This is a genomic window from Candidatus Neomarinimicrobiota bacterium (assembly GCA_021734025.1).
GTDB lineage: Bacteria > Fidelibacterota > JAANXI01 > JAANXI01 > JAANXI01 > JAANXI01.
Genome location: JAIPJS010000014.1, coordinates 1 through 57,671, shown reverse-complemented (window position 1 = coordinate 57,671; position 57,671 = coordinate 1). Strand labels below are relative to the sequence as shown.

53 protein-coding genes and 1 pseudogene (1 of these 54 running past the window's edge) are annotated in these 57,671 nt (G+C 49.9%); 2 read left to right on the top strand and 52 right to left on the bottom strand.

What is annotated here, in order from left to right; genetic code table 11:
* From K9N57_13585 to K9N57_13480, 22 genes and pseudogenes are all read right to left on the bottom strand, one after another.
* Window positions 1-461, bottom strand: partial view of a HAMP domain-containing histidine kinase gene (locus K9N57_13585; protein MCF7805213.1) — the 5' portion only. 937 nt of this gene lie to the left of the window's left edge; only the first 461 of its 1,398 coding nucleotides appear in the window; its start codon is at window positions 459-461; the stop codon falls past the left edge of the window.
* A gap of 214 nt (window positions 462-675) precedes the next feature.
* Window positions 676-1,689 (bottom strand): hypothetical protein, encoded by a 1,014-nt coding sequence (locus K9N57_13580; protein MCF7805212.1) that lies wholly within the window; start codon window positions 1,687-1,689, stop codon window positions 676-678.
* Window positions 1,690-1,929: 240 nt separating this feature from the next.
* Entirely contained in the window at window positions 1,930-2,565 is a 636-nt protein-coding gene (locus tag K9N57_13575; GenBank protein MCF7805211.1) for an OsmC family protein, read from the bottom strand.
* A gap of 49 nt (window positions 2,566-2,614) precedes the next feature.
* On the bottom strand, window positions 2,615-3,355 hold the full coding sequence (locus K9N57_13570; GenBank protein MCF7805210.1) for an isoprenylcysteine carboxylmethyltransferase family protein: 741 nt from the start codon (window positions 3,353-3,355) through the stop codon (window positions 2,615-2,617).
* Between the two features lie 188 nt (window positions 3,356-3,543).
* Window positions 3,544-4,611, bottom strand: a complete 1,068-nt coding sequence (locus K9N57_13565) for an alpha/beta fold hydrolase (GenBank protein ID MCF7805209.1) — start codon at window positions 4,609-4,611, stop codon at window positions 3,544-3,546.
* Between the two features lie 170 nt (window positions 4,612-4,781).
* Window positions 4,782-5,957 carry a cyclopropane fatty acyl phospholipid synthase gene (gene cfa / locus K9N57_13560; GenBank protein MCF7805208.1) on the bottom strand — a complete coding sequence of 392 codons (1,176 nt, stop codon included), beginning with the start codon at window positions 5,955-5,957 and terminating at the stop codon, window positions 4,782-4,784.
* A 193-nt stretch (window positions 5,958-6,150) separates the two neighbouring features.
* A complete protein-coding gene (locus tag K9N57_13555) occupies window positions 6,151-6,513 on the bottom strand; it encodes a redoxin domain-containing protein (protein ID MCF7805207.1) in 363 nt (120 codons plus the stop codon).
* Window positions 6,514-6,612: 99 nt separating this feature from the next.
* Entirely contained in the window at window positions 6,613-6,858 is a 246-nt protein-coding gene (locus K9N57_13550; GenBank protein ID MCF7805206.1) for a redoxin domain-containing protein, read from the bottom strand.
* Between the two features lie 230 nt (window positions 6,859-7,088).
* Complete coding sequence (locus K9N57_13545) at window positions 7,089-7,430, bottom strand: peptide deformylase (protein ID MCF7805205.1); 342 nt, start codon at window positions 7,428-7,430, stop codon at window positions 7,089-7,091.
* Window positions 7,431-7,638: 208 nt separating this feature from the next.
* On the bottom strand, window positions 7,639-8,910 hold the full coding sequence (locus tag K9N57_13540) for a YaiO family outer membrane beta-barrel protein (protein ID MCF7805204.1): 1,272 nt from the start codon (window positions 8,908-8,910) through the stop codon (window positions 7,639-7,641).
* 12 nt (window positions 8,911-8,922) lie between these two features.
* Window positions 8,923-10,367, bottom strand: a pseudogene (locus K9N57_13535) (glycosyltransferase).
* The gene (locus K9N57_13530) at window positions 10,364-11,689 is read right to left on the bottom strand and encodes a HEAT repeat domain-containing protein (protein MCF7805203.1); all 1,326 of its coding nucleotides are present in this window, start codon (window positions 11,687-11,689) and stop codon (window positions 10,364-10,366) included. The pseudogene K9N57_13535 and the gene K9N57_13530 overlap by 4 nt, the downstream one beginning before the upstream one ends.
* A 23-nt stretch (window positions 11,690-11,712) precedes the next feature.
* The gene (locus K9N57_13525) at window positions 11,713-12,081 is read right to left on the bottom strand and encodes a response regulator (GenBank protein MCF7805202.1); all 369 of its coding nucleotides are present in this window, start codon (window positions 12,079-12,081) and stop codon (window positions 11,713-11,715) included.
* A complete protein-coding gene (locus K9N57_13520) occupies window positions 12,078-13,613 on the bottom strand; it encodes a response regulator (protein MCF7805201.1) in 1,536 nt (511 codons plus the stop codon). Before K9N57_13520 ends, K9N57_13525 begins: the two co-directional genes overlap by 4 nt.
* Before the next feature lie 54 nt (window positions 13,614-13,667).
* On the bottom strand, window positions 13,668-16,553 hold the full coding sequence (locus K9N57_13515) for a PAS domain S-box protein (GenBank protein MCF7805200.1): 2,886 nt from the start codon (window positions 16,551-16,553) through the stop codon (window positions 13,668-13,670).
* Window positions 16,554-16,637: 84 nt separating this feature from the next.
* Window positions 16,638-17,003 carry a response regulator gene (locus K9N57_13510; protein ID MCF7805199.1) on the bottom strand — a complete coding sequence of 122 codons (366 nt, stop codon included), beginning with the start codon at window positions 17,001-17,003 and terminating at the stop codon, window positions 16,638-16,640.
* Window positions 17,000-17,347, bottom strand: a complete 348-nt coding sequence (locus K9N57_13505; protein ID MCF7805198.1) for an Hpt domain-containing protein — start codon at window positions 17,345-17,347, stop codon at window positions 17,000-17,002. The genes K9N57_13510 and K9N57_13505 overlap by 4 nt, the downstream gene beginning before the upstream one ends.
* Window positions 17,348-17,512: 165 nt before the next feature.
* Entirely contained in the window at window positions 17,513-18,361 is an 849-nt protein-coding gene (locus tag K9N57_13500) for a DUF4249 domain-containing protein (protein MCF7805197.1), read from the bottom strand.
* 18 nt (window positions 18,362-18,379) lie between these two features.
* The gene (locus K9N57_13495; GenBank protein ID MCF7805196.1) at window positions 18,380-20,707 is read right to left on the bottom strand and encodes a TonB-dependent receptor; all 2,328 of its coding nucleotides are present in this window, start codon (window positions 20,705-20,707) and stop codon (window positions 18,380-18,382) included.
* Window positions 20,707-20,946, bottom strand: a complete 240-nt coding sequence (locus tag K9N57_13490; GenBank protein ID MCF7805195.1) for a hypothetical protein — start codon at window positions 20,944-20,946, stop codon at window positions 20,707-20,709. The genes K9N57_13495 and K9N57_13490 overlap by 1 nt, the downstream gene beginning before the upstream one ends.
* 504 nt (window positions 20,947-21,450) lie before the next feature.
* Window positions 21,451-24,159 (bottom strand): LuxR C-terminal-related transcriptional regulator, encoded by a 2,709-nt coding sequence (locus tag K9N57_13485; GenBank protein ID MCF7805194.1) that lies wholly within the window; start codon window positions 24,157-24,159, stop codon window positions 21,451-21,453.
* 96 nt (window positions 24,160-24,255) lie between these two features.
* The gene (locus K9N57_13480; GenBank protein MCF7805193.1) at window positions 24,256-24,609 is read right to left on the bottom strand and encodes a DsrE family protein; all 354 of its coding nucleotides are present in this window, start codon (window positions 24,607-24,609) and stop codon (window positions 24,256-24,258) included.
* 466 nt (window positions 24,610-25,075) lie between these two features.
* Between K9N57_13480 and K9N57_13475 the strand changes: the two genes are divergently transcribed.
* Entirely contained in the window at window positions 25,076-28,261 is a 3,186-nt protein-coding gene (locus K9N57_13475) for a lamin tail domain-containing protein (protein ID MCF7805192.1), read from the top strand.
* A 96-nt stretch (window positions 28,262-28,357) separates the two neighbouring features.
* Here the strand turns inward: K9N57_13475 and sat are convergent, their stop codons facing one another.
* From sat to K9N57_13325, 30 genes are all read right to left on the bottom strand, one after another.
* Window positions 28,358-29,521 (bottom strand): sulfate adenylyltransferase, encoded by a 1,164-nt coding sequence (sat, locus tag K9N57_13470; GenBank protein MCF7805191.1) that lies wholly within the window; start codon window positions 29,519-29,521, stop codon window positions 28,358-28,360.
* 313 nt (window positions 29,522-29,834) lie between these two features.
* On the bottom strand, window positions 29,835-30,338 hold the full coding sequence (locus K9N57_13465; protein ID MCF7805190.1) for an SPOR domain-containing protein: 504 nt from the start codon (window positions 30,336-30,338) through the stop codon (window positions 29,835-29,837).
* A gap of 24 nt (window positions 30,339-30,362) precedes the next feature.
* Entirely contained in the window at window positions 30,363-31,121 is a 759-nt protein-coding gene (locus K9N57_13460) for a tetratricopeptide repeat protein (protein MCF7805189.1), read from the bottom strand.
* Window position 31,122: 1 nt separating this feature from the next.
* On the bottom strand, window positions 31,123-32,931 hold the full coding sequence (locus K9N57_13455) for a BatD family protein (protein ID MCF7805188.1): 1,809 nt from the start codon (window positions 32,929-32,931) through the stop codon (window positions 31,123-31,125).
* Window positions 32,928-33,728: a tetratricopeptide repeat protein gene (locus K9N57_13450; protein MCF7805187.1), complete on the bottom strand. Its 801-nt coding sequence runs from the start codon at window positions 33,726-33,728 to the stop codon at window positions 32,928-32,930. The genes K9N57_13455 and K9N57_13450 overlap by 4 nt, the downstream gene beginning before the upstream one ends.
* A gap of 4 nt (window positions 33,729-33,732) precedes the next feature.
* Complete coding sequence (locus tag K9N57_13445) at window positions 33,733-34,788, bottom strand: VWA domain-containing protein (protein MCF7805186.1); 1,056 nt, start codon at window positions 34,786-34,788, stop codon at window positions 33,733-33,735.
* Window positions 34,788-35,777, bottom strand: coding sequence for a VWA domain-containing protein (locus tag K9N57_13440; protein ID MCF7805185.1), 990 nt, complete (start codon window positions 35,775-35,777; stop codon window positions 34,788-34,790). Before K9N57_13440 ends, K9N57_13445 begins: the two co-directional genes overlap by 1 nt.
* Before the next feature lie 20 nt (window positions 35,778-35,797).
* Entirely contained in the window at window positions 35,798-37,189 is a 1,392-nt protein-coding gene (gene gatA, locus K9N57_13435; protein ID MCF7805184.1) for an Asp-tRNA(Asn)/Glu-tRNA(Gln) amidotransferase subunit GatA, read from the bottom strand.
* A 110-nt stretch (window positions 37,190-37,299) separates the two neighbouring features.
* Complete coding sequence (locus K9N57_13430) at window positions 37,300-37,557, bottom strand: twin-arginine translocase TatA/TatE family subunit (GenBank protein MCF7805183.1); 258 nt, start codon at window positions 37,555-37,557, stop codon at window positions 37,300-37,302.
* Window positions 37,558-37,657: 100 nt separating this feature from the next.
* Window positions 37,658-37,927 (bottom strand): DUF4321 domain-containing protein, encoded by a 270-nt coding sequence (locus K9N57_13425; GenBank protein ID MCF7805182.1) that lies wholly within the window; start codon window positions 37,925-37,927, stop codon window positions 37,658-37,660.
* Window positions 37,924-38,622 (bottom strand): phosphoribosylformylglycinamidine synthase subunit PurQ, encoded by a 699-nt coding sequence (purQ, locus tag K9N57_13420; GenBank protein ID MCF7805181.1) that lies wholly within the window; start codon window positions 38,620-38,622, stop codon window positions 37,924-37,926. Before purQ ends, K9N57_13425 begins: the two co-directional genes overlap by 4 nt.
* Complete coding sequence (gene purS, locus K9N57_13415; GenBank protein MCF7805180.1) at window positions 38,619-38,873, bottom strand: phosphoribosylformylglycinamidine synthase subunit PurS; 255 nt, start codon at window positions 38,871-38,873, stop codon at window positions 38,619-38,621. Before purS ends, purQ begins: the two co-directional genes overlap by 4 nt.
* Window positions 38,874-38,879: 6 nt before the next feature.
* A complete protein-coding gene (gene pssA / locus K9N57_13410) occupies window positions 38,880-39,605 on the bottom strand; it encodes a CDP-diacylglycerol--serine O-phosphatidyltransferase (GenBank protein ID MCF7805179.1) in 726 nt (241 codons plus the stop codon).
* Window positions 39,595-40,239 carry a phosphatidylserine decarboxylase family protein gene (locus K9N57_13405; GenBank protein MCF7805178.1) on the bottom strand — a complete coding sequence of 215 codons (645 nt, stop codon included), beginning with the start codon at window positions 40,237-40,239 and terminating at the stop codon, window positions 39,595-39,597. Before K9N57_13405 ends, pssA begins: the two co-directional genes overlap by 11 nt.
* Before the next feature lie 5 nt (window positions 40,240-40,244).
* Entirely contained in the window at window positions 40,245-41,555 is a 1,311-nt protein-coding gene (gene purB / locus K9N57_13400) for an adenylosuccinate lyase (GenBank protein MCF7805177.1), read from the bottom strand.
* 1 nt (window position 41,556) lies between these two features.
* On the bottom strand, window positions 41,557-42,705 hold the full coding sequence (locus K9N57_13395; GenBank protein MCF7805176.1) for a trypsin-like peptidase domain-containing protein: 1,149 nt from the start codon (window positions 42,703-42,705) through the stop codon (window positions 41,557-41,559).
* Window positions 42,706-42,707: 2 nt separating this feature from the next.
* The gene (gene truA / locus K9N57_13390; GenBank protein ID MCF7805175.1) at window positions 42,708-43,487 is read right to left on the bottom strand and encodes a tRNA pseudouridine(38-40) synthase TruA; all 780 of its coding nucleotides are present in this window, start codon (window positions 43,485-43,487) and stop codon (window positions 42,708-42,710) included.
* A complete protein-coding gene (locus K9N57_13385) occupies window positions 43,484-44,266 on the bottom strand; it encodes an energy-coupling factor transporter transmembrane protein EcfT (protein ID MCF7805174.1) in 783 nt (260 codons plus the stop codon). Before K9N57_13385 ends, truA begins: the two co-directional genes overlap by 4 nt.
* A 41-nt stretch (window positions 44,267-44,307) precedes the next feature.
* The gene (locus K9N57_13380) at window positions 44,308-45,018 is read right to left on the bottom strand and encodes a hypothetical protein (GenBank protein ID MCF7805173.1); all 711 of its coding nucleotides are present in this window, start codon (window positions 45,016-45,018) and stop codon (window positions 44,308-44,310) included.
* A 1-nt stretch (window position 45,019) separates the two neighbouring features.
* Window positions 45,020-45,622, bottom strand: coding sequence for a hypothetical protein (locus K9N57_13375; protein MCF7805172.1), 603 nt, complete (start codon window positions 45,620-45,622; stop codon window positions 45,020-45,022).
* On the bottom strand, window positions 45,619-47,175 hold the full coding sequence (lnt, locus tag K9N57_13370; GenBank protein ID MCF7805171.1) for an apolipoprotein N-acyltransferase: 1,557 nt from the start codon (window positions 47,173-47,175) through the stop codon (window positions 45,619-45,621). The genes K9N57_13375 and lnt overlap by 4 nt, the downstream gene beginning before the upstream one ends.
* 8 nt (window positions 47,176-47,183) lie before the next feature.
* Entirely contained in the window at window positions 47,184-47,612 is a 429-nt protein-coding gene (gene ruvX, locus K9N57_13365; protein MCF7805170.1) for a Holliday junction resolvase RuvX, read from the bottom strand.
* 73 nt (window positions 47,613-47,685) lie between these two features.
* A complete protein-coding gene (locus K9N57_13360; protein ID MCF7805169.1) occupies window positions 47,686-48,021 on the bottom strand; it encodes an integration host factor subunit beta in 336 nt (111 codons plus the stop codon).
* 94 nt (window positions 48,022-48,115) lie between these two features.
* Window positions 48,116-50,227: a bifunctional (p)ppGpp synthetase/guanosine-3',5'-bis(diphosphate) 3'-pyrophosphohydrolase gene (locus tag K9N57_13355; GenBank protein ID MCF7805168.1), complete on the bottom strand. Its 2,112-nt coding sequence runs from the start codon at window positions 50,225-50,227 to the stop codon at window positions 48,116-48,118.
* Window positions 50,228-50,325: 98 nt separating this feature from the next.
* Entirely contained in the window at window positions 50,326-51,708 is a 1,383-nt protein-coding gene (dnaB, locus tag K9N57_13350) for a replicative DNA helicase (protein MCF7805167.1), read from the bottom strand.
* Window positions 51,709-51,789: 81 nt separating this feature from the next.
* A complete protein-coding gene (locus K9N57_13345) occupies window positions 51,790-52,497 on the bottom strand; it encodes a uracil-DNA glycosylase (GenBank protein MCF7805166.1) in 708 nt (235 codons plus the stop codon).
* On the bottom strand, window positions 52,494-53,603 hold the full coding sequence (locus K9N57_13340) for a phosphopantothenoylcysteine decarboxylase (GenBank protein ID MCF7805165.1): 1,110 nt from the start codon (window positions 53,601-53,603) through the stop codon (window positions 52,494-52,496). The genes K9N57_13345 and K9N57_13340 overlap by 4 nt, the downstream gene beginning before the upstream one ends.
* Window positions 53,566-53,907: a DNA-directed RNA polymerase subunit omega gene (locus K9N57_13335; protein MCF7805164.1), complete on the bottom strand. Its 342-nt coding sequence runs from the start codon at window positions 53,905-53,907 to the stop codon at window positions 53,566-53,568. The genes K9N57_13340 and K9N57_13335 overlap by 38 nt, the downstream gene beginning before the upstream one ends.
* Window positions 53,897-54,496, bottom strand: coding sequence for a guanylate kinase (gmk, locus tag K9N57_13330; protein MCF7805163.1), 600 nt, complete (start codon window positions 54,494-54,496; stop codon window positions 53,897-53,899). The genes K9N57_13335 and gmk overlap by 11 nt, the downstream gene beginning before the upstream one ends.
* On the bottom strand, window positions 54,486-55,364 hold the full coding sequence (locus K9N57_13325; GenBank protein ID MCF7805162.1) for a YicC family protein: 879 nt from the start codon (window positions 55,362-55,364) through the stop codon (window positions 54,486-54,488). Before K9N57_13325 ends, gmk begins: the two co-directional genes overlap by 11 nt.
* 333 nt (window positions 55,365-55,697) lie before the next feature.
* Between K9N57_13325 and K9N57_13320 the strand changes: the two genes are divergently transcribed.
* Window positions 55,698-57,353 (top strand): NFACT family protein, encoded by a 1,656-nt coding sequence (locus K9N57_13320; protein MCF7805161.1) that lies wholly within the window; start codon window positions 55,698-55,700, stop codon window positions 57,351-57,353.
* Window positions 57,354-57,671: the final 318 nt, after the last annotated feature.

The following is a 57,671-nucleotide window of genomic DNA, read 5'->3' as shown; positions in this document are numbered from 1 at the left end:
GCATTTTCCAGATGAACCGGGGAGATGGCAAATTTGACATACCGTCCCTCCCGAATGGGAAAAATTTCCGAGACCTGTGTCTCAGTCGACTCAGCGGTCCCCTTCATCCCGGACACTGATTTTTTCAATAGCGACATTTCCGGGAATTCCCTGCCAGCGGCAACCAGCTGGTTGCCGTCTCTGGAAAAAAACCCGATCCCCCGAACGCCGCCAATGACAAACGGACGGACTTGATCGGCGAGTCGCATGCGAATGGTTGGCAAATCCGGTTCCTCGTCCAACGTTGCAAGGAGTGTAGGATCAGTCTGTTCATTAGCCAGGCGGAGCAGCGTCAGCATCTGCTGATCGAATTCCGTCTCCAGAGCCGATCGCGTGTACCAGTAGAGCGGGACAGTTAACGCCGCCAGACTGAGTGCTAGAATGCCGACGACAATGAGTAATATTTTGATACGGAGTTTCATGAAATTAATGTGAGAGTTTCCAAAATATTAAATCCCAGCCCTCTCATCATACTCCTTGAGAATATTAAATTGTATTCCGTCTATCCAGAGGAAAAATATATTCAGATTACGATCCCCCGCAAAATGCCAACCCTGGTGCTCACATGACAGCGCTTTTGCTTTGCACCGATTCCGGAACTTATTATTCGTATAACCAGGTAGAATAATTCTCCTGTTATTCTCTGAGACCGGTTTTTAGATCCTCCCAGACAGCAGTCTTAATCCAATAAATATCCGGGTTCCCGTTTTGTGGCGACCTGTGCATTTGTTCAAAAAATCGGCGGGACAATTGGGTTGGCTGCTGACCTGCCGCAGGCAGCCTGTCTGACATAAAAAACAGATATACTCCGTCCGGAGAGACGTATGGTGAATATTCTCCCGGAGCACCGGAATTGACCTGTGGCCCCAAATTCACCGGTTCCGTCCAGTTATCCGCAGTATCCCGAAAGCAGATATAGTAATCGGTCGCCCCATAACTGTCATCTCTTCCATAGATTGGGAGAATCAGATAGCTCTCGTCCGGTGCGATGAAGGCATTGTACCGGGATTGGCCCGAATTGACATGCGACGGTAACCGGACTGGTTCTTGATATTCTCCATCCTTTAATCGGGAGCGCATGATAAAACCAACAGGACTTTCCGGCTCCTGACGCGTGAAATACAGCGTGCCGTCCGTGGTGATTGACGGGAAATACTCTTCTGCCTCTGAATTGACCGGTTCTCCAAGATTTTGCGGCATTCCCCAGCCACCATCTTTTCGCTCCATAACCCAAATATCTTCGTCACCGGCTGTAGTGTCCCCGCTGGCGGTATCCGGCCGGTTGGACATAAAGAAAAAACGCTGCCCATCCGGTGAAATGCACGGCTCCAGATCCCACCATTCGGGATTAGACGAAAACGATGTGACCTCCGGCTCGGCCCAGCCGTCTTTCATCCGCTTTGTGACCATAATAGCGGTATAATTGTTCCGGGCAAGTACTACGCTGAAATATATCTCCTCGCCGTCCGGAGTCATGGCGAGATCCCGCTCGTACATTCCCGTTGAAATAATTCCCGGCGCAAACAGTTCGGCGTGTTCTCCCTCTGGTTCAGGTGTTGGATACCTGCCAGGATGAATTTGATCCTTGCTGGCACAGTGAGAAATCAGGGAGATAAGGACGATAATTGCGGGGACGCCTGTTCGATTCATTTTTACTCCTTCTGTGCATTGCAAAAAAAGATGAGAATAGATTTTTTAATCTATGGAATCAATGTTTACCAGGGAAGAAAATTCCGGAGACATCTCTCGATTCCCGGGAGGGGTGCAATTTATATTTTGACACCTGAGGCCCCCAGTGATGAACAATTAGTATTTTCTGAGGCAAAAAGCAAAGCTGCCATCCCGCCGAAGCGGGATGGCAGCTTTTAGGCGTCCCTTTATCCGGAGAAATTATTCGCCGAATTCATATTCCGTCTCTACGGCAACCCCATTGCGCAATGTTTGTAAATTCACGCAGCTGTATTCGGACGCTTTCAACAATTTTTTGACTGCTTTTTGCGGGACACCATCCGCAGCCTGAATGGTGATATACGCCCTCATCTGCTGGAACTGGACGGGCACATCCGGGTCGACACGCAGGGTGCCACGGACATCTGCCATTGAGGAGACCTTCACTTCCAGCTCCTGCAAAGGTATTTGCATATAGTTTGCGATCATTCTGATAGTCGAGTGCAGGCAGGTCGCCAGCGCCGCACAGAGCAGATTCCCCGGATTCGGCAGGTCATGATCTCCGCCAACCGCGCGGTGAATCCCGGTTTCCAATTGCACGTCGTACTCCTCGTCCCCCGGATTTCCCCAGGGATAGAGCGCGTCGTCTTCGGCGCCGCCTGTGGAGTGGCCGAAGTCGATCTCCCCGTGCACAGCATCGGGATCGGTTCCGCCAACCGTTCCCGCCCAGTCCACAATCTTTGCCTCGCCTGGCGCTTCCCGGTAGCGCTGTTTGAGGGGCTCCTGCCTGTTTCGCATACTGATTTCACCATTGGTTTCTAACCCCGGAACTTTTGTTTCAACTTGTGTATTCTCCATAATTTACCTCCGTTTATTCCTGTTCACTGGTATCAACTAATAATTCAGATTAATTTTCTTGTGTCTGCTTAGTAAGGGGAATAAGCATCGGCACCTGTTTTCTATATTTTCGATACCGCTCGCCAAACTGGCTGATCAAATCCCGCTCCTCGAATTGAATACCAGCGAGGATGTAACTCGTCATCAACGTGGCAAATAAAAGGTGCCCTGCTGTCATGGTGGGCGTCGCCCAGAATACCATGAGAAATCCGACCATCAGCGGATGGCGCACATATCGGTAAAAGCCCGGGGTCTGAAATTCCGGCGACTGCAGTTCTTTTCCCCTGACGTATGCTCGAACCTGTTTAAGTCCAAAGAGGTGCCCGCTGCTGATGAGTTTTGCTGAGACCAGTACGACAACCCATCCGGCCCCGTAGATTCCGGTAATCACCCAACGGATCCATGGGAGATTAATGTTCCACACCACCACCGGGATCGGTTTCCACTGCCAGAACAGCAGTCCAAGGACAGCACAGGTAAACAATACGTACGTGCTGCGCTCCATGGACCTCGGAAGTACTCTGGTCAACAGCCGTTTAAATCCCCGGCGGGCCATGCCGCTGTGCTGGATTCCAAAGAGACAGACCAAAAGCGCATCCAGAACTATTGCGTACGCCAACGGCACCGCCGGGCCGGCATTAATCGTTTTTGGCACGATGAAATCGCCGAGAAATCCGACGGTATACAGAAAGGTCACTAAAAATGCTGCATAGCAAATGATACCGTATGCCAAAACAAAATATCTCTTCATACCTCACTCCATTTGTTCCCAGTGCTAACTGTTTACAGGGTGAATCCCATGCACAAAAAAGATACTATCCGCATGAGACGATGTCGTGAGGGCTGGCCTTCAAATTTTTCGGTTTATTCGCGAAATGGAATAGGGGCAAACACCTAGACAAAAAAAATGGATAAAAATGGTTATACGGAAGACTCCGACTACCCGAGACCGGATTCCCGGGCAAGGACAATGGCCTTCGCACGGTCACTGACCTGGAGTTTACTGAAAATCCGGTTGATGTGATTTCCGACGGTTTTCGGACTGATAAACAACTGCTCAGCAATCTGGGAGTTGCTGTCTCCCCTGGCAATAAGATCGAGTACTTCTCTTTCGCGTGGCGTGAGCTCTGGAAAGATATTATCAGTATTTTCCGGGTTTTTCTGTTCTGATTTTCCACCGATGAATGCGTAAAACTCCGTGAGAAAGCGATCCCATGCCGGTTCATCTTCCAGCAATATATGGTTCTGACTTTCCAGCGCCACAAACCGGGCATCCGGGATTGCCGCCGCGATCTCACATCCCTGCTCGAACGAAACCACCGCGTCTCCCCTGGAATGCAAAACAAGCGCAGGGACTTCTACCTTCCCAAGCAATTCACTGACATCCAAGCTTACGACCATCTTCAGGATTTTGACGGCAATATCCGGAGAGGTGGATCGGCGCTGGAGTTCGTTGTACCAATCCATCTGCTCGGAGGTGGCCTCCGGCATGAACAGGGTGGAAAAGAACTGGCGAAACGCCGGATTGTCCTGCCCCCAGCCGCTTTTCATCAGTCCCAGCATGGACTGGATTTGTTCGCGTCGCTCCGGGGAGACATTTTGCTGCTTTTGCAAACCGAATGCGCCGTGGAGAATCAGGTGGCTGACCTTGTCCGGATGCCGGACGGTGTATGCCAGTGCCGCCGGCGCCCCGGAGCAAATGCCCAGGAGCGGAAATTTCTCGAGACCCAAAGCGTCCACCACTGCTTCCAAATCTTTGACTAACGCATCCAGAGACAGGTCATTCGTCTCCCATGCCGATAAACCACAGCCGCGCTGGTCGTATCTGACCAGTGTATGTTGCTCCGACAGTTCGGTAAGCCAGTGATTCCAGACCGGGCTGTCCCAGTCGAATTCCAGATGACTGAGCCAATTCGTGGTCATCATAATTGGCAGCCCGCTCCCGGAGGTCGCATATCCGATTCGGGTCCCGTCAAAGGAGTTACAGAATTTGATTTCCTGGTTCATTACCGAAAAATTGTTTTGATTGAAAAGCACTGTAACGTATGAAACAGGAGATTGTTTTTCCAGAGAACTATCTCACCGAAAGATGCCATCCCAACTCGGCGGGATGGCATCTTTTATTACAGTACTATTTCACCGCGAATGACGCGCAAAGCGATCATCCGCGGATTCTTTCAGCGTTGATTCTTTGCCGGTACTTCTTCCCAGTTGGTGGTCAATTCAGATTCCGGGATGTCGACTCTGCTCTCTGGCTGCGGTCGCCCGACCTTCGTCATCACCACCTGCCAGAGCTGGGTGTGCCGGGCGCGAAATCCGCCGGCGCTGCTGAGCAGATAGTACCGCCACATCCGGTGGAAGCGTTCGGAGTAGTTCTGCTGCAACTCCGGCCACGCTTCCTCGAAATTCCGGTGCCAGGCCAACAGGGTGGTATCGTAATCCGGACCAAAGTTATGCCAGTCTTCCATGACAAACAGCCGTTCCATGGATTTGCCGATCTGCATGATCGACGGGAGCATTCCATTGGGGAAAATATATTTTGCCGTCCATTGATTGGTTGTGACGGAACTGACATTCCCGCCGATGGTATGCAGCAGCGAAATTCCGTCATCTTTGAGGCACCGATCCACCGTTTTCATGTAAGTCCGGTAATTTTTATAGCCCACGTGCTCGAAAAATCCGATGGAGAGCACCCGGTCGTACGCACCCTCGACCTCCCGGTAATCCAGAAGTTTAATCTCAACCGGCAACGAGGGATCTCTGTGTCCTTCAAACCACTGCTTTTGCTGTTTGGAGACGGTGACACCAGTCACCTCTACGCCGTATTCCTCCGCGGCATATTCCGCAAATGAACCGAAGCCACATCCGAGGTCCAGCACCTCCATTCCCGGTTCCAGTTCCAATTTTCGACAGATGAGTTCAAGTTTGGCTTCCTGTGCCTCGTCCAGATTTTCGGCGTTCTGCCAGTACGCACAACTATAATTCATCCGTTTATCCAGCATAGCCTCGAACAGGTCATTCCCGCGATCGTAATGATGCTCGCCGATCTGATAGGCACGATTTGAGCGCTGAAGATTCAGTAATTTCGCTTTCATAAAATGCCAGTAGAACTTCCAGTTGCCGCGGACTTTACTGTGAAGTCCGGTCTTTAATATCCGGTAGAAAAACTCATCCAGCGCCTCGCATTCCCACCACCCGTCCATGTAGGATTCGCCCAGTCCCAGGGCTCCCTCGGCCAGCACCCGTCGAAATACGCGGTCATCCCGGACTGTAATATCCCAGGGATTTTCGCCGTTGAGATGAATCCCAGCCTGTTCCAATAGTCCTTCGAACTGCTTCTGTGATTTCGCCATTTTGACCTCCTGTCGGGTTAAAACAGCGTTTATACTTCTTTCAAAAAATGTCAAACAATACTTATATCAATGTGAGGAATGCGACAGATTTTTACAAGAGTGAATACAAAAAAAGAATTGAATGTAATAACCCGCTTTAAGCCAGGCATACGGTTTAAAGCGGGTTATTTTACTTAACTAAGTAGGAAGTTCTCTACTCTCCATTCGGCTTCCAAACTTCCCAGATTTTACCGACCATCTCCGGGCCGGGCTTCAGGGTCATCTTGCCGGGCTTCCATTCGGCGGGGGTGGCTTCAGTACCTCCGCTTTCACGTACATGCTGGAAGGCCTGCACCTGACGGATCGTTTCTTCCATGTTACGTCCGACAGGTGGGGTGAGCGTCTCCATTCCCTGGATTACACCATCCGGATCGATGATAAACCGTCCCCGGAGTTCTACACCGGCGTCTTCATCGTATACGCCGTAGACTTTGCCGACGTTACCGGAACCGTCCGACGCCATTTTCCATGGAATCCCACCTTCGACCATCTTGGATAATTCGTGTTCTTCCCACATCTTGTGGACAAACTGACTGTCGACACTGACTGAAATAACTTCTACACCGAGTTCTTGCAACTCATTATACTTGGCTGCGACCGCAGCTAATTCGGTTGCTCAGACATAGGTAAAATCGCCGGGATAGAAGCAGAGCAGCGTCCAGCTCCCGAGATAATCACTGAGTTTTGTTTGGGTGAATTCGCCGTTATGATACGCCGGGGCTTCGAAATCGGGGGCCGGTTTTCCCACTTGTGCCTGTTTCATGGTCTTTTCCTTTGGTTGAGTTGCCTGTTCAACTTCTGGTTCACGGGGTGCCTCACCAACGCGCGCACCGGTTGGCCTGGCACAACCACCTTCAGCCATAGATTCCTCCTTTGGTTACGATTTGCGGTTTATCTGTATAATGGTAGCACTGTATTGACAACGGCAGAGGAAAACCTCCCCAGGGGGATTGGGAAAGCGCTTCACTTTTTCTCGAAGCATTAACCATGAGACTGTCCTGAATTATTCGCTTAAATTTGCGAAACCCCAACTCGAAATACAAAGATAATCATTCCCAAATACTCGTTTTCTCACAAATTATTAAGTTCTAATCATCCAATGGGCGCTCTCCCCTGCGACAACTCCCGCAGCTGCCGTTCCAGTAATTGCCGCTCAATCGTGGAAGCATGATCGATAATCAGTACTCCGTCCAGATGGTCCACCTCGTGCTGGATAATCCTCGCCGGGAAGCCTTTCGCTTCGAATTCCAGGGAATTCCCCGAAATACCTATAACCGTCACCTTGAGGAGATACTCTCTGGTTACGTTGACCTGGATCCCCGGCAGGCTCAGGCAGCCCTCCTCCAGCTGGTACTGATCCTCCCGGTAATGGATTTCCGGATTGATCAGGGTGAGGAATTCATCCTCACCTTTGATCACAATTAACCGCTGCAACAAACCGACCTGGGGAGGCCAAGCCGAGCAACAGATATCCCCAGGAGAGAGAAACACGTTATCCCAGGCGATCCTACCAGTGAGGCGGGGACTCCGACCGGTGGGTTACGGAGCCAGCCAGTTCGCAGGCGATGGCATTTCTTTCTGAAATCATGAAGGTCTCAGGCAACCTGTCGGCGGCGGGTAGAGACCTCGGGGAATTCTTTGATTAAAATTGTCTCGATAAGCCAAGTTCGATTCCGCAGTTCTTCAGATATTGTTCTGTCTGCCATTCTTCATTTGCGAAACTCACATTCCACTTGAGAGCATACATGGCTCCCATTTTCCAGTGACCATTTATCTGGATAGCCCGTGCACTCAAATTATTCGCTTCCCCGGCACTCAGCAACAAATCAGGTGATTCGCCCAGCGAGAAGGTGAGTCCGATATAATTTTCTGCATCTCTGAAATACCGACGGGCAGTGAAAATGGCTGACCGGGAAAACGAGACCGCTTTGGGCGTAAGGTACGTGCGGAAGTTTAACCAGTAATTTCCCCAGTATTTCCCTGCAGACATTGTATACACGGCAACATCCGAGGCGGTAAATTTCATATACCGCAGCCCCAATGAAACTTCGAACGCTTTAGGGAGACTCTGATACAGTTCACCGCCAAATCGATATTCCGGGAACAGATCCGCGCCCGCAAATCCCACATTCAAATAGGCATACGTACCCTGTCTGATACTCGGGTAAAGATCAAATTCCGCCTGCCAGTCATTTTGCCCAAAGCGACTCGCCTGATGTACCCGAAAAATCGCAGGGCCGAACCCAAATCGCCGGTTGATCTCTGCGTTCACCGTGTGCCACGGGTCCCTGTTCTGATCGGTACAAATTAAATTCCACGGACCATCAGCGCTTTGAAACCGATCATACCGATAACTCAGGGAAACCTCATACAGTGCTTGCTGTTCCTGCAGTAATTTAAACAGTGTTAATCCCCGCTCATGTGATGGCTCCACCTGTAAAAGAGTATTCAGCGTAATAATTGCCTGACGGGGTTCTCCGGTCTTACTCAATGCCAACGATTTGCTGTACAGAAATTTTTCATTCACCGGATTACGGCGTAATCCGCTTCTGGCCGTTTCTAATACCTCCGTATACTGCTCCGACCAGATGTAGACATCCAATAGAGCGCCTCTGGCATCTGTGTTACCAGGATCTGCGGCAAGTACACGCTGGAGTTGTTTCTCCGCCTGTTCGTATTGGCTGTCCCACGCATAAAGTCTCCCAAGGAAAATCCGGATCTCGTGATATGCAGGACTTATCTCCAGTGCCCGCATACTGAGCTGTCTCGCCAATTCCCGGTTCTCTTGCTCGAACGCGGCATCTCTGGCCTCCGCGAAAAGCGAATCTACATTGACATCCTGCCCATATACCGGATTTGAGGTTGTTAAAATTATAATACCCACCCAGAACAGTAACCCGCGTGTTAGCTTCATATTACGCCACCTTTAATTCTGGTTTTGCGATGATTTTTGCGCAAATCCTTTTCGCTCCATCTGGCCCCAGCCGGTCTTCCCCCGGAGCGCGGAGATAAACCCGCGGATCCGCCAATAGGTGGTCAGCTGCCGGTATCCAAAATTCTCAATGACGGCCAACCCGAAGAGCTGGAGCAGATCCGTAAATTTCGGATACCGTCGAAAAGTCAGCTCCTCTAATCCCACGGCAGCTATAGAGAGGACCATACCAAAGACAACGGCCACCAAAAAAACGTTATAGCAAAGACTGGCGACACCATCCCGGTGATAATAACATACAGGAGTACAAAATAGCCCGGAAGTTCGATGGCAGGCCCTAACATCTCCAGGAAGAAAAAGTACGGGTAGGCAAGCATTCCGATTTTTCCGTATTTGGGCTCAAACAGCATCGACCGGTGCGCCATCAGGCACTCGTACAGTCCCCGCTGCCACCGATCCCGTTGACGACCCAACACTTTTAGAGATTCCGGACATTCCGTCCATGCAACTGGATCGGGGACAAAGCGCACCTGGTATTCTAAGTCGTTATCGTGACAATATTTATGCAGCCGCACGACCAACTCCATATCCTCTCCGACTGTATGAAAAGATGTTCTGGGCGTGGCATATCCCCCGGCATTCACCACGGTAGATCGCCGGAACATCCCGAAGGCCCCGGAAATGATGAGCATAGCATCCAGTGCATCCCACCCCATGCGGCCGGAAAGAAAGGCGCGCAGATACTCCATCACCTGAAATTTTGCAAGCATATTCTTTGGCAGACGAACATCCGTAACAATACCGTTTTCCACTGTGCAATCGTTGACAATCCTGATAATTCCTCCGGCGGCGACCGTGGATGAATCTTCCAGAAAAGGCCGGACGATCCGGATTAATGCATCCCGTTCCAGCAGCGTATCCGCATCCATGGCACAAAATAATGGCGTCCTGCAATAATTCAGGCCGACGTTCAGCGCATCTGCCTTACCGCCGTTGTTTTTATCTATCAGCCAGAGATTGGGATTTTTTCGGCTCTTATACACCTCCTTCACCCCAGCCGTATCGATTCCCGCTGTCGGAACCCGGGCTGCCGGCACCATATCATATGCCTGAATCATAGTCTCCAGAGTGGCATCTTTGGAGCCGTCGTTAATCATCAGTACTTCGTATTCAGGATAATTCAAGGTCAGGAGGGCCCGGGTTGACGCTACGCAGGTCGCCTCCTCGTTATAGGCCGGCGCCAGCAAGGTTATCGGCGGCGCTCCGGAGGAACTGAGCAATTCGTTAATCTGAAATGACTTCAGCCGACCGGCATATTTCCGCAAGGACGTAAAGGCAAAGATATTGGTGAGCATATAGAAGGTGTTCAACGCGAAAAAATACGTCAGAACAAGAAAACTAAAGCCAAAGACGAAAATTCTGAGGGTAATTTCTATCATGCGTCCGACTCCAACAAAACCTGCTTTGCCAGTGTTGCCTGTTCCCCGCCGGATTGCGCAATTTCAATAAGCCGGCGTTCACCTCCGGCAGCAAGAATTCCGTATGCCGCCTTGATGGCAACCCATGGCTCCTGATCACCCATAGCGGACTCCAAAACTGGAATTTCTGCTTTTCCGCCAATGTTACCCAACGCCCGGTATGCCTGTGCCCTGATTACAAAATCCGGGGAGTCGGTTGATTTGCGAATGGCAGGAAGATGTTCCGGCAGACCTACCGCATCCAGTAATCGTAACGCTGCCGCACATACGTCGCGATCGGTTTCTTTGGACAGGACATCTCTGGCTATGGCCGCTGCCTCAAAATCGTGGATTTGTCTCAGGGCATCGGCACACACAGCGCGCGTCTTCACCGAGTATTCCTTGTCGGAAAAGATGCTCCGAAGAGTCGGAGCAATAGCGGCGCCCACGTCTGCCAGCATCGATGACAAATAATTGATGCTCCAGTGTATAAACCGATGCAACCTGTGTAACACATGCTCTGCCAGTTCCGGTTCGTCTTTCCGCATCAGCGCCCGGGCGGCAATCATTGCTACCAGCGGAGACGGGTCGTCGAGCGCGTTTACTATTTTTGTTTTATACTCCTGAAAACCGAGCGTGCTGAGTGAATTCACCGCCCTGGCACGGACTTCCGAGGATCTATCCCGGCACTGGCGTTCAACCAGTGGCAGATAGGGACGAGCCAGGTCTGTGAGGATATCCAGTTCCTCCCCACGAAAGTGCTGGGTATAACGCATCAGGAAGTCGACAAATCTGAGCCGATCGGGCTTGCGTACTTTTGCGTGGAGTTCCTGCAGCGCCTCATCGCCCGCCAGCACCCTGATTAACAGTGGTTCCCAGGTTGCTTCTAATTGCTTCCAACGTTTTTCCTTTCGGATATTTTTAATACGGAACCCAATGGTCACAAAAGCAAAAATCACCACAAAGAGTAGTAATACGAGTATCGAAACTCCCAAGGTGAATAAAATTCGATCGGTATAGTTCAAATCCCAAAATCGATCGGAATCAAGGAGGTCCTTTTGTCCAAAGAAAGTTTTGCCTTTGTGAGCATCTCCGGCTTTACTGCTGTCTTCCGATTCTCCGGATGCGGAGTCGTTCAGCGCATGTACATGCTGGGCATACAGGTCGGAAGACTGGATACTAGTTAATTTTTCGGGAGCTTTTCCGGAATAGGCGTCCCCCGGTATTGTGAGGATGAGCAAAATCACGGCCATTCGGCTGAGTAATTGAATCGCGACTTTAGAATGAAATAAGGTGTATGGCAAAACAGGCTCTGAGAGGTTTGATTTCAATCTGGCCGCAGGATTGAACGAACCTGTTCTGCCAGATTTGCCGGATTAAACGGCTTTTGGATGAAACCGGCCGCGCCAAGTGACCTGATCTTCTGAAAGATCTCACCAGCATCTTTCCCCGTCAGGAAAACCACCGGTGGTACATCGATCTCCGGATTATCTTGTATTTCTTCATACATATCGATGCCACTGCCGTCCGGGAGCATCACATCCAGAAGGATCCCCTCAAAAACCATTTCCGTGAGCATGACCTTCGCCTTGTCGATGGACTCAACTCCGGTAACATCGAATTCGCCGGTCTGTTCCAATACGAATTTTGTCAAAAACTGAATTTCCGGGTCGTCGTCCACCAGTAATATATTCATGTTTTTTTCATCAATCGGTTTACGCGTGAAATTAGTTCGCCCGGGGAAAACGGCTTTAAGATATAGTCATCGGCCCCCAGTGAAAAACCCCGGATTACGTCTTTTTCACTCCCCATGGAAGTCAACATTACAACGGGGACCGCGTCTGCGCTCGGGAGTCTCCTGATGTTTTTTAATAGTTCGAAACCATCCATTCCCGGCATTTTTACATCCAGGATGTACAACGCGTACATACCGTCCTCTTTCGCTGCCTCCAATGCTTGTAACCCATCGGTAAAGTGGTCGACCTGATATTCGGCCTTTTCCAGCCGGTGTTTAACAACCGAGGCGATAAGATCGTCGTCCTCCGCCAAAAAAATGGTATCCGGCCTGGGATCGTGCTGTGCCTCATCAGACAGCACCTGATTTCGACCATTTTCCTTGGCCAAATACAATAATCGGTCGGCCTCGGCGATGAGCTCTTCGGTCAGTTGCTCTTCGCCTGCTGCTGTGATACCTGCAGAGAAGGTGACACTAAATTGTTCATCCTGCGCCGTAAAGGTGTGATCCCGCAGATGATCCAGCGCTTTTTCCAATGCTTTGGCCGCCCCGCTCACATCCGTATCGGGAAAAGCGGCCACGAACTCTTCCCCTCCCCAGCGGGCCAAAATATCGGATTTTCTGAGGGAATCCGAGAGAATCGCAGCGGTCTTTTGCAGAACTTGATCGCCAATATTATGGCCGTACCTGTCGTTCACCGATTTAAAAAGATCAATATCAATAAAGCCCACAGCCAATTGAGATTGTCGTCTGCTGGCAAGTCTGTGCGTCTGTTCGAACATCTCCAGGAATCCCGCCCGATTTGGGAGCCCCGTCAATGGATCTTTATTGGCGGCAACTTTCTGCGCTTCTGCCCGGTGGATTTTATCGGCGACCGCAGCAGTGAGCGCCTCCGGGTCAAACGGCTTTTCAAAGAACGCATCGGCGCCAAGGGCATAACATTCGGATTGTATATGGGGATTACTTTTGGCCGTTGTCACAATTACCGGAATTCCCGCAGTCTTCGGTGTTTCCCGAATCTCTACGAGCAAATTCCGTCCGTCATAATCCGGGAGGATCAGATCCAGGATGACCAGAGAAAAATCGGCATCCCGCAAGAAGGTTTTGGCTTCCTCACCGGTTTGCGCAAATACTATCTCCCGCTGTTCAGACCGGAGCTTTAATTCCAGTAGGTGGACCAGTTCGGGGTCATCCTCCACCACCAGCACTTTCCTCTCAACGTCCTTTTCCCCGGCGGAGATATCCCGGAGGAGTTCCAGTAAGAAGGATAACTCCACCAGGAGATCCTCCTCATCGGCCGTCTCCACACTTCCGGCGGTGGCAGACACCTCCGGAAATCCGTACGTCCCGCCGGAGCCCTTCAGTGAATGTGCGATCCGCCGGATGGTTTGCTCCGCGTCGGAGTCTCCATCACTTAAGGCTTTCCTGGCTGATTCCAGCGCCTCAATGCGGCCTCCGAGTGCGTTCCGGTAATATTCTTTCAGTTCATCCATCGCATTAGTCCTTTCCCTGCCGGTCCCGGGATTTTTATCATCGCATGCATGGAATTAATCTGAGGATTCAAAACGAACAAGCGCTTCACTTATGACTTCATGCAACCGGTTCTGCAAGGTTGCGCTTTTTTTAATAAGCTTTGCAGAGTGTAAATGTAGTTGCTCCAGTTCCGATTGTGAAAGGTCTTTTCCGGTGATAACAATTACCGGGAGGTTAATAAACTGGTCGACCGCCCGCAACTCCTCCAGGAAAGTGAATCCGTCTTTCTCTGGCATCACAATGTCCAGCAGAATTAAATCCACCGGGACCTGTTCCAGGACCCGGAAAGCGTCGTTACCATCGACAGCCGTATGAAGTGATACTGGCTCATCCTGTAAAAAGTCCGCCAGGAGTTCACGCATCCCCGGGTCATCATCGACAATAAGGACCGAGGTCTTCTGAGCTTTTAAATGTTTTCGCAGTAACTGGAGGAGCTGCCTGCGACTGACCGGTTTGTCCAGGAAATCAACCGCTCCAAGCAGGTTCTGCCTGTTTTCGCTGGCAACAATACTGGTGATAACCACCGGAACGTCGCTGAGCCCGGTATCTCTGCGGATCTTCTTTAATACATCAAAACCGCTCATTTGATCCATAATGAGGTCCAGCAGTATCATGTCCGGATGAATTTTCGCAGCAAGTTCCAATCCCTGTGTTCCCGACCCGGCGGAAATAACTTCACAACCGAACTCCTGGACGTAGTGGCTCAACAGGACACGGGAGTCAGTGTCATCATCGATAATGAGCACCACCTGGTCTCCTGCGTTGGTTTCACCAGGCTCAACAGCCACATCAAGATCTGTGCCGATAGCTTGCTCCGGTAGTACGGCTCCAGTCCCTTCTTTTAACCCGCCCAGAGATATGGTGAACGTTGTCCCTTCGCCCACGATACTTTCCACCTCAACCCGGAATCCCAGCAATTCGCATAATGACGAAGTGATCGCCAGGCCGAGTCCGGTTCCCTGATAATTACGGGAGGTCCCGCTTTCAATCTGCTGGAACGCTTGAAAAATTGTATCCAGTTTTTCTTCAGGAATTCCTATCCCGGTATCGCTGACCACCAGCTGCTCCGGCCAGGAATTTTCATCGACCTTTAGTGCGATTTCCACCGTGCCGGTATCGGTAAATTTGATTGCATTTCCAGCCAGGTTGATCAAAATCTGCTTAATTTTCCGGGGATCCGTTTCAATAATCTGCACCGTGTCCGGGAGCGAGGTAACCAGTTCCAAGTCCTCGCTTACCTGCCCGCTTAGTTGGTGGGCGACTTCCAGTATCAGATCTTTAATGTTCACCTGAGATTTGGAAACTGTCATTTTATGCGCTTCAATTTTGGACAGGTCCAGCACATCATTGATTAATTCCAGCAGGTGCGTCCCATTATTTTTGATACGCTCAAGATAGGTCATCTGCTTGTCCGTGAGTGTATCGTCTTTGTTTTTCAACAGGATATTGGAAAATCCGATCACCGAGTTTAAGGGGGTTCGCAGCTCATGGCTCATACTCGCCAGGAATTCACTTTTAATCCGGTTGGCCTCCTCAGCTGCCTCCTTCGCCTCTTTGAGTCGCTGGGTAGTCTTCTTGAGCTGGGTGATATCCTCCTTTATAGCGATATAATGGGTAATATTCCCGTCAGATCCAGTAACCGGAGTAATGGTTGCAGCTTCCCAGAACTTCTCACCGTTCTTCTTTTCATTGATAAATTCACCACGCCATGTGCCGCCGTTTTTCAGTGCCTCCCAGAGTTCCTCATAGACCGATTCCGGAGTCTCACCCGATTTCAAAATGCTCGGATTTTTTCCCCGCACCTCCTCGAAAGTGTAGCCGGTCAGCTTTGTAAATGCCGGGTTCACATATTCGATTCTGGCTTCGGTATCTGTAATCAGGACCACGCTGATACTCTGCTCAATTGCACGGGAAAATTTACGCGCGTCTTCTTCCATATGCCGCTGACTGGTCAGGTCCCGAAGCGCGGTCACCCGGATCTGCTGATCCCGGTATTCCATGTATTTTTCATGGACTTCCAGTGGAAATTCATCCCCGTCAGCCCTGACCGCCTTTACTTCATACGGCTCCTCATACCTGTTGGTAATGTTTTCCCTGACTTTATCCCGATCACCCGGGGCAATCAAATCGGGGATTGCCTTCCCCACAATCTCTTCCAGGTTCATTCCGAAAATGGTGCATACATTTTGGTTGGCGTCGATTATGAGGTCGTCCTCGCTAAAGACGATCCCCTCAAATGCAGCATCTGACATTGCCCTGGCCCGGGTTTCGCTTTTCCGTAGTTCTGTTACGGTTTCAGCAAGTTTCTCTTTATGGTACTCTTCGGCGAAGGTGCTGGAATACAGTCGCGTAAGCCCCTTAACGCGCAAGTGGTGCAGCAATACGGACAGCAACACACCGGAGGCCAACGCAAAAGCATAATGCGTCACTTCAGGAGACGCCGGGATAAGTTGGATGACCGCTCCCCAAGAGACGACAGTCACAAACAATATGCTGTAGTACCATCCCGTGGCCAACAAAAAGAACCCCTGGCCTATCAGGATTATAACGATGTTGGTGGTCTGCTTTACGTCTTCTAACAAGACAAGGTGAAAGAGGGTATTTATGAGCAGTAAAATAATTATGCCCGCTCCAATCAGATATGCACCCGTTGCGGATAAGTCCGAATATTGAACCTGCCACGCAGTAAACAGCAATGTTATCGCGGTTATTCCAGCTATAATGGTCATCGGCCAGACGGCATACTCCGGGAGCACGAAGTAATGACTGGCTGTGAAAAGAGCATATAATATGCCTAACCCCAGAGATACCGGCCGCAATGAATTTTTAAACACGTTGTCCAGGGCACCACGAATTCGTGCAGGCTCCGGCTGATATTCGCTGGGAAATTCTTTCTGCATGATCTTATCCTTAAAAGTCTTCCTGCTTCACATTCGAACAATAGGGAGCGTCACAGGGCATCAACGGGAATTATCTCTCACCTGTCATAACTCCAGGAACCTATGAATAACATTAAGTAATTCGTCTTCATCCACAATAGGCTTCGTGATGTATTCATCAAACCCCATTGAAAGAAATTTTTCGCGGTCTCCTGTCATGGCATGTGCTGTCAGTGCGATAGCCGGAATCTCTGCCAACGTATCGGTCGATCGGATATTTTGCAACACCTCGGTTCCATCCATCTCAGGGAGCGAGATGTCTAAAAGTATCAGATCCGGGGGATGAGCAGCGATACCTTCCAGGGCTTCCTTACCGTTTTCATACTCGTCGATATTGTAATCATCTTCCAGAATAGCACACACCAGGAGTCGGTTGTCGGGGTTGTCTTCGACTAATGCGATTCGGTTCATTTGGCCGTTCCTCCTTTGTAAACCTCAATTTCATCCATAACCTTTCTGAATTCTTCGCGTAACGATTGCACATGATTCTGGACCTTTTCCGGGGCCCAGTCCTCGGCTTCTGCTTCCCCTTCTGCCGCTAACTTCTGGAGGCGGGTTGCGCCAACATTTCCCGCACTGGATTTGATGGAGTGGAATCCGCGGATAATCTGTTGTGTCTCCGAAGACTCCACGCCTTCTGAAATTTCCCGGCACCGGTTTTCCACATTCTCCCGGAAGAGCGCTGTCATCTTGTTGACGAGATTGTCTCCTCCAATAGAATGCAGCCGGTCCAGTGCGATCTTATCGACTACCAATCCTCACTCCCCGGTTGTGGGATAAAAAATAATATAATGCATGGAACATCAGACGGTTAGAAGAAAATACGGGATGGCAGGACGAAAAACAGCCACCGCCTTGGTCCAATGAATATTAACCCCAGGCGGTGGCTGCCGGATATTATACCCGGAAAGGTTGGTTCATTATCTCTGAACCCAAACAGAAGCAGTATCCGTTGAGACCGCGGTAAACAATCCCAATCCACCTGAGATGTTGTACTTCGGTTCCTCAAATGTATCTGTCTGGTTCATCGAGGTGAGCACGTCCAGATATTCCTGTTCAACGGCGTACAGCGTCAATTGATATTCGCCATACCATGAGAACATGAACCAGGGCAGATCCGCGGAGGTACCCATCACGCCATCCATTCCGTGGCCGGAAACCGGTGAAAAGGCAACCAGCGTATCGCCGTCGAACTGGGCGAGCTGAAAGTCAATGATGGCTGGCTCCTGGAAATCCACCAGGCGCTGGCTGTACGGCGACTTCGGACGGGGCGTTGCGACTGTGGTTATCCAGTAACCCTCAGAGCCCTCACCACCGGTCCACTCCAGACTGAATTTCTGCCCCAGATCCAGAAACGTCAGTGTATCAGCCGGTAAATGGGTGATCTCGATCGGCGCCGGGGCGGTCGTTGTCGCCAGTAATTCGTGGTCTCCATACTCAACATTCAGGGTATAGGTCATCCCCGGCTGCACTCTGACCGACCTGTCGGGCAGATAGTAGACGCCTTTGGCGTGACTATATTCGGACAACTGATAGACGTTTTCGTCATCGGAAATCGTGACATCAGCACCGGAGACCGCCGCGTCGTCAGCATTATAGCGGGCTTTGATATCGAAGGTCCGGGTTAATCGTATCGAATCGATGGGCTGTCCAGTGAACAGATAGGCGCTCACAACTAATTCTTCCTGGTAATCCGGCTCCATGGAATTCTCGGAGCAGGCCGTCCACATCAGCGTCAGTGTTAATATCAATATGATTGTGCGTTTCATTGTTAATTCCTCCTCAGATTAGAATGAAAACTCTATACCGGCGGTTGGCAGGATCGGCAGCATCCGGACTTCAGACACTTCGGCTGTGCCGTCCGCCATGAAATTCACGTTTTTGTGCCAGAGATTCCGCCGGTTGTAGGCATTAAAAATTTGCAGGTACCAGCTCCAGCTTTCGAGCATCACACTTTCGGGCAACTGTTTTGTATATCGGACACCCATGTCCAGACGATGATAGTGCGGCATCCGGGCGTTGTTGCGCTCGCCGCCGATGACGAAGGATGTTTCATCCTCCGGGAATTGCAGCTGATAATGTCCCATCGGACGCGTGTATCCCTGGCCGGTGCCGTATGTCCAGGCGAAGTTGGCTGACCACCGTTCATTAATGCGATATGCCCCCACTGTTTTAATGCTGTGTCGACGGTCGAACCGCGGATAGTAGGTCTTCCCGTCGTTGACCGCGTCGAATGTCCGCTTGGTCCATCCCAGGGAATAACTGACCCAGCCGGTGAAATCGCCGGTTTTCTTCTCCAGGTTGAAATCGGCGCCGTACGCCCAGCCTCGCCCGGAATGGAACAGGTCTTCGCCCTTGTACACCCGCGTCGCCTGGGTATTAAATTGGTAGAGTTGTGGCATATCCTTGTAATAGCCTTCGATGGTGCCAGTCAGGTCACCGGGCAGATCCATCTCCACGCCGGCCACGTAATGGGTTGCGCTGGCCGGGGCGATGCTGTTATCGCTGGGAAACCAGACATCCATGAACGACATGGCGTCGTTGCCCATCGGCACGATATTCACGAACTGGTAATACTGTCCGTATGCGGTTTTCAGGCGAACCTTGTCCGTCAGCATGAATTGTACGGCTAACCGCGGAGAGATTTTCCAGTTTGGATCGCCGATGTAGGATGAATCTTCCATGGTATTTTCAAATCCGGTGGGCGAGTAATTTGTGACTCGGACCCCTGGCTGGATGTTTAACCGCGGCGTCGCTTTCCACTCGTCCTGCAGATACATTGCAAACGACGAGCTTCCGGAACTTAACACCATCCGCTGCTGTTCAAACCTGGCGTCGTATTTCGATTCCAGCATCTTGTACTCGAAGCCGAGTTTGACACCGTGGTCATTCCCCGGAAAATATTCCAGGTCGCCCTGCATGGTAAAATCCTCGATGTCATTGAAGATCTGTCCGGTCATCAGCGCGTCATCGCGATCTAACGCCGAACCGTACGCGCTCCGGGAGAGGTAAAAATTCGAGAACAGTTTATCGCTGAAGACATGCGTCCACCGCGCATTGACCGCCCGGTTTCCCCAGTTGATATTAAAGGCAAAGGGATCAAGCGAGAAATTCATGTTGTCGCTGCCCTGGTAGAACGTGAGCACCAGTTTATCCTGGTGACTGAAATCCTGGTAGATTTTCAGATGCATATCGTAGAAATAATAATCCGGGATCATTTCCAGTTGCTGTTTGGCTTCACCGCTGACGCCTTGTTCGGTGGCATTCAACATATAATCCACATACGTGCGCCGTCCCGAGAAAAACCATGCGCCATTGGCCAGGGGGCCTTGAAGCGATGTTTTGGCGCTGACTAACCCTAGCGATGTTTTCCCCTCGAAGGATTTTTGATTGCCGTCCTTATTCGTGACATCCAGCACCGACGAAAGACGGCCGCCGTATTTCGCCGAGAATCCGCTGCGGACGAATTTCACATCTTTTATCGCATCAACATCGAACGTACTGAACAGCCCAAAGAGATGATTTGCGTTGTAGACCTCGGAGCCGTCCAGCAGCACCAGATTTTGGTCCGGAGTGCCACCTCGGACGTAAATACCGCTGGAAAACTCGGAACTGGTGAGCACGCCCGGCATCATCTGGATTGTTCGCATCAAGTCGGCTTCTGCCATGACTGGCGCGGTTTTGAGCGTACGGGGTGAAACGTGAATGGTACCAGTCTCAACGAGTTCAATATCCTCTTCCCGTTCAGCCTCCACCACCACCGCTTCACTCTGGAGTGCTTTGGGAGTGAGTCCCAGGTTTACGACGCGCCTTTCATTTATCTTCAGGTTTAGCGACAACTCCCTGCGTTCGTATCCCATGTAGGTACACACCAGGGAAACTTCCCCTGCCGGAATATTATTGATGATGTAGTATCCCTGATTGTTGGTCATGGCACCCAGCTGCGTATCCTTGATGTACACATTTGCAGCGATGAGCGTCTCTTCATTCGTAGCATCTTTGATGAATCCGCTAATAGTTCCCGCCGTCACGCTTCCGGCGAACACCAATAGCACCGTAAAAATCATCATTTTGAGTTTTGTGATGTGCATGAGATCTCCTTTGTTCAGTTTCATTAATTCGCCGGTTCTTCGACTTCCACCGAATTCAAATCAAGGTTGAGGTCGTGGATACGCTTCAGCAATCCGTGCAATTCTGTCCGGTCTCTGGTGGTGCCTGTGAGTTCTGTCTTATCGCCGGTCAAAACAATTTCCACATCCTCGAACCATTCCTGTCTGCGTTCATCCAGTTTGCCATCCAGGATAATCCGAAATTTCCGCTGTTCTGTCCTGTGTGTTCCGTCATCTGTATTCATTGTAGATCCTTTTGTTATCTGTTCGGGACCAATCTATGGAAAGGGCCGGGTGAGAAACATCACCCGGACCGGGTGAAATTCGGGGAATTGAGGTGAAATTATGGGGTGAGGAGGGGAAAAATACACAGGACATCCCAACCGGACTCTGATGTATAGGAGGAAGTCAAGGGATCTCGTAATTCTCTTGGGGGAGGTTGCACCCGAGATCCCTCCGCTCGCTATCGCTCGGCAGGGATGACTCTTTTGTAGCCCGCTTGCATACGTTCTGCAATGCAGTCATCCTGAGCGATCCCGCCCTGGCGGGAGAGCCGTCCCACCGGGATCCCTTCGGGGAAGGATCTCGTCATCTTAACTCCGGAGTATCACTCGCGACTCCATTCATCCGGCAGCCGCCGGATTCGGCCGGAATGCCCCTGAATGCCCCTAATTTTTTTCTAGTTGCTGGAAACGATCAAATCGGCATTTTATTAAAGCAAACAGCCGGCCTGGACTCCTTGTGCCTTTCTAATCCAAAAACCCCAACTGGCGTGCCTTTTCTATGGCCTCGGTCTTACTGCTGACCTCAAGTTTGCCATACAGGTTTTTCAGATGGGTTTTTACTGTATTGAGGGAGACAAACATACTGTCGGCGATTTCCTGGTAGGTGTTGTTTTCACCAAGATATGATAGCACCTCCTGTTCCCGTTCGGTCAGCGGGCTGATGAGATCCTGTTTAAATCCGGGAATGATGGATTGTGCGGTATCATTTCTGATTTTACCGAGGATTAACCGTGCAACTTCCCTGGCATCCCCGGACGGTGTATTACTCTCGATATATGCAGACAGAATTTTTTTCATCTGCGGACTAATTTCCAGGAAGGGGCGAATCTCCTCCCGGTTCGCCGCACGCACCAAAGATTGCTCCAGTATTTTGAATGCGTCGGATAAATTTCCGGCGATGTATTCGACCGCGGCCTCGTAGATGTTAAGAACGAGCAGGCTTCCCTTCCGAGCCTTCACTTCTGCTGTTCCTTTTAACTGCTCTATCAATGGTCGCGCCTGTTCACTTTCTTTCCGATGCAACGCGCTCCGAATTATAAGGAACCCCTGTTTCTCCTGTATCGGAGTAAACACCTCATCCGGTACGTAATTTACGGATTGGAGCTCTGCTGCTACCTTGTCAAATTTATCTGCGGCTGCCTGTACCGACAGTTGATCAGTCTGCAAATCCGCCGCATAAATTCCGATTGTACTCTCTCTGGAAACTCTGGCAGCATTGGCTTCATGAGTTTTTGCCCCCGGATGATCATCTTTTACATAGTGGCATTTTGCGAGTTGAAAATGTGCATGATATTCAACATAGGGATCGTCACCCCGACGCGACTGAGCCACGGCAGTTTCCAGTGCCGTGATCGATTTCCCGATATCGTTTCTCTGGTATTCAGCTATTCCAAGTGCCAGGTGCAAATAACATGCAGCAGGAATTTCACTGATACCCAACTCCTTTAACCGGTCAATATATTCGTGTGCGCGGGTTGCAGCTATTGCCGGGCCTTCCAGCTGAATCAACAGATTACAAATATGCCCCATTGCCGAGAGTCTTAAATAGTAATTTCCGGACTCCGGGAGTTCCCTTAAGAGCTGTTCTAGCAGATGAATAGGTTTTTCGACTTCACCGAAGTACATATAGGCGCGGGCCAGATTGTAAAGCAGCGTACTTCGGAATACGGTCTGCCCCTCGGGGAATGATGTTAACAATTGTTCACTCAAACTGATGGAGGCCTGAACCTTCCCGGTCACTCTTTGCCAGAAGGTCTGAAGGATCTGTGTGAAAAACTCCACACGTTGCTTCCGGGAATCGGAATATTGGCACTCCTGAGAGTGGATTGCCTGTACGGTTTCTTGTATGGTATTGTCCAGATTCTCAGTCTGATAACTCAATAGTTGCATCCATGCCCGGCCAAGTAAAATCATCGGATATTTCCGAAGTTCATCTTCCGGTAATCGGTTCACCCACTGTCGGAACTCCGAATGCCGGCTCTCCTGGATCAGTTGCTCACTGTAATCATCTAAAAGGCGGATTGCCCGGCCGGAGTCTTCCATTTGGAACGCGTGGGACATTGCATCATCGGGATAGCCCTGCTCATCAAACCACTCACTGGCTCTCCTGTGTAAAGTATCGATTTCGATGTGTAGAGCATGGTTGAGCCGGAACCGGAGGAGGTCGCCGAACAGGTGATGATATCGGTACCACTGCCCCGATTCGTCCAGTGGCACTAAAAACAGGTTTTGCTCATTCAGGGTAGTTAACAACGCTTCAGCATTTTTGTCACCAGTGACAACACCACACAATTCAGCATTAAACCGCTGTAAAATTGATGTCTGCAGGAGAAACTGTTGCTGCTCATCAGGTAATTGTTCCAGCACCTCTTCTATGAGATAATCCAGGACGTATCCTGTTTCACCGGAAAACGATTCCAGGAATGCGGTTTTATCCTCTGTCTGCTGAAGGGATAATGACGCCAACTGCAGTCCGGCAGCCCAGCCCTCGGTCTTCCGGTTCAGCGTTTCGATACTTTCGTCGGGTAATTCCATTCCCAGCACCTGGTTCAGGAGCATGTCGGTTTCATCTCTGGTAAACCGGAGATCCTGTTCCCGGATTTCGGCGACTGTTCCCCTGGCCCGATACCTGGCTACCGGAAATGCTGGATCAACTCTGGTGATGAGCACAAGGCGGAGCGTGTGCGGTAACTGGTCGATGAAAAAGCGCATTGCCTCATGGATTTCCGGTTCATCGATGGTGTGATAATCATCCAGGACCAGCGTCCCGGGTTCATCCATTTCCCAGAGATCGTTGATGACCGGGGTCAGGAGTGTTTCAGCTGAAGGCAGAGATTCACCTTCCAACATAGCAAGTGTGGATGTTCCCAGGGAAGGCAGAACCTGTTGAAGCGAGGCCACCAGATATCTCAGGAAGCGTCTGAGGTTATTATCCTGATCGTCCAGAGAGAGCCATGCATAATTCGGTTCTGATTCCTCCAGCCAGGCCCGGACACAGGTACTTTTTCCGAACCCTGCCGGCGCCGTGATGAGTGCCAGGCGATATGAGTGTTCCGAGAGCATCTCAATGAGACGCTGACGATTGAGGATCTCCGGACGGAGCGGCGGCGGATGCAGTTTGGTCCGGAGAATTCCCTGCAGAACTCCATCGGGCAGGTGAGAATTTGGGGTCATGTCAAATGGGCATTTGTGGTTAAAGTAGCACTTTCAGCTCATAAATAAATAGTCTGTAACTCTAATTATTGGGACAGTAAAGGGACCACCTGCCTATCAAAGTGTAATCACCTTCTCCGCCTTCCATTGGGCAGTGATAATGTCTGGCATCCCCCCAATGATCCCGACACCGATTTTATCAAGTAGTCCATGATATTTCAGGCAGGTGTTGCAAAGTACTAAATCCACCCCTTTCTGTTCCAGGGATTTCAGAACATCCAGGACTGGCGAACCTTCCGTGACCAGCTTCACGCCATCCGCATAAAAACAGATCGCCCCGGGGAGCACATCGTTGTCATTCAATAAGGAGAGATAGGTATTGATCAAGATATAGCGAAGTTCGGCGTCACCGGTGCCCATGCCCTCATTCGTAATCATAATCAGAGTGGAGTCACTTTGCGGGAGTTCCATGGTTTGTTCCTTTCATTGGAGTAATTAAAGCGCTGAGACCAAGTTTCTTTATGAAGTGCTCTATATGCCACCTCGCTTAATAGAAAATCGGATTTAAGAATACTCGTCAGACAAATAATTTAATTTCACTTGCATGAGAAGCCAAGCGGATGTGACAAATACTTTGCCGAAACAGTATTTTTTGCACAGGAGAGGTCTATTAATCCCTTGATTCCGGGAATCATATGGCAGACTTTCTACACTGATTATTCTTTTGCCTTCTAACAGGGGAACAACTGTCACCATTGTGAAATATCCAGAGAATTTTAAACCCGTTAATCTTGTCTGGTGTCTGGTCAATTATAGTGTTGAATCCTGCCACGGTTTCGAATCAGTCAACCATTCCGGATAGCATAATCATCTGAGAGGAATTCCCATTCAGCGAAAGTTGCGGAATCTCATACAATACATTTTCATGTTAGCTCTGATGGTTTATGCGAGTGAAATTACGGGCCAGCAATCAATCCGGATCAACGAATTCGTCGCGTCAAATTCCGCTACTCTCGCCGATGCAGATGGCGATTATTCGGACTGGCTGGAAATCTATAATCCCACATCGGAGCCCGTCGATTTATCAGGATGGTCTCTGACTGATGACGAAGCAGATTCTACGCTGTGGACTTTTCCCCCTGCCCAACTCAGCGCCGGGGAATACATGGTGGTCTATGCGTCCGGGAAAAATTTTCGGGATCTGGTTTTTCCTCTCCATACCAATTTTAAAATTGATGCCGATGGTGAATACCTGGCTCTGTATGATGCAGACGGTACCGTTGTGACCAGTTTCACCACATTTCCGAAGCTCCCGCCGGATGTGGCATATTGTTACAACGATGGTAATTACGCTTTATCGACCACCCCGACGCCGGGAGCAAAAAATATTATTACTGGCGATCTAAACGTTACTCCACCGGTGTTCAGTCGCAAGCATGGAATTTATGATGCCCTCATTGAAGTTGAAATCACTTCCGCAAACGAAAGCGTCCAAATTTATTATACCACGGACGGTCGTTCACCATCTGCCGGAAACAGCAATATCTACTCCGGCCCTATCAATATTCAGACGACTACGGTGCTCAGGGCAGTTGCGGTGGATGGTGAGTTCTCAAGTGCGGTGACTACCGCCACGTATCTGTTCCCTGATGATGTGCTTACACAGCCGAATGCCCCTAAAGGGTATCCTGAAAAATGGGGGAGTTACATCGATATAGACGGGGAGGCGACCGCAGATTACGGAATGGACCCGGAAGTAGTGCATAATCCGGGGTATTCCGGGCAGATGAACGAGGCCTTGCTTTCGATTCCGACCCTTTCCATCGTTACTAACAAAAATTACCTCTTCTCGCATAGTACGGATCCTGATACCGGTGGTATCTACATTTATACAGCGGCTCCCGGCGCGCCGTTAGGGACGGACTGGGAACGTCCGGCCTCTGTGGAATTCTTCAATAGCCAGGACGGCCTGGATTTCCAAGAAGATTGCGGAATCAAAATCCATGGCGGGCACAGCCGTCGTCCCGAGAAGAGTCCCAAGCATTCGTTTCGGCTGCCGTTTAAGGACGAATACGGGAAAACAAAACTCAACTATCCGCTATTCGGTGAGGAGGCGGAAACCTCTCTGAACCAAGTGGTGCTCCGTGGTACGTTCGGCAATTCCTGGCTTCATTGGAACACGAACGAAAGGGAACGCGGTACGCTGCTTCGGGATCCCTGGGCAAAGGATACTCAATTGGATATGGGACATCCAGCTGCCCACGGAAGATTTGTACATCTCTACCTCAATGGGATCTATTGGGGAGTTTATAATGCTACAGAACGGGTGGACGAGGAATTTGCAGAAGAGTATCTCGGTGGGGACGAAGTAGAGTATGATCTCATTAAAGATTACGGCGAGGTCGCCGAGGGACGGAAAGATGCCTGGGACGAACTTATCGCTTTGGCCGGGAAAGACGTATCCGATGATGCAAATTATTATCGGATACTGGGAAAAAATGCGGATGGTACAGATAATCCTGAGTACGAATCTTATCTGGATATCGAAAATTTTATCGACTATATGATTATCCATTTTTACGCTGGAAATGTGGATTGGGACCATCACAACTGGATCGCAGCGAGAAACCGGGTGAATCCCGGTGCCGGATTTAAATTTTTCAGCTGGGATTCTGAACGCATATTCGAAAACGTGAATACGAATATCCTGAGTGAGGACAACCATGACAGACCCAGCGGCATTTTTCAGGATCTTACCGACAGTGAGATATTTCTTCGATTATTTGCCGACCGGGTGCAGGAACATTTATATAGTGACGGAGCATTAACCAACGAAGCCGTCTCCCAAAGGCTCCAGGACAGAGCTAACGAAATCGAGATAGCGATTATTGCCGAATCAGCACGATGGGGCGATTATCGCAGGGATGTCCATCGCTGGGCAAACAGCCCGTTCGAGCTCTATACCAAAGTGTATTGGAACAGAGAATTGGCCCGACTGACAGAGGATTACTTCCCGGAGCGTGGTGACATTTTTATTGACCAGCTTCGGGATGCGAACCTGTTCCCTGCCTTCGATGCTCCCGTTCTCTTGATTAACGGACGCCAGATTTCCGGAAATAAAATCCACGCTGGTGATACGTTATCACTGTCATCACCCAATGGAACAATGTACTATACGCTGGATGGCACTGACCCGGCAGCCGGTGATGGAATCGCCTCTACCGCCATAGAATACTCAACGCCGATCAAATTGTATCACACTACCCCGGTTAAGGCCAGGCTCTACTATAGAAATGAATGGAGTGCACTGACACAACGGGTACTCGTCCTCCCGGGTGATCAAAAAAAACTGAAAATTACAGAAATCCACTATCACCCACTTCAGCAGGACACCATAGATGACAAATATTTCGAATTCCTCGAACTGAAAAACACCGATACCACCTCCCTCAGTTTAGCCGGTAACAGATTTATTGAAGGCGTCTCTTATACGTTTTCCGGGGAATCCGTAATCCCTCCCGGCGAATTCCTTGTGCTCGCTTCGGCGCCCCCGCACTTCAATCAACGTTACGGGGTCTCTCCACACGATAAATTTACTGGTGCGATAGATAATTCAGGTGAGAGAATTGTGATGGTGGATGCAGAGGGAGATACCCTCATCAATATTCGATACGATGACAGCGATCCCTGGCCGGTGACTCCTGATGGAGCTGGGCATTCCCTCGTCTCGTACACACGGGATCCTGTTGGTGATCAAAACGATCCCCGGAGATGGCGGGCCTCTGCATCCATTCACGGCTCTCCGGGAACAGATGATGAAGTCAGCACAGGAATCAATGGTCCTACACCTACTGAGCCCTCACAGTTCACGCTCTACCAGAATTACCCGAACCCGTTCAATCCGGAAACCCGAATCCGGTATTACCTAAAGGATAGGAAGGCAGTGAATATTACGGTGTACGATTTGCGGGGAAACGAAATTACTATCCTGGTGGATGAGGTTCAGTCACCGGGTCAATATCATGTAACTTTTGATGCAACCAGATTAGCCAGTGGTATCTATTTTTACAAACTAACATCCGGACATTTATCCCAGATGAAAAAGATGATTATACTGAAATAATCAAGTTATCCCCGGGAATATCTCATAGACTGGGAAGCCACCATAGATTAGCGCTGGCATTCGACTATGGTCTGCCAGCGCTAATTCCCATATCCGTTAAGATGTATACGCTTTCTTCAGTATTTCAGCGACTTCCGGCCGGGTAAACTCCTCCGGCAGGTCTTCGCCGTTGCTCAGTTTTTCGCGGACTTTTGTCCCGCTGAGAAACACCCGATCTTTTCCCGAATGTGGACATGTCTTGTCAGAGGCCATCTGCTGGCACTTTCTGCAGTAGAAGGCATGTTCGAAGAACATCGGTGTAATCCCGATTTCGGACGGCTCAAACTCACCAAAGATGAGTTGGGCGTCGTAGGTTCCGTAATAGTCGCCGACACCGGCGTGATCTCTGCCGACGATAAAATGAGTGCAGCCGTAATTCTTCCGTACCAGCGCATGGAAGATGGCTTCCCTGGGGCCGGCATAACGCATAGCCGCCGGAAACACGCTGATCTGGGAGCGATCTTGTGGATAATATTCCCCCAGGATCGTTTCGTAACACTCCATCCGGACACTCGCCGGAACATCGTCGCTCTTGGTTTCACCAACCAGTGGATGCACCAGCAATCCATCCACCAATTCCAATGCACATTTCTGGAGGTATTCGTGAGCACGGTGGATAGGATTTCGGGTTTGAAAGGCTACGACGGAATTCCACCCGCGTTCGGTGAACAGTTCCCGTAATTCGGCAGGAGTATGACGATGATGCTGAAACGTCTCATGGTCGATTTTTTCGAACAGTGTAATGTCACCGCCGACCAGAAAATCACCCTGATCATACAGCGCCTGGACTCCCGGATGGTCCCGGTGAGTCGTCCGGAACACGTTGGCCGCTTCCCGTTCCTTGTCGTAGGAATAAATATCTTCAATGGATATACTGCCAACAGTCGCACCAGTCGATTCGTCAACCAAGGCGGCCTCCGATTCCCCGCCAAGTTCCTCTTTCTTCTCTTCGGTCACCGAAAGTGTAATCGGCAGCGACCAGACGTCGCCAGACTTCAGCCGCATAGACTCCACAACACTTTCGTAATCCTCCTGATCCATAAAACCGGTCAAAGGACTCATGGCACCGATGGAAATCATGTCCAGATCCGCCATTTCTCTGGCATCCAACAGGATCTGCGGTAGCGATTTTGCCCGCTCCCTTTCGTTATCGGCCTCACCGGCTGGCATTACCCGGTTGACCAGGGTTCCACCGTGGGGGGCAATTGTTTGTACGCTCACAAATACTCCTTTCGTTTGTTAATTAAACCACGTTTTTCAAAAAGACCTTTAAGGTACAATGCCCTGAAGATGCAATCAACTTATGATTGGGAAACCGGGTATGTTTTAGGGGGGTGTGAGTTCAAGCCTGAACCCATCCTCTACTTCCGCTTAAAGTTCCGGTAAAGCCGGATTTAAACGGGAGAATTTTATACAAATAATGAACTACCCCGAGGCAGAGACCTCGGGGAATTCTTTGATTAAAAATTAAAGCCCCTCTCTTCAGTTGAAGAGAGGGGCTGGGGTAAGGTCTATTTTTCCAAAGAAAAAAGACTTACCGCGAAGCGTTCCAGATCTTTTCGTCGGGATAGATAGTACTTCGGACAATCCAGGCATATCGGAATCCCATCTGCTTGGCAACCTGGAGGAGCGCTTCCGCCTCGTTTCGGGACTGACAATTCCCCACCCGGACTTTATAATTGGGTGAGTCGTAAATCAGGTACGCTTTCGCTTGCGCCTCAAACTGATCCCGGACATCAGATAGCAGACTGTCAGCTTCTTGGTAATTTGGCGTTGCCACCAGCTGAACCCGGTACCCACCACTTTGCTCGGCATGTTGTTCCTCCTGTGATGGAAGCGGTAACCTCTCTTCCTGCATCTGCCGCAAACTCTCCTGACGCGATTCTTCCTGAAAAAATGTATCGCTCGGTTCATTAAGTTTCAGCGGGTCGAAAGACTCATCATATTGATTGCCGGATTCACTCTGGGCTGTTACCGCCGTAGCAGTCAATAGGAATAATCCGAAAACTGCGATTGTTGAAATAATACGTGTTTTCATAAGAGGATAACATACTCCATAGATTTAAATAATTCCAACAGCATTTGCCTGGATCCAGCCCTCTTTCCCATCGAGCAGCCGAATCTTGTACCATTGATTTTGCCTGTCTTCGACTTCGACCCGACTCCCTTCATGTAACACAAAGACCTCGGTACTCAGTTGTTGGGGAGCAGAGTGGGCATTCACCGTCTCCTGCACAATAATGCCGTACTGTTCCTGTTTTGCCTCCAGTGTTCTGGAAATTAACAATGGTACTACCAGCAACAAGAGCATAGTCCAGACTGCCATTAATCCGGTTAAAATTCGTTGAAGCCGGGGGATTTGTATTATCCACCAACCCGCAAATATCAAGCTACCGGTGAAAAGCAGAACCCCGGTAAGCCAGCCTAGTTCATTCAGGCTCATCCAGTATTTAATCCCGTTAAATATCCGCATAAAGAATGAATTGCCCGGAGGTTCAATCCGATCCTGAATCCGGGCTTTGGCGATCTTCAGATTGTACTGGATATCCGCATCTCTGGGATGCAGTTTTTTTGCCTTTTCGTAATGCAGAATGGCTTCACCCAGTTCGCCATCACGAAAGTAGGCGTTCCCCAGATTATAATGCAACGCAGCCGACTCCATATCTTGTCGCAATACCTGCTCGTAAGCGTCGATTGCCTCGCCGTATTTCCCGGTATCATACAATTCCACGCCCCGGACAAACAGGCTGTCGGGATGTTCCTGTGTCATGCCACATAACGGCAGCAGTACTAATCCAATGATGTAAAACGCTTGCCTCACCTTATAAATACCCGTTCAGTGTCTTCACTAGTGATTTTGCCTGGTCGGCCATTGAATCTTCTTCGGCGTTCCCGGCCTTTGCCGGGGCAAACCGACCTGCATCGCATTGGTTGAGAAAGGCTTCCACTTGCTGAATTGTGCCGGCGGGCACCTGATTCTGCTGGAGGACGGCTTTCACATCCTCAGTATTCAATGCATTCTCGGCAATATTATTTTTATCTCCGATGAATCCGAGTACCGACTTGGCCAGCTGGCTGAAATATTCCGGGTCGCCCTTATTCGACTGAGCCTGCTTAATATGTTCCTGTGCATGTTTCATGGCATTCTTCCGGCGCAGATACGCGGTATCCTGCCCCCACTCTTCGTACCAGTAGCGGTATCCCACACTCCCGCCAATAATGAATATCGAAAGGATCAATAAACCATAATATTTCCAGGTTGAATAGTACGATGAATCAGCCTGTCTGAACTGTCCCGAATTCGGTTTCAGATACCGGATATCCATATTCAATAATTTTACTTCCTCCCGGGAATACCCAGTACCAGTTACCCGTTGCGGTTGATCCAGCGGCACCACCCGGACAGTTTTTGCGCCACTCTGCAGGGTTGTATATCTTTTTGTTTTTGGATTGAAATAGCTAAACTGAACACTTGGAAGTGAAATTTCTCCCTCTCGCCTGGGAATAAAGACATACTGATATGCAACTTCGCCCCGGAGTTTCTCGCTTTCCACCCGATTAGACTTTTCCACTTCCGGGTCAAACATATCCAGGCCTTCCGGTACCTCAAGCGACGGTACTGTAATGGTTGGAATGTTTCCAACGCCGGAAACCGTCACATTTAGTCCGACTGCCTCATCCACTTTCACAACGTTGGTATCCAGCGATGACGTCAGGCGAAACTCCCCGACGGCTCCGGTGAAGGACGCCGGTTTTCCCTCCCCCGGCAGCGGCTGTACATCAATGGTGAGTGCATTCCCGACCAGCCGTTTCGTGGCACTGCGTCCGAAGGGCGATCGGAAGAAATTGTCGAATGCGCTCCGGCTTCGGCTCGTCTGGATTTCCACAGTTACCGGCATGGGTTCGATAGTCAGTTGACCGGACTTGGTCGGGAAATACGCCACTTTTTTGATGATCGCCTTGTTGTAGCGGACTCCGTTCACAACCTCCTGCGTTAGGCGCGGATTGCTTGGCGTAGCGATATCTTCCTTCCAGAACCCCACCGCATCAGGCAGGCCTTCGATACTGTAGTTCCGGACGGAGACTCTCGTATAGAGCCGATACGTTACCGTGATCTGCTCGCCGGGATACGCGGTGGTTTTGTCAGCAGTGGCCTCGATGAATATTGCATCCTGCTCTCCGCTCGATGACGTCTGGTTGCTTTGTTGGTCTTGCGACGACTGCCCCTGTGCTTGATTCCGCGCAGAGGTACTCACATGAATTGTAATTGGGTCTGTAGTATACGTCTGGCCGTCATAATTAATGGTGAGCGGGCCGATCTGGTGATCGCCTTGTTCAAGCGGTGCGATGGTATAGATAATCTTTTTTGAGGAAAATGATTCACCGTTAATCCACTGAAAATTGCTGCTTTTAGCCGGACCGGAAATAATGGAGAACTTATCCAGAGAAAGTTTAAAATTCGGAAATTGATCCGCATTTTCCAGCACGATTTCCAGCTGAATCTGCTCGTTCATGGTTATGTCGTTCTGATCCACCGATACCGAAACGCGAACATCGTCAGCTGCAGAAATCGGCGAAGTCGCCAAAAAAATCAGGCATGTTATCCCAATGATGGTTCTGAGGGCGTTCACCAATCCTTCTCCGTCTCCACGTCCTTCAGTTTTTTCCTGATCTGTTCCTTCATCACCTTATCCTGATTGATCCGCAACGCATTCAGAATTTGAGCAGCCTCTTCCCTATCCAGTTTCTCCCGCTCGGTTTCTTGTGCACTTTGTGGCTGCTGTTGTTGCTGTTCGCCTTGTTGTGAGTCGCGTTGTTCTGATTGATTCGCCTGCTGCTCTCGGTGTTGCTGCTGATTTTGTTGTTCCTGGAGCTGTTGTTGATCACGTTGCTGTTGATTTTGGGAACCTTGTTGATCCTGATTTTGTTGGTTCTGTTGATCCTGCTGCTTATTTTTATCCTGTTGCTGCTGATTCTGTTGCTGGTTTTGCTGTTGCTTTTGCTGCTGCTGTAACTTTCTGTTTACAAACTCCAGATTGTATTTCGTATCCATGTCGCCCGGATTGAGTTCAAGAGACCGGCGGTAAAACGCCGCACTCTCCTGCAGTTTCCCGGCGTTGGCCAGTGCATTGCCGAGATTGTACATTACCTGGGATTTCGCTTCTTCATCCTCGACAACAAGCGACTGCTCAAACGCCTTCACGGCCTCTTCCGGATTTCCGGCTTTGTAATAGGCGTTCCCCAGGTTATAGGCAGCCTGTGGGAGGTCCTCATCCTCAAGTAATCGCTGGTAATAGTCGATTGCTTCCTGATAATTCCCGGATTCGTAAGCCCGGGTACCTTCGGATTCCGCGTGAACCATCTGCCCGATTACTAGTAAAACCCCCGCAATCAGACCGATGATAAATTTATGAAAAATGTGAAACATGCCTTTACACTGTTTTCTTGCTTTTCTTTTTTGTTTCCGAAGTCACATGCGTCTCCCGTGGTTCCGTATTCTTCCGTTCGGGGATAAATACTTCCGCGATAAAGAGCAATAATGCCATCGCTACAAAATACTGATACCGTTCTTCGTATCCCGTGTACTGATGGCTGCTCAATTCTGTGCGCTCCAGCTGGAAGATATCCTCATACACCTCATCTGCTGAATAGTTACCTGCACCCATCTGGTAATACCTTCCCCCGGTGATAGCCGAGATCTCCTGCAGCATAGAAGGGTCCAGACGTGTCGTGACTACTTTACCCTGGTTGTCGCGCTTGAATCCCTGATTTCCATCTTCGATCATCGGAATTGGGGCGCCAGAAATCGTTCCAACGCCTACGGTATAGATGACTACGCCCTGTTCCGCGGCCTTCTCCGCCGCCTGGACTGCCTTGCCGAAGTGATCTTCCCCGTCGGAGAATATTACCAGCGCCTTGTGCTTGGTTTCTTTGGTATCGAATGATCCCAGCGCTGTTTCAATTGCGTCACCAATTGCCGTGCCCTGGGACGGTATCAAATCGGTGTCCATCACATCCAGGAACATTTTAGCCGCGCCGTAATCCAGGGTGAGCGGACACTGCAGATACGAGACACCGGCAAAAGCGACTAATCCAACCCGGTCGCCCCGTAACCGGTCAATGAGTTGAGCGCTTTCATATTTGGCCCGTCGGAGCCGATTTGGTTTTACGTCTTCGGCCTTCATACTGAGTGAAGTATCCAGCAGGAAAATCAGGTTAATACCCTGGCGCTTTACCTCCGCCAGACTGGTCCCGATTTTTGGTGCGACCATCCCGACTGACAGTAGAAAAAATCCGGCAATCATCAACCAGCGCTTAATCCGGCGGGTCCGGAAGTTGACGGATTGGGTCAGTCTGTTAACAAGTTCCGAATCCCCAAATTCAGCAAGTTTACGTGACCGAATGCGACGGGCGTACCAGTACAGGCCAATCAACAGTGGCACCGAGAGGAATGAAATCCAAAGTATAGGAGGTCCGAATCGCAGCATTAGGGGATACTCCTGAGCTTGGTGGATGCCAACACCCGTTCACCCAGCAGTAGCGCAAAAGCAGGAATCAGAAACCACGGAAACAGTTCCCGCCAGTTGGTGTACTCTTTCACTTTATATTCTGTTTTTTCCAATTGGCTGATTTCTTCATAGATAGTCGCGAGGCTTTGCTCATCCTCGGCGCGAAAATACTTGCCGCCGGTAATCTCAGCGATTTCCTGCAGCGATTCTTCATCAATTTGAACCTGCACGGACATATACCGCTGGCCAAATTGCGTATCCACCGGATAGAGTGCTTCGCCTTCTTTTCCGGCGCCGATGGTGTAAACCTTAATACCGTACGATTCCGCCATGTTTGCCGCGGTCAGCGGATCCAGTTCGCCGGCATTATTGCGTCCATCCGAAAGCAGGATAATCACCGGGTCTTCGCCCGGACTTTCCCGCAGCCGGTTAATGGCGTTCGCCATCGCCATCCCGATGGCGGTTCCATCGTACTTTTCGTCAATAATTTCCACCTGCTGGATGAAGTTTGTAAGCACGTCATAATCGATGGTGAGCGGACATTGTAAAAAACTCTCTCCGGCGAATACTACCAGCCCAATCCGGTCACTATGGCGGTCACTGATGAAATCCGCCGCAACCCGTTTGGCGGCTTCCAGACGATTCGGCTTAAAGTCCACCGCCCGCATGCTACTGGAAATATCCAGAACCATCATAATATCAATACCCTCGGAGGTCACTTCCCGCTCGGCGTTGCCCAGCTGCGGCCGGGCGAGTCCAAGTATCAATAGAATTATTCCTAGACTGCGCAGCGCAAACGACAGGTGCTGCTTCCAGGTCCTTCTGGAATTCTGAATAGATTTAAGTATTTGGAGTGTTGAGTATTGCAGGGAGGCGTACTGGTTACGCCCTGCTTTCAGATACCACCAGATGAGCAGCGGAATGCCAGCCAATAACACCAGAAACCAGGGATCTTGAAATCGAAACATCCTCTCTTAACGCAATTCCGTTATTCGCGTGACCAATTTTGCTCAATATAATGCCCGAGTTGAAAAATTGTTTCCTCGGCAAACGGCTGTGCCAGAATTTGCATACCGATAGGTAATCCCCGATCGTCTTCGCCCACCGGCAGACTCATCGCCGGGATTCCGGACAGATTGGCGGAGGCGGTATAAATATCGGAGAGATACATGGAGAGCGGGTCCTCCATTTTTGCACCGAGTTCAAATGCGGTGGTCGGTGTGGTCGGCGTAATCAGTGCATCGACCTGTTCAAACGCGGCATCAAAATCATCTTTGATAAGGCGCCGTACTTTCTGTGCTTTGGAATAATAGGCATCGTAATACCCGGCAGACAAAACATAGGTACCGAGCATAATCCGACGTTTCACCTCGTCACCGAAACCGTCATGACGGGTACTTTCGTAGGTCTCTTCCAGCCCACCGTTTTCTTCCCGGAGACCGTAGCGCATTCCGTCGAACCGTGCCAGATTTGAGGACGCTTCCGCTGTCGTCAGAATATAATATGTGGCAATAGAATATTCGGTTGTAGGCAGATCAATCTCAATAATATCCGCGCCTTGCCCTTCTAACCATTCAATAACTGCCTTCACGCGTTCTTCGATCTGGCTGTCCAGTCCTTCGGTGAAGTACTGATTCGGGATACCGATATTCCAACCGTCTAGTGATTCTGTCGGCTCCGCAAGATATTCCGGGACTTCCACCTCGACCGTGGTTGAATCATTGGAATCGTGCCCTGCAATCACTCTCAGCAAATCGGCCACTTCTTGGACTGTGTTCCCAAATGGTCCGATTTGGTCAAAAGAGGACGCAAACGCGACGAGCCCATATCGTGACACTCTGCCATACGTCGGCTTGAGCCCCACCACACCACAGAAGGCCGCCGGCTGTCGCACCGAACCGCCGGTCTCCGAGCCCAGGGCGACATCTACGATTCCCGCCTTAACTGCGGCGGCCGAACCACCACTGGAACCGCCGGGTACCCGGTCCGGATCGACTGGGTTTTTGGTCGGGCCGTAATAGGAGTGCTCGGTAGAAGAACCCATGGCGAACTGATCCAGATTGGTTTTCCCGAACAGAAACCCGCCGGCCTCCCTGATTTTTCGGACTGCCGTCGCCTCATACGGAGGGTTGTACCCATCCAGTATATTGCTGGCGCAAGTTGTCGGCATATCCAAAACGTTGATATTGTCCTTGATACCGATAACCTTCCCGGTCAGGTTCCCCGGTGAATCCAGCATTTCTCTGGCGTACGTATCCGCGGATTTTTGAATGACATCCGGCTCTGCATGGATAAAGATATTCAGATCTATCGTGTCAGTCAGTATTTGTATTGCTGACTCAATCTTCCCAAGGAATTCGTCCGTTGTGGGTACGCTCATCGAATTATTAATACCGTTTTATGCCGTTACTGGTATCCATCGCTAGTAATAGTAGACCCTTTCAAAGATCGCACGATCCTGAAAAAGTCTTAAGATTTTCACAGATGAAATTATTCATTGGAACCGGAGGTTTTTTCCGCGTCTTCTTCCTGCGAAGGCTCAGATTCCTTTTCATCCCGGTTCAGTTCCCGCTTGGTCTGGGACGGTTCGGCGTTTTTTATCTCTTCGGTGATCTCGTTGGTGGCATCCTTAAATTCCCGGATTCCCCGGCCGAGTCCACGGGCCAGCTCCGGCAATTTCTTGGAGCCGAACAACAAGAGGATAATCGCCAGAATAATGATCAGTTCAGTTGGTCCTAATGAACCCATAACTGCCCCCTTTTGCCGGATCTAAATTGTATATGTTTTTTAGATCCATTGTGTGTTAGTGTAAAATAGTTATTCATGTGCGGTCGGCGACTGCGACTCCTTACCGGAAATACCGCAGCAAGTAATAGGCGACGCCCAGGCCGATAATTCCACTGAAGTTCAACTTCAGCGAGAATCCGAGCGTAATATTCATGACCAGCAAATCCAGAGTCGTGGGCCCTAATGAAAACGAGACCGACCGGAGAAATAGTTCTCTCACTACCCCATCCGGAAGCGTCATTCCCAAGATTTCTCCCAGAAGCGTTCCTATCATCGCACCAAGAATAACCGCTATAACAATGATCCCGATAGAACGTTGTCTTGTCGTCATGCTGATACCGTGAAATATTCCCTTATCGATTCAAATAGTCCCAGTCCGTCAGCCATTCCAAGCACAGCTTCGCAGGCACGTTCCGGATGTGGCATCATCCCCAGAACATTCCGTTCCTTATTGCAAATCCCTGCGATGTTATTCAGGCTGCCATTCGGATTAATCGCCATCGTAGCTTCGCCGGCCGAATCGACATACCTGAAGATAACCTGATTCTCGTCTTCTAACAAGCCCAGCGTCTCCGGATCAGTGTAAAACCGCCCTTCCCCATGGGCAATAGGCATTTGTAATACCTGCTGTTCCTCATATTGCCCGGTATACGGCGTGTCGGTGTTTTCCACACGGAGCCGTACTGTTTTACACTCGAACTTGGTACTGACGTTCGGAATTAACGCACCCGGGAGCAAACCCGCCTCCGTCAACACCTGGAAACCGTTGCAGATACCAAGGACTAATCCTCCATCATTCGCAAAACTGATGACTTCGTTCATCAACGGGGAAAAGCGGGCAATTGCGCCGGATCGCAGGTAATCTCCGTACGAAAATCCACCCGGCAGGATAATGGCATCGACGCCCTGTAGATCATGCTCTTTGTGCCAGAGATAAACGGCCGACTCTCCCAGGACATGCTTCACCGCATGATAGGCGTCATGATCGCAGTTCGCGCCTGGAAATACGACGATTCCGAACTTCATGCCTCCTCCTCGACGATTTCAAATTCGTAGTCTTCGATAACCGGGTTCGTCAATATTTTTTCGCAGGCCTTCTCTGTCTGGGCTTTTGCATCGGACCTGGATAGATCCGGAAAATTCAGCACAATATGTCTTCCCACTCGGGCTTCGGACACGCCCGTTATGCCAAGGCTCTTCAGTGCATTATTTACAGCCTTCCCCTGTGGGTCAAGAATACCTTCTTTGTAATGTACGGTAACGAGTGCTTTGACCATAATCTCTCATTTGGTTAAGGGTTCGATAATTTTATCGACCTGCTCGGAACCGGCCATCCACCGGAGAATTCCGTTCAGGTTAAACAACAATGCTAATATCAACAATGCCCGTCTAGGCGCAATAATCAGAGCAATCACTGAAATCAGTAATCCGATCACCCGCACTGTATTCATTTTACCCGCGTTAAACGTCCATTTGGGCATTTTCATATACGGGACATGACTGACCATCAGAAATGAAAGTACGATTATATACGGCAGCATAACTTTGGCTTCACCGGGCCAGGTACCGACAGCACTGTAGAACAGGGGGAACGCAATAATCGACAGTGCCGCAGCCGGGGTTGGGAGTCCGACGAAAAACGGGTGCGGTTCTTCTGCTTTTTGAATATTGAATCTGGCGAGCCGGATCGATCCGAACATCAATGGGAAAAATGCCAAAATTGCGCCCAGCACACCAAGGTCTACCGTATACAGCCGATATATGAAAAATGACGGCGCTATACAGAATGATACAAGGTCCGCCATGGAGTCAAATTCAATACCGAATTCCGAGGAACTCCCGAGGAGCCGGGCGAGTTTCCCGTCCAGTCCATCGAAGACCGCCGCAAAAAATATCAACCAAATTGCAATGTGGTACTGTTCGTGGAACACCTGAATAATGGCCAGGAATCCGGCAAACATGTTGAATAGCGTCAGGATGCTTGGAAACATGGCTTTTCTAAATTTCATTCCATTCTCCCAGCACAGTTTCGCCGCCATAGACTTTCTGCTTGAGTCCAACCTGGATGTCCAGAGCCTTTGGCACAATTACGTCTACCCGCGATCCGAACCGAATGAGCCCGAAGCGTTGCCCCAGGACGACGGAATCCCCAGGTTTCAGGTGATTCACGATTCGCCGTGCGATTAAGCCGGCAATCTGTTTGACCCGGACCTTAAATCGCTTGTTCTTTAAGTCAATAATGGTTTGCTCGTTCTCCTCGGATGTCCGCTCGTTAAAAGCCGCTAAAAATTTCCCTGGTCTGTATCGAGAATCTACCACACTTCCAGAACACGGGACACGGTTTACGTGTACGTTGAAGATGTTCAGAAAAATGGAAATTCGTATTGCCTCTTCCCCGACGTAATCGTCCCTGAACGGCTGTATCGCCACGATCCGGCCGTCAGCGGGACTGATTATCTTCGAGGGATCGTTCGGAACATTCCGTTCCGGATCCCGGAAAAAATACAGACTGAACAGTGTCATCACAACGCCGAACGAGAACAAAACCATCCAGAGCGTTGAATCGTAAACCATCATGATAATACCGAAGACGATGGTAATACCGGCAATAATTCCAATGATGGGATATCCTTCTTTGGCCATACCCACTATACTTCTGCGTCTCCCAGCCCCAAACGATTGATAATTTTCCGCGCATTCCGGATCACCTTTTCCGGCGTAAAACACTGTTCTAACTCTTCCGGTGAAACGTGCCCGGTAATTTGTTTGTTCGCCTTCAGAATATCCAGGAACTGGGTATCTTCAGACTCCCAGACGTCCATGGCGGCATCCTGCACAATTTTATAGGCATCCTCGCGCGTCAGCCCGCTGTTCACCAGTTTCAACAGTACCTCCTGCGAGTACAGGAGACCGTTGGTGGCCTCCATATTGCGCTGCATATTCTCCGGGAATACGACGATGTTTTTCATTAATGGTATCATCTTCAGCAACATATAATGTACCAATGTTGTGGCGTCAGGGAAAATGATTCGTTCCACCGAGGAGTGGGAAATGTCGCGTTCATGCCAGAGCGGAATATTTTCCATAGCAGTCTGGCTGTAACTCCGCAGCAGTCGCGCCATCCCGGAGATTCGCTCACAGGTGATCGGATTCTTTTTGTGTGGCATGGCCGAAGAGCCCTTCTGTCCCTTGGAAAATGGTTCGGACAATTCCAGGGTCTCCGTCTTCTGGAGGTGCCGGACCTCTGTGGCAATTTTATCCAGCGTTGAACCGATCAGTCCAAGCACCGAAAGCAGTTCCGCGTGGCGATCCCGCTGTATAATCTGATTCGAGACCGGAGCCGGCTCCAGGTCCAGCCGCTCGCAGGTCAGCTGCTCCACTTCCATATCGAGATGCTGATAGGTGCCCACGGCTCCGGAGATCTTCCCGACCCGCAGGTTTTCCAATGCCTGCTCCAGTCGTCTGAGATTGCGGCCAATCTCCTCGTACCAAAGCGCGAATTTTAATCCCAGAGTAATAGGTTCCGCATGGATACCATGGCTCCGGCCCACCATGACGGTATCTACATATTCTGCAGCCTGCATACCCAGAACCTCGTGAAATTCTTCCAGTACTTCTGTAATAATTTCACCACTCTCCCGGATTTGCAGAGCCATGGCCGTATCCAGCAGATCCGAAGAGGTCATCCCCATGTGCACAAACCGGCTGTCCGGTCCGACGAATTCCGAGACCGACGTCAAAAATGCGATAACGTCGTGTTTAACCTCGGCTTCGATCTCTTCTATGCGCTGGATATCAAAGTCCGCCTTATCTCTGAGTGTCTGCATGGCGGATTCGGGAATCACTCCCCGCTCGGTCTGGACTTCGCAGACTGCAAGCTCTACTTGCAGCCAGGTGCGATACTTGTTCTCGTCTGACCAGATTTTCTCCATTTCCGGCGTGGAATAGCGTTCAATCATGTTAGCGTACTGACTCCAGTTTGAGTTGATAAGTTTTCGCGTTGCCGTCCCGCCAGACCTTTAAATGGAGCGTATCGCCGGCGTGGAGGTAATTATTTTGAATCGCATTAAAGATATCGCGTTCGCTGCGGATCTGTTCTCCTTCTGCCTCGGTGATGATATCCCCGCGTCGGATTCCAGCCTTATCGGCCGGACTGCTTGGTACGACTCCGGTGACAATGATACCCTCATCCACCGGCAGATCCAACGCCCGCGAGATTTGCCCGTCAATCTCCTGGATCTTGAGGCCAGTATCGAAACTCCAGTCGATTGATCCCTCCGTCTTCAGATCGTTCATGATCATCTTTGCCCGGTTAATCGGTATCGCAAATCCAATCCCGATTGAGCCCTGATTGTATCCCCCGCCGGTAAAAATAAATGTGTTGATACCAATTACTTTGCCGTCAGCATTAATTAGCGGCCCACCACTATTTCCGGTATTAATGGAAGCATCGGTCTGGATCATATCCTGATAGCGCTGTCCTTCCCGCTGCTCACCAAAGTCCATTTTCAGGCCACTGATAATCCCCACTGTCGCCGTGGGCTGATTGGACACGTCAAACAAGCCAAAGGGATTCCCCAGGGCAACCACCCACTCGCCGATCACCAAATCGTCGGAATTACCGAACTCGGCATACGGTAAATCGTCACCGTCAATCTTCACCAATGCCAGGTCGGAAACGTTATCTATGCCAATCAGCTCGCCATCGTGTCTGTCTCCGCCTGGTGTTGTGATAACAATTTCCGCAGCACCTTCCACCACATGCGCGTTTGTCAGTATATAACCGTCCTCACTCATGATCACACCCGAACCGAGGCTCTCTACCTTGCGCTGGTAGGTTTCGCCAAAAAACATATTAAACAGCGGATCATTGAACGGGCTGGCGCGATACCGACGAATCTGGGTGACGTTCACTCCCACCACCGCCGGGCTAATCTTCGCAATTGCCTGCGTAATTGCCGTATTACGATTTGAGGAAATGTCCGATTGGATCTGCGATGACGTTGATTGGGCCGATAATATTCCGGCACCGACAGTGAGGATACTAATAATTAAAAAATACCGTACAAATTTCTTTCCCATGGATTGCAAGAGTCGTTTTCGGTTCATAGTTAAAGTCCGTCGATCCTCAAAGTTTCGTTCTCATCTTGCAGGTTGTGCCGGTAATGTACCTTATCCAGCACCAATCCCTGTGCCGGCGCCCGAACCACCGGCGCCTCCTTATCCGGAGTCTCAACGAAGTCGCGGAATTCCGGAAGCGTGTATCGGCCCCGCGCTACTTCTATCATAGTACCAACCAAACAGCGCACCATGTTGTGTAGAAACCGGTTTCCATAGACTAAATAGCGTAACCGATTTGACCCGATTTTCCAAGAAGATTTTACGATCTCACAGACCGTGTTATCCGTGTCGGAATTGGCACTCATAAAGGAGCGAAAATCGTGTTTCCCAAAGATGATTGCCGCCGCTTCTTCCAGGATTTTTCGGTCAAAATCTGAGGGGATATACCAGGCGTACTGCCGTTCGATTGCGATCTGCTTGGTGGAGATCGTATAGATGTAATCCCGCCGGAGTGCATCGAATCGTGCGTGGAAGTCATCCGGCACTTCCACGCAATGCTTAATTACCACATCCTCCGGGAGATAGGAGTTAATGCCTCGGGTATAGGTCTCCGGCGTAAAATCCTCTTTATCGTTATCAAAATGTGCGACCTGATAGCGGGCGTGAACGCCGGTATCCGTCCGTCCGGATCCTACAATCCGGATCTCTCGTTGCGTGAGTTTGGCCAGCGCATGTTCAATCGTTTCCTGCACCGTTCGGACTTCCGACTGGATTTGCCATCCATGGAATTCAGTCCCGTCGTACTCGATGATAAGCGCGTATCGGTTCATAGGAGTAATATGCTGCCTCCAAACAGAGCGATAAATCCCAAGATTGTTAGAATGTCTCTGGCATGCCAGGTAACCTCAATATAGGAGCTTCGTTGTTCACCCGGCCGGAACCCTCTGAGCGTCATCAGCTGAGCCACCACCTCTGCGCGATGCAGTGTACCGATAAACAGCGGTACCATCCCATGCATCTGAGACCGCGCCTTCTCCAATATCTTCTCATTTCCGGATACGCCAAAGCCCCGGCGAACCTCCTGAATTCTGATGGCCTCCTCGCGCAACAGCGGTATAAAACGCAGCGCGATATAGACGATCTGAAAAAGGCTGTCTACCGGTATACGGAGTTTTCTCGCTGGCGACAGGAGTCTACCCAAACTGACGATGAGACGATCCCCGGAGACCAACTGATACGCGCTCCCCATAATATACAGGAATCCAAAAATCTGGAGCGTAAATGAGAAAGGATTGTCCAGAAAATCCAGCCGCAGAGCCCCTTCCCAGAGATGTGAAAAAAATGCCCAACCGCTGGGAGTCAACACCAAATGCATAATGAAGGTGAGCGGCAGCAACCAGAAAAAATATCGAATTGTTCGTATTGTTCTGTGGATAGGGGCTCCCATGAATCGGAAACCGGCAATGGAGAGAATAAGGAAAATCGTAATGTGGGGCAGTTGCCGGCTTGCAGCAATAAGTCCACCTAACACCCCGACTGCGATAATTACTACTAACGGGTGCCAGAACCCCCGGAGATCCTTTTGGTTTGTATCAGAATGAGAGGGCATATTCTCCTGGTTCCCGGGTTGCTGACTGGTTAAATAAGAATTTACTGCAGCGGAACCGAAATGCTATACGACATTGACTCACCGTCGGATAGAAATCTGGTGTTGTACAAGTAAGTAACATCCAGGGCACTAGCTAGATGGTTGAATACAATAGCACCGATGACAAACGTGGCATACTGTTCGGACTTCCGGCTGTCGATTCGCATGGTATCATAACGATATCGGGCGTTAAACGATTCCCAGTTCCATTGATATTCCGACGTGTTCGGGTACACGCGATCCGGCTCGCGATCCCGAAGCTGCACCTCGTTGTACTCCCGAATATTGTCGTAACCCGCGATGTCAATCCAGTACTGTCCATCTTTACCGGCTGGATTTACGGATGCCTTGTGCGTCGCGTAGCTTTTAAAATCTTGCTCCCGCCAATTGCCATATGCGGTAAATCCTATGAACCCAAGCCAGAGCGCCGTCTCCGTCGAGGAAAATATGGCACCCCGGTTTTCTACCCCAAGAAGCCGCTCTCCCCACCCGGGCAAAATCAACGAGGCAAACACGGCTTTTTTCTTTGAGACAGGAGCATCCATTCTTTCCAACTCCGGTTGCTGCTGTTGGAACTGTACGCGCTCTCCGGGCTGAAGATATTTAAACCCAATTGTTGAGATCTCTTGGTCTGTATGAATGACACTTTGTGCAGAGACAGTCCCCTGAAACAGTAAGAGAAGTCCAGCCACGATCAGTACAAATTTTTGCATATTATCCTCGCATTGAATAGAAAAGATAAATAATTACACCGCTGGTAATTGCCAGTAAAATAGTCCGAATTTCCGGATGGTCCCGGCGATTGGGGTAGACTACGGGGTACCTCATTCTGGTTTGCTCCGTTACCCATATTCCGGCATCGTCTGCGACATCAAAATCTTCCGAAATTTCAACAGGTTCTGTCCCCAATACTTTTCCGGTTGTATCTGCTATCAATATCTCTCCGGTGAATTCCAGTGTTCCGGAGATGCTGTTCCCGGCGAAAATCCCCGGGCGATCTTCCGAGTGCAATAACATCCGATAAATATCTACACGCAGTGCCGCCTGATATGTTCCGGTTTGTGAAATGAGGTAGACTGAACGGCCGGTACGAGTGAACGATTTCCGCCAGGCATCCACCATTGGTTCCCGGTATGCATCCGTGATATTTCCTTTTACGACCGGATACACGTCTGCTTCACCAGGGATCGAATCCGTTACCAATTCAGATTCACGGATTATCAGATCCAACGCGTCCAATAATACCTGGTCAGGGTTTGGTTGCGCAGCCAATGTCAGTGGCACAGCCAGTACAATTATGTAAATTATTCGACTCATTGTTTGGCGAACCCCCAGCCGATTCCGCCAATCGCTATCAGAGTAATGATGATGCTGAAGACATCGCCGAATTTGGCATAGAATGTCGGCCGTAAATTTGTTTCCAGGGTTCCGGTAAGTGTGCCTTGAGAGTTCAGAGGCAGAGATTGCCGTACCCGTCCCCAGCCATCGATCAACATAGAGATCCCCGTATTTGCAGATCGGGCGATTGGAGTCCGGTATTCCACGGCACGCATTTTTGCCCATTCAGCATGCTGATACGGACCGGACGTATTGCCAAACCATGCGTCATTAGTAATGATCGCCTGCCATTCGGCCCCGCCTTGCCGGAACCGACGGAGCAATTCCGGAAAACTCGAATCGTAGCAGATGGCCACGCTGAATTTGGTACGCACGGGCTCGTTCAGGTTGAATACCGTATATTTTTCACCGGGAGTATAATTTCCCTGTCCCAGATCGAGCTTATAGAAAAACCCAAAAATCCTCTGATACGGAACATACTCCGCAAACGGGACCAGTTTCACCTTTCGGTAGGTTTGTAAATTCTCCGAACCCTGCTCAATTAAAACAGCCGCATTATAAATGCTGCCGTCGTCCCCCTGCGTCACTGAATCAGGCGGCCTCCAGTCCGGCGTACCTGTCAAAAGTGGGATACCAGTAGAGTTCACCTTTTTGCGGAGTTTGGTGAGATATCCGTACCTGTTATATCTGAGATAAGAAGGCGTTGCCGTCTCAGGCCAGATTGCAATATCGGGCTCCTGCGCTGTTACTACGCTGGTCAATGAATCCAACAGGGCGTAATTCTCCCGTCGAAACTGGCTGCTCCACTTTTGGTTTGGATCAACGTTTGGTTGGAGCACACTAACTTTGACGGGCTTAGATTCTTCTGTGACTCCTGGTAATACCCGTAAGATAACTGTCCCATATCCCAGCGGAATCAAATAAATGGCAAACGCGACGATCGCCCATTTCCAGGTTGGTTTACCAACATCTTTGGCCATCAAATATCGGATAATAACAACATTTAACAGCACGACCCAGAAACTGACACCGTACATTCCGGTAATGCCGGCCATCTGGATCGCCGGGAGATAATCCGTTTGTGACAGGCTCAGACTCACCCACGGCATGACCAGCGTTCCGAATGATCGGAGGAATTCAACTGCGACCCACAGCACCGGCGCCCACCAAAGTCCGCCGGAAACCTCTTTGCGTTTTATCCATCCCAGTGCCCAGCCAAATAAACCGAAATTCAGCGCCATAAACGCCACCGCCATAATTGCGGACAATATTGCCGCCCAGGGAAAGGTGCCACTATTGGCCCCAATCCAATAAATCATACCTCCGGTATAGACGAGTCCGGCAATGTAGCCCAGCCGAAACCCGTGTTCGCCGTCAGTCTGTTCTAATGCGTAAAAGAAGGGAATTAATCCTATATAGCCCAAAAATCCAAGCGGTAGCGGAGGAAAACTAAGGGTGAGAATTACCCCGGCGAACAACGCTTTCGCTGTCGGAGTTTGCCACCATGGCAGGTCTGAGGTTTGCAAAATCACAGGAATCTTTACTCCCCGCCCGTACTATCCAAATAATACCGCAGAAGATGTGCGGCAGCCATTGAATCAACTTTGTCTTTGTTGTGCCCCGTTTTTACACCCATTTCAATTAGGGTGGACTTGGCGTCTTCGCTGGTGTATCGCTCATCCAGGGTTGTGATCGGAATGCCGGTCTCCGTCCTGAGCCATTCTACAAATTCCCGGACTTCTTTGGTAGTGTCGCTTTCGCCGCCGTCCAGGGTAAACGGCATGCCTATGACTATCCTGGCGATCTCCTTCTCTGCAAAAATATCCTCCAGTGAAGTAAGCAGCGTCTCCCGATCCTTATACCGTATTGTGGTCAGCGGGGATGCAGTAATCTGCAGTGGATCGGTGATCGCGATCCCGATTTTCCGGGTACCGTAATCAAGGGCTAGAATTCTTCCGGGGAGACTCATGCAAAACAGGAAAGCCGTGCGCTAATTTCGCTAGGGCTTCCGAAATGACTCCATTCAGGTTGAATTGTGACGTTTATTCCGGTGAGCCTGGATTGTCCCATTCATCGAGCGGTTTTTTCAATACCTCTCGAAGCAGTTTCCCCGGTTTAAAATGGGTTTTCTTCCGGGGAGGCACATAAATTTCCTCATTGGTTCGGGGATTTCGGGCCTTTGGCTTGGCCTTAGTCGGCTTTACCTCGAATACTCCAAAATTCCTGATTTCAATGCGGACCCGGTCCCGGTCCTCGCTCATCATCTCACGGAGGGTATCAAAAAAGCCATCGACAAGTTTCTCTGTCAGATAAATTTTTTCGTCCACCGCTTCGGCTGTGCGTCGGGCAACGTCCTTCTTCGTGTAAGTTACGGACATAATCTGTCTCCTTAATACTGGCTCATTCTCAATGCTGCGAAAAAATAGATTACTAATTGGGGTAAATCAAGGATATTATTAAATTTAGCCGGGATTAGTCTCGCTCCACACTAATCAGGTTTTCCACAGAACGCAACTTGTTCATGACCCGATTTAATTGACGGAGATGCTCCACTTCCACCACCATAATACAGGTAATGAGCGCCCCTTCCACTTTCAAGTCAACCGAAATGATATTCGTCTCAAATTCAGAAAGTGCTTCGGTGACGTTACGCAGAAACCCTTTTTGCTCTTCTGCTAGCAGTTTCAACCGGACCATAAAATCCTGATCCTTGGCCACATCCCAATCGACCTCAATCTTGCGATCCTCGTCTTTGAGCAACGCAGGGATATTTTTACAGTCACTGCGGTGAATTGACACGCCACGTCCCCGGGTAACGAAGCCAATAATTGGATCGCCGGGAATCGGGCTGCAGCAATTGCTGAACTTAATCATCATATTGCTGATGCCCTGCACCTTGACGCCTTTGGCTTTTTTCCGTGCCAGGGAGAAAAATTTCTCCTTCCCGTCGGTCTCCTCAGCCTCTTTGACCTCCTGTTCCGGCGTCAACTCCTGGACCAAATCCTTCACAGTGGCCTCACCGTTTCCGACAGCGGCAAACAGTTTGTCTTCCTTATCATAGCCGAATTTTTCGTGAGAATCTCTCACGTCCTTGAAGGTAACTTCCGTATCCAGGCGCTGAATCTCCTTTTCCAGGATTTCCTTCCCAAGCTTGACGCTTTCCTCGAACTGATTCCGACGAATCCACCGTTTGATGGCAGAGATAGCCTTGGTGGTTTTCACGAATTTCAGCCAGGAATAGCTGGGGCTCTGGGTATCACTGGTAATAATTTCGACGGTGTCGCCACTTTTGATCTCGGAATTCAGCGGTACGATCTTACCGTTAAGTTTGGCACCGATGCAGTGGAGTCCGACTTCGGTATGGACCTCGAATGCGAAGTCGACCGGTGTCGATCCTTTGGGTAGCTGAATTAAATCCCCCTTGGGTGTAAAGATGAAGATCTCGTCCTTGAACAGATCAATCTTCAGCGTGTTCATAAACTCTTTAGGGCTGTCCGAGTCGTTTTGCAAAATGTCGACCAGGTCCCGTAGCCACTTGACCTGCTTATCAACTTCCTCGTCGGAGTCGTCTTCCCCCTCCTTATAGCGCCAGTGCGCAGCCACACCCTCTTCGGCCGTCTTGTTCATTTCATGAGTACGGATCTGGATCTCAACCATCTTGCCGTCCGGTCCGATGACCGTGGTATGGATGGACTGATAGCCGTTAATTTTCGGCGTGGCGATAAAATCTTTGAACCGGTCCTGTACCGGTGTGAAGAGCTGATGAATAATACCGAGGACAGTATAGCACTCTTCAACCCGATCCACGACAATCCGGATGGCGAGGAGATCATAAATTTCATCCAGCGGCTTGTTCCGCCGTTTCATCTTGCCGTAGATGCTGTAAAAGTGTTTGGGGCGTCCGATGATTTTTGTATTGATGGAATACTGCTTTAGCTGTTCCCTGATCGGCTCTGCAAATCGTTCGATGTATTTTTCGCGCTCTTTTCGCTTTTCTGCGATCCCCTTCTGGATCTTGTAGTAGGCATCCCGGTCAAGGGTTTTCAGCACCAGGTCTTCCATCTCCCACTTCACCTTCGCTATACCGAGGCGGTGGGCCAGCGGTGCATACACATCTCTGGTTTCAATAGCTATCCGGCGCTGCTTGATGGGCGGTAAATATTCAAGCGTCCGCATGTTGTGTAACCGGTCTGCAAACTTAATGATGATGACCCGAATATCCTCGGCAACCGAGAGTAGCATCTTGCGGAAATTCCCGGCCTGCTTTTCCTGGCGACTCTTAAACTTGATATCGCCTAATTTGGTCACCCCGTCCACAAGCGTTGCGACGTCATCATCGAATTTTTCCCGTACATCCTCAACAGATACCCCCGTATCCTCGACCACGTCATGCAAAAGACTGGCCATAATCGTGGTAATATCCATGTGCAGGTCGGCCAGGATCTTTGCCACTTCCACACAGTGATCGAAGTACGGATCCCCGGATTTGCGCAGCTGCCCTTCATGAGATTCTTTTCCGAACTGATAGGCTTCCCACAGTTTATCTGCGGTATACTGCCCGTTGCCGTGATACGACTCAACCATCTCCAGTAATTCGATGAATTGATCGTCGTACTTGGAATCGTACCCGTTTTCCGATTCATTGGTGACTATTCTGCGTAATAATCCAACTTTACTCATATCTAAAAGGCCTGGTTTGCATATTGCTTATCTTCATAGCGGGCCTCGTCCTCAAATTTTGCGTAATCTTTAATAAATGTCATATGGACAGTTCCAACCGGCCCGTTTCGCTGTTTTCCAACGATGATTTCCGCTTTGCCCTCTACTTCGGCAAGCTCCGGATCGTCCTCCCGAAGGTAGTGCTCTTTCCGATAGACGAACATAACCACATCCGCATCCTGCTCGATGGCGCCGGACTCCCGCAAGTCGGACAGCATTGGCCGCTTATCCCCGCCACGGGACTCAACGGCTCGAGACAACTGGGATAGCGCCACCACCGGCACATCGATCTCCTTGGCCAGCGCCTTGAGCGCCCGGGATATCTCAGAAATCTCCTGCTGACGGCTTTCTGCCGCTTTTGGTCCACGCATCAGCTGCATATAATCCACCACAATCATACCGACGTCATGTTCTGTCTTTAGACGTCTGGCCTTGGCCCGAAGTTCCAGGATCGGCAGAGACGGCGTATCATCGATAAAGATCGGCGCATCTGCCAATTTCCCCACTACGCGGGATAAATTGCTGTACAAGGCCTTCGGCAGGCGTCCGGTTCTCAGCAGGTGTGAGCTCACACGCGCCTCGCTGCAAAGTAACCGCATCGCCAGCTGATAATTGGCCATCTCCAGGCTAAAGATTCCTACCGGCACCCCTTCGTCTAGGGCCACATTCCGGGCGATATTTAGCGCAAAAGCTGTTTTTCCCATGGATGGGCGTCCCGCAATAATGATAAGATCCGCCGGCTGGAATCCCGAAGTCATATCGTCCAGATCCGAATATCCGGTAGCCACACCGGTCACGCCGCCCTGCATCTCATGGAACGACTCGATAGTCTCCATGGTCTTGGTCATTATCGGCTCGATGGGTTGGAATCCCCCCTTGAGCCGACGATCAGAAAGCCGAAAGATTGCATTTTCAGTGCGATCAAGAAGCTCGTTGATATCGTCAGACTGCTCGTAGGCCTGGGTAATGGTCTCCGTGGCCACATTGATGAGTTGACGATAGGTAGATTTTTCCAGGACGATCTTGGCGTAATATTCCATGTTGGCCGCGGACGGAATCTCCAGCAGTTTACTTAACTCGTATGCCCCGCCAATGTCCTCCAGAGCATCCCGGTTGGCCAGCTCCTCAGCCACCGTAAGCTGATCGATCGGTTCGCTTTTTTCGAACAGGTAGCTCATCACCCGGAAAATCTTGCGGTGTCCCTCCCGGTAAAAGTTATGCTCGTCTAACAGTTCAAGTCCCCGGCTGACTGCCTCCGGCTCCAGCATCATTGCTCCGAGGACTGCCCGTTCTGCTTCCAGCGATTGTGGTGGAACGCGACCTTGTGATGATTGGGAATCTGCCATAATTATGTTATAAAACCATCCAGAATTGGTGAGTTCAAAATTGCTAGCTTTTTAATATAACGATCCGAACAGAACTATCAATCAGGATAAATATTTCTCCTGAATTTTTTGGAAATCTTCCCATGCCGGGCGCTTCAGATTCTGGTTTCTCAGCAACGCAGCGGGGTGGTAAGTCACAATCAAGTCTGTCCCGTGATAATCCCAGGTTTTGCCGCGCAGATCCCGCAACGAGGAAGACTTCCGCAGCAGGGTATTGCCGGCCACTTTGCCCAGGGCGATGATAACCCGGGGTTCCACCAACCGGATTTGCTCTACCAGATACGGTTCACATTCCTCAATCTCTTCGGCTTTCGGATCCCGGTTTTCCGGCGGTCGGCACTTGAGGACGTTGCCGATAAAAACATTCTCCCGTTTCAAATCGATGGCAGCGAGAATTTTATCAAGGAGTTTCCCTGCCTTTCCGACGAACGGTTCCCCCTGCTGATCCTCGTAATACCCGGGGGCTTCGCCGATAAACATCAGGTCCGCGTTTCGATCCCCTGTGCCGAAGACGAATTTAGTCCGGCTTTCTCCCAGCGGACACCTCTTACAATTGTGAATTAGTTGTTTATAATCCGCCAATCGTCCCGAGGCCGGCGGCTCATATGGCGGAATTTCCGGATTATAGTCTTCTCCAGATCCTCGCTCCGCAACTTGCCCCGGCGTTCCGAACGGCCTGATGTAAAAATCCTCCGGGAAGAGCTCGGCCTGCTGTTTCAGATATTCGCTGTAGTTATTAACCTCGTTCATGGGGTAGTGATGTCCCTCCGGACAAAATCAAGGAGTTCACGGGCCAGGGCCTCTTTACTCTGCATGGGAAATTCGACGATATTCCCATCTTTGGGGATAATGGTTGCCCTGTTCGTGTCGTGTTGAAAGGCTGCTCCGGGCTCTCTGGGATTATTTACCACAATCGCATCCAGGGATTTTCTGTTTAGCTTTTCTCTGGAATTTTCGATGTCATTTTCAGTTTCCACGCTAAAGCCGGCCAGATATTGCCCGGTTTTTTGCTTCGCCAAAGTCCCCAGAACATCAACCGCTTCACGACATTCGACGGTCATACTCCCCTGTTTCTTTATCTTGTGCTCCACTGCATCCGCCGGGACCAAATCCTCGACCGCTGCGGCAGCAAAAAACGCATCGGAATCGTCAAAATATTCCCGGCAGGCGTCAAGCATTTCATCCGCGGTACGTATATCGATGCGATTGACATTATACGGTGTTTCGAGGGCCGTCGGACCAGTCACGAGAGTCACAATCGCCCCTCTGAGTGCCGCCTGACGGGCGAGAGCAAAGCCCATTTTTCCGCTGCTGCGATTGGTGATAAACCGCACCGGATCGATATCTTCTTCTGTTGGACCGGCTGTCACCAGCACCCTTTTTCCGTTCCACGAATTATCCGCAGGAAGATGTTGAGCCAGAGCTTCGATTGTATGATCCCAGGTCCCGATAAACTGAATGCCAGCCTCGGCTGCATTCTTATTTGTTACCAAAATGTGCGGATGTGTGCCCTCACTGCTTTCCTGATTAAAAAGATTTGTGAGAGTTTGCTCTTCTGAAAAATCTATCCAGACTGTAGCATCCGCTTCGGGAGCATGTTGAGTAAAATGTTCCTGTTGAACTGGAGAAAGAGAAAATTCTGAAACGGCTCCGAATCGCTCGAAACTGTGCGAAGTAAAAAGACGCAGTGTTGAGTCGGCTACCAGGCAATGCAGCGTGATGCCGGAAAATGTTGAGAGGGTATCCAGCAGGTCGAATGAGACATGTACGGAAATATCGCCGGCTATGACAAGACTCACCGACCTGCCAGCAAACCAGCTACTCGGAATCTTCTCCGTTTTCTTTGAGCTCGCCATCTTCAATCTCTTCGGTCTCTTCGTATTGCTCACCCTTGTACCGGAACGTCAGATCCCCTGTCAACATCTCGCGAATGGCGAACGTGGTTGCCTTTTCGATGCCGTCAAAGTCCACATCTTCCAGGTCTTCCCGGTCCAGGCCTATTTCTTCGTCTTCCGTATCCTCCATAAAGGCCGGGAGTTCCATCTTGGCCAACCGTTCGGCATTCACCTGTCGGGCGCGCTTCGCCATGATGATGATTGCCTCGAAGGTATCCGTTGTCTGATCTTCCAGATCCCGGAATGAAATTGTTTCAACTGCCATTGATTGCTTCCTCCATTATTGCTGATCGTCTGTTTTCTATTGATTGTTCAGCTTCGTCCACTGTGGTCATCAATTGATCGTTAACGATTTCCACGTCGAATTGTTTACCATATTCTATTTCCAATGATATCCGATGCATTCGTCGCTTAAAACTTTCTTCCGTCTCCGTTCCGCGGCTGATGAGCCGCTCCTTAAGCGTACGCATACTCGGTGGCTGTAAAAAAATTGTCAGGCATTGGTCACCGTACTCCGATTTGAGTGTAGAGGCACCCTTCACGTCAATATCGTTCAGGAGGACTTCGCCGTTGTCCAAAGCCTCCTGTACCGCCGCATACAGTGTTCCGTACATCTGCCCGTGAACCCGCTCGTATTCGGCAAACTCCCCATTATTTACTTTCTTGTTGAACTCCTCTTCAGATAAAAAATAGTAGTCCACGCCGTCTTGTTCGCCATCTCTGGGATCCCGGGTAGTTCCGGATACGGAAAACCGATAATCACCATGTCGCTCGATCAGCTTCCTGCAGACGGTGGTTTTACCACCACCGGACGGTGATGCAATGCATACAAGGAGCCCGGCCTTATTCGACATTCTGTACCTGTTCCCGGAGCTTTTCCACCTCGTTTTTGCAGTCCACAACGGTATGCGAAATCACGGAATTATTCGCCTTTGCTCCCATGGTATTAACTTCCCGGTTCATCTCCTGGAGCAGAAAATTCAGTTTTTTTCCGACACTTCCCTTAACATCGAGTAATTCTTTGAACTGCTTCACATGGCTACTGAATCGCACCGTTTCCTCGGTAATATCTACCTTGTCTGCAATGTAGGCAATTTCCTGGGCCAGGCGGTCTTCGTTTACCGGCACCGAATCCAGTAATTCATCAATACGGGTTTCCAGAGACTCCTTGGCTAACTGGCTATTATCCTGAGATTCAGCCATAATTTGTTCCATCGCTTCCTCAAGCCAGTTCAGCCGGTTCAGCATATCATCATGGAGCGATTCCCCTTCCTTGCGCCGCATTTCCTGAAGATCTTCCAGAGCGCCATTCAGGACACTCAAAACATTTTCCAGCACCTCGGACTCATCCGGAAGAGTCTGCTCATAACTAATGAGATCCGGAATATTCAGGTAATCGCTCACACTCGGTTTATCGTCGAGGTCCAGTTCTTCCCGAATATCTTGTATCAGTCGGTTGTAGCTGTTCAGGAGATCCTTGTTGATAGTCAATTGGGTGAGTTTATCCTCGGTCCCGTTCAGCGTAACCTTGACAGAAACCTGCCCTCGTTCAAAGTACTCCTGGATCCGCTTTTTTACCTTATTCTCGTATACCGCAATTTCGTCAGGCACCCGAAGATTAGTATCCAGATACCGGCTATTGACAGATCGGACTTCCACCGAAATCGAATACGACTCAAATTCCTGTTCATTCCGACCGTAGCCGGTCATGCTATAAACCACAATACACTCCTTTTTCCTTTAGCGGATTAAAATACAATCAGGGCCAGTGTAAGTCAACTTCCGTCTAACCGATGTTGTATGCCTCGGAGGCCACCATCCACTTTGGATTTCAGTAACCTGTTCGTAACATAGGGACTGATATAAGGAATTAAGGAGAACGGAGAAGGCAGGAGGGAACTGATAAAACAAAAAAATGATAAGCGGAGCGAGGAATCTTCACTATTTCATCCTCCGTATTCCTTTCTCCCTTCTCCGGGGAACGACAATGTACAACATCAAAGATTTCTGTAACTATAACACTCAAACACAGTAACACTTCAACACTGGCTTTACATGCATAACCACTGGTTTACTTTAAATAGTTATTGGACGGCTCAAGCTGACCGGATAACCGGCGCCAAAATTTCTCAGGCGTTCACCTATGAGAAAAATCAATGCAGCTTTATCCTGTTGAAGGACCGGGACCAATACAGGGTGGATTATTCCGGAATTGCCGAACTTCCTTATCTGGTAGTCAAAGACCAACTCAATATCCCCAGGAGAAAGGTAGGGCTATTCGAGTCCATGGGGGCCAGAACTATCGAGAATATTTCCATGATCCCTGCCGACAGAATTTTAAAATGGGAACTCGATGATGGTTCATTGCTGTGCTTCGAATTTTTTGGTGGCTCACCCAATATTTACCACGTCGATGAAAATCGAACGATCCTGGATTCCTTCAAAGATGTCGAGAACACAATCCTTGCGGAATTTCGGGATTTTTCCGGAATTCCGTACCCGCTGCCGGGCGACTTCCATGAGGACTTTGAGAGCAGCTTATCAGGTATGCAGGAAAAATCCATAAAAAATGCGCTAACTGAAGTCCTCCCGCACTGGACCGCCGATCTTGCCAGAGAGACTGTTCACAGAGCCTCTCTCTCACTGCAGATGCAGGTAAAAGATATTCCGGAAGAGAACATAGGAAACCTGTCCAGGGCTGTGGTGCAGATGCTCCGGGAGGTGGAACAGAAAAAGGCTTTCATATCCAGATTACCGGAACCACAGTTCAGTCCGCTGGAACTAAAACACCAGACGGAAACCGAGTGGGATATGGAGACGCCGATCAGTGAGGGCTATCCCCGGTATATTGGCGTGTACTATCGGGGGAAAAAATATCGCGATCTGCACAGGCGACTCAGGACATCGCTTGGGAATAAAATTGAACGTCTCCAGCGACGCATCGAAAAACAGAAGGGTGATCTGGACGACTGGAAGTCTGCTGAAGTCTACCGGAAATACGGAGACTTACTTATGGCAAATATGCACCAGATCGAGAGGGGCCAACAATCGGTCACGCTGGACGATATTATCGGAGATGCGGGACAGGTGACCATCGATCTCCAGCCAGATATCTCCGTGGTCGAAAATGCTCAGGCTTACTACGAAAAAGCTAAAAAGACGAGTCGTGGTCGGGAGGCACTTCAGAAACAGATTGCCCAGACCGAAAAAGAGTTGGCCACACTCAATGATTTGTACGATAGACTGGAACAAGCCGAATCCTTGAGCATGATTGATGAAATCGCTGACGAGTTAGCTGGCTACGGAATCTCGACTTCTCAGCAACAGACTCAGGAAACAAGCGAGCGAAAACCGTACACTGAATATACCTCGCCCGACGGCTGGCGTATCCTGGTCGGGAGGAAATCCCGGGATAACGACGAATTGACCTTCCACATCGCTCACAAAGAGGATTTCTGGTTTCATGCAGAGAATGTCCCCGGATCACATGTCATTGCAATTTCGGATAACAAGCGTGTGGATAGCCCACCAAAACCTACCATTGAATACGCTGCCGGACTGGCGGCCGGTCACAGTCAGGCGCAGCACTCCGGATTAGTGCCGGTAGTATATACGAAACGAAAATACGTCACCAAACCCAGAGACGCAGGCCCCGGATTAGTGCGATACGAGTTTGAAGAATCGGTGATGGTGGAGCCGAGAAAGTCTTAAATACCGTGTTAAAGTGTTAATGTGTTATAGTGTTACCGTTGGTGCTTCTTAATTATAGTCTCCCTCGTAATCTAAATAGAGTTTGTTCAAGAGGAGAAGGGGAAAATGTTTGTGGTACGTTGTTGGTTGTATGTTGGGTTGTGAGATTGCTATAAAAGGTAGATGGTAATCGAAAATGTGGGAGTGTAAAATAAACTGTGTAAACCTCACGGAAAACTGTAATATTATTGAACGAGTGAGGTGACCGATGGTCTTTAATCCAGAGCAGTTACAAACGATGTTGCAGGAGTGGGATATCCAAACCCCGGAGGAATTGCA

Coding starts and splice junctions, on each gene's coding strand:
- K9N57_13580 (MCF7805212.1), bottom strand. CDS start 1,689: ATGAATCGAACAGGCGTCCCCGCAATTATCGTCCTTATCTCCCTGATT.
- K9N57_13575 (MCF7805211.1), bottom strand. CDS start 2,565: ATGGAGAATACACAAGTTGAAACAAAAGTTCCGGGGTTAGAAACCAAT.
- K9N57_13570 (MCF7805210.1), bottom strand. CDS start 3,355: ATGAAGAGATATTTTGTTTTGGCATACGGTATCATTTGCTATGCAGCA.
- K9N57_13565 (MCF7805209.1), bottom strand. CDS start 4,611: ATGAACCAGGAAATCAAATTCTGTAACTCCTTTGACGGGACCCGAATC.
- cfa (MCF7805208.1), bottom strand. CDS start 5,957: ATGGCGAAATCACAGAAGCAGTTCGAAGGACTATTGGAACAGGCTGGG.
- K9N57_13555 (MCF7805207.1), bottom strand. CDS start 6,513: ATGTGGGAAGAACACGAATTATCCAAGATGGTCGAAGGTGGGATTCCA.
- K9N57_13550 (MCF7805206.1), bottom strand. CDS start 6,858: ATGGCTGAAGGTGGTTGTGCCAGGCCAACCGGTGCGCGCGTTGGTGAG.
- K9N57_13540 (MCF7805204.1), bottom strand. CDS start 8,910: ATGAAGCTAACACGCGGGTTACTGTTCTGGGTGGGTATTATAATTTTA.
- K9N57_13525 (MCF7805202.1), bottom strand. CDS start 12,081: ATGAATATATTACTGGTGGACGACGACCCGGAAATTCAGTTTTTGACA.
- K9N57_13520 (MCF7805201.1), bottom strand. CDS start 13,613: ATGGATGAACTGAAAGAATATTACCGGAACGCACTCGGAGGCCGCATT.
- K9N57_13515 (MCF7805200.1), bottom strand. CDS start 16,553: ATGCAGAAAGAATTTCCCAGCGAATATCAGCCGGAGCCTGCACGAATT.
- K9N57_13510 (MCF7805199.1), bottom strand. CDS start 17,003: ATGAACCGAATCGCATTAGTCGAAGACAACCCCGACAACCGACTCCTG.
- K9N57_13500 (MCF7805197.1), bottom strand. CDS start 18,361: ATGAAACGCACAATCATATTGATATTAACACTGACGCTGATGTGGACG.
- K9N57_13495 (MCF7805196.1), bottom strand. CDS start 20,707: ATGAAACTGAACAAAGGAGATCTCATGCACATCACAAAACTCAAAATG.
- K9N57_13490 (MCF7805195.1), bottom strand. CDS start 20,946: ATGAATACAGATGACGGAACACACAGGACAGAACAGCGGAAATTTCGG.
- K9N57_13485 (MCF7805194.1), bottom strand. CDS start 24,159: ATGACCCCAAATTCTCACCTGCCCGATGGAGTTCTGCAGGGAATTCTC.
- K9N57_13480 (MCF7805193.1), bottom strand. CDS start 24,609: ATGGAACTCCCGCAAAGTGACTCCACTCTGATTATGATTACGAATGAG.
- K9N57_13475 (MCF7805192.1), top strand. CDS start 25,076: ATGGTTTATGCGAGTGAAATTACGGGCCAGCAATCAATCCGGATCAAC.
- K9N57_13465 (MCF7805190.1), bottom strand. CDS start 30,338: ATGAAAACACGTATTATTTCAACAATCGCAGTTTTCGGATTATTCCTA.
- K9N57_13450 (MCF7805187.1), bottom strand. CDS start 33,728: ATGTTTCACATTTTTCATAAATTTATCATCGGTCTGATTGCGGGGGTT.
- K9N57_13445 (MCF7805186.1), bottom strand. CDS start 34,788: ATGCTGCGATTCGGACCTCCTATACTTTGGATTTCATTCCTCTCGGTG.
- K9N57_13440 (MCF7805185.1), bottom strand. CDS start 35,777: ATGTTTCGATTTCAAGATCCCTGGTTTCTGGTGTTATTGGCTGGCATT.
- gatA (MCF7805184.1), bottom strand. CDS start 37,189: ATGAGCGTACCCACAACGGACGAATTCCTTGGGAAGATTGAGTCAGCA.
- K9N57_13430 (MCF7805183.1), bottom strand. CDS start 37,557: ATGGGTTCATTAGGACCAACTGAACTGATCATTATTCTGGCGATTATC.
- K9N57_13425 (MCF7805182.1), bottom strand. CDS start 37,927: ATGACGACAAGACAACGTTCTATCGGGATCATTGTTATAGCGGTTATT.
- purQ (MCF7805181.1), bottom strand. CDS start 38,622: ATGAAGTTCGGAATCGTCGTATTTCCAGGCGCGAACTGCGATCATGAC.
- purS (MCF7805180.1), bottom strand. CDS start 38,873: ATGGTCAAAGCACTCGTTACCGTACATTACAAAGAAGGTATTCTTGAC.
- pssA (MCF7805179.1), bottom strand. CDS start 39,605: ATGAAATTTAGAAAAGCCATGTTTCCAAGCATCCTGACGCTATTCAAC.
- K9N57_13405 (MCF7805178.1), bottom strand. CDS start 40,239: ATGGCCAAAGAAGGATATCCCATCATTGGAATTATTGCCGGTATTACC.
- purB (MCF7805177.1), bottom strand. CDS start 41,555: ATGATTGAACGCTATTCCACGCCGGAAATGGAGAAAATCTGGTCAGAC.
- K9N57_13395 (MCF7805176.1), bottom strand. CDS start 42,705: ATGAACCGAAAACGACTCTTGCAATCCATGGGAAAGAAATTTGTACGG.
- truA (MCF7805175.1), bottom strand. CDS start 43,487: ATGAACCGATACGCGCTTATCATCGAGTACGACGGGACTGAATTCCAT.
- K9N57_13385 (MCF7805174.1), bottom strand. CDS start 44,266: ATGCCCTCTCATTCTGATACAAACCAAAAGGATCTCCGGGGGTTCTGG.
- K9N57_13380 (MCF7805173.1), bottom strand. CDS start 45,018: ATGCAAAAATTTGTACTGATCGTGGCTGGACTTCTCTTACTGTTTCAG.
- K9N57_13375 (MCF7805172.1), bottom strand. CDS start 45,622: ATGAGTCGAATAATTTACATAATTGTACTGGCTGTGCCACTGACATTG.
- ruvX (MCF7805170.1), bottom strand. CDS start 47,612: ATGAGTCTCCCCGGAAGAATTCTAGCCCTTGATTACGGTACCCGGAAA.
- K9N57_13360 (MCF7805169.1), bottom strand. CDS start 48,021: ATGTCCGTAACTTACACGAAGAAGGACGTTGCCCGACGCACAGCCGAA.
- K9N57_13355 (MCF7805168.1), bottom strand. CDS start 50,227: ATGGTTGAGTCGTATCACGGCAACGGGCAGTATACCGCAGATAAACTG.
- dnaB (MCF7805167.1), bottom strand. CDS start 51,708: ATGGCAGATTCCCAATCATCACAAGGTCGCGTTCCACCACAATCGCTG.
- K9N57_13345 (MCF7805166.1), bottom strand. CDS start 52,497: ATGAACGAGGTTAATAACTACAGCGAATATCTGAAACAGCAGGCCGAG.
- K9N57_13340 (MCF7805165.1), bottom strand. CDS start 53,603: ATGGCGAGCTCAAAGAAAACGGAGAAGATTCCGAGTAGCTGGTTTGCT.
- K9N57_13335 (MCF7805164.1), bottom strand. CDS start 53,907: ATGGCAGTTGAAACAATTTCATTCCGGGATCTGGAAGATCAGACAACG.
- gmk (MCF7805163.1), bottom strand. CDS start 54,496: ATGTCGAATAAGGCCGGGCTCCTTGTATGCATTGCATCACCGTCCGGT.
- K9N57_13320 (MCF7805161.1), top strand. CDS start 55,698: ATGCATAACCACTGGTTTACTTTAAATAGTTATTGGACGGCTCAAGCT.